The 55301-nt window shown below is 61.7% G+C and carries 57 protein-coding genes and 1 other RNA gene (2 of these 58 running past the window's edge); 37 read left to right on the forward strand and 21 right to left on the reverse strand.

From position 1 onward, the window contains the following. The 5 genes from tolB to ybgC form a co-directional block, all read right to left on the reverse strand. Positions 1-269, reverse strand: the start of a protein-coding gene (gene tolB / locus AB8B31_RS17450; protein ID WP_026188517.1) for a Tol-Pal system beta propeller repeat protein TolB. The gene continues 1042 nt to the left of window position 1, outside the view; only the first 269 of its 1311 coding nucleotides appear in the window; it begins with the start codon at positions 267-269; its stop codon lies beyond the left edge, outside the window. Positions 270-290: 21 nt separating this feature from the next. Then, positions 291-1427, reverse strand: a complete 1137-nt coding sequence (locus tag AB8B31_RS17455) for a cell envelope integrity protein TolA (RefSeq protein WP_018243437.1) — start codon at positions 1425-1427, stop codon at positions 291-293. Positions 1428-1435: 8 nt separating this feature from the next. Next, complete coding sequence (tolR, locus tag AB8B31_RS17460; protein ID WP_017968102.1) at positions 1436-1888, reverse strand: protein TolR; 453 nt, start codon at positions 1886-1888, stop codon at positions 1436-1438. Positions 1889-1906: 18 nt separating this feature from the next. Further along, the gene (tolQ, locus tag AB8B31_RS17465) at positions 1907-2626 is read right to left on the reverse strand and encodes a protein TolQ (protein WP_003542733.1); all 720 of its coding nucleotides are present in this window, start codon (positions 2624-2626) and stop codon (positions 1907-1909) included. Positions 2627-3001: 375 nt separating this feature from the next. Then, entirely contained in the window at positions 3002-3457 is a 456-nt protein-coding gene (gene ybgC, locus AB8B31_RS17470; protein WP_018243438.1) for a tol-pal system-associated acyl-CoA thioesterase, read from the reverse strand. A gap of 119 nt (positions 3458-3576) precedes the next feature. Here ybgC and AB8B31_RS17475 point away from each other — a divergent pair, with 119 nt between their 5' ends. The 7 genes from AB8B31_RS17475 (at position 3577) to AB8B31_RS17505 (ending at position 9869) form a co-directional block, all read left to right on the forward strand. After that, a complete protein-coding gene (locus AB8B31_RS17475) occupies positions 3577-4797 on the forward strand; it encodes an NAD-dependent epimerase/dehydratase family protein (RefSeq protein WP_018243439.1) in 1221 nt (406 codons plus the stop codon). 10 nt (positions 4798-4807) lie between these two features. Beyond that, positions 4808-5644, forward strand: a complete 837-nt coding sequence (locus AB8B31_RS17480) for a glycosyltransferase (protein WP_018243440.1) — start codon at positions 4808-4810, stop codon at positions 5642-5644. Then, positions 5641-6558, forward strand: coding sequence for an NAD-dependent epimerase/dehydratase family protein (locus AB8B31_RS17485; protein WP_018243441.1), 918 nt, complete (start codon positions 5641-5643; stop codon positions 6556-6558). The genes AB8B31_RS17480 and AB8B31_RS17485 overlap by 4 nt, the downstream gene beginning before the upstream one ends. 60 nt (positions 6559-6618) lie before the next feature. Then, positions 6619-7326, forward strand: coding sequence for a hypothetical protein (locus AB8B31_RS17490; RefSeq protein ID WP_018243442.1), 708 nt, complete (start codon positions 6619-6621; stop codon positions 7324-7326). Between the two features lie 118 nt (positions 7327-7444). Then, positions 7445-8032, forward strand: a complete 588-nt coding sequence (locus tag AB8B31_RS17495) for a 5-formyltetrahydrofolate cyclo-ligase (protein WP_018243443.1) — start codon at positions 7445-7447, stop codon at positions 8030-8032. Positions 8033-8035: 3 nt separating this feature from the next. Then, on the forward strand, positions 8036-8860 hold the full coding sequence (locus AB8B31_RS17500) for a TIGR00282 family metallophosphoesterase (protein WP_011653409.1): 825 nt from the start codon (positions 8036-8038) through the stop codon (positions 8858-8860). Positions 8861-9023: 163 nt separating this feature from the next. After that, the gene (locus AB8B31_RS17505) at positions 9024-9869 is read left to right on the forward strand and encodes an MBL fold metallo-hydrolase (protein ID WP_018243444.1); all 846 of its coding nucleotides are present in this window, start codon (positions 9024-9026) and stop codon (positions 9867-9869) included. 136 nt (positions 9870-10005) lie between these two features. On the opposite strand, the gene AB8B31_RS17510 is transcribed toward AB8B31_RS17505, so the two are convergent. Next, positions 10006-10509: a pyridoxamine 5'-phosphate oxidase family protein gene (locus AB8B31_RS17510; protein WP_018445919.1), complete on the reverse strand. Its 504-nt coding sequence runs from the start codon at positions 10507-10509 to the stop codon at positions 10006-10008. Between the two features lie 141 nt (positions 10510-10650). On the opposite strand from AB8B31_RS17510, the gene AB8B31_RS17515 reads away from it, so the two are divergent. Continuing rightward, the gene (locus tag AB8B31_RS17515; protein ID WP_018243446.1) at positions 10651-11397 is read left to right on the forward strand and encodes a YebC/PmpR family DNA-binding transcriptional regulator; all 747 of its coding nucleotides are present in this window, start codon (positions 10651-10653) and stop codon (positions 11395-11397) included. Between the two features lie 165 nt (positions 11398-11562). Here the strand turns inward: AB8B31_RS17515 and AB8B31_RS17520 are convergent, their stop codons facing one another. Both AB8B31_RS17520 and AB8B31_RS17525 read right to left on the reverse strand, forming a co-directional pair. Next, positions 11563-12564: an LLM class flavin-dependent oxidoreductase gene (locus AB8B31_RS17520; protein ID WP_018445920.1), complete on the reverse strand. Its 1002-nt coding sequence runs from the start codon at positions 12562-12564 to the stop codon at positions 11563-11565. Positions 12565-12688: 124 nt separating this feature from the next. Then, positions 12689-15004, reverse strand: a complete 2316-nt coding sequence (locus AB8B31_RS17525) for a methyl-accepting chemotaxis protein (protein ID WP_020493406.1) — start codon at positions 15002-15004, stop codon at positions 12689-12691. Positions 15005-15248: 244 nt separating this feature from the next. Here AB8B31_RS17525 and ruvC point away from each other — a divergent pair, with 244 nt between their 5' ends. The 8 genes from ruvC (at position 15249) to AB8B31_RS17565 (ending at position 20239) form a co-directional block, all read left to right on the forward strand. Beyond that, entirely contained in the window at positions 15249-15758 is a 510-nt protein-coding gene (gene ruvC / locus AB8B31_RS17530; RefSeq protein ID WP_018243449.1) for a crossover junction endodeoxyribonuclease RuvC, read from the forward strand. Positions 15759-15799: 41 nt separating this feature from the next. Continuing rightward, the gene (gene ruvA / locus AB8B31_RS17535) at positions 15800-16414 is read left to right on the forward strand and encodes a Holliday junction branch migration protein RuvA (RefSeq protein WP_018243450.1); all 615 of its coding nucleotides are present in this window, start codon (positions 15800-15802) and stop codon (positions 16412-16414) included. 54 nt (positions 16415-16468) lie between these two features. Continuing rightward, positions 16469-16729, forward strand: coding sequence for an AbrB/MazE/SpoVT family DNA-binding domain-containing protein (locus tag AB8B31_RS17540; protein ID WP_018243451.1), 261 nt, complete (start codon positions 16469-16471; stop codon positions 16727-16729). Then, complete coding sequence (locus tag AB8B31_RS17545; RefSeq protein ID WP_017968120.1) at positions 16726-17124, forward strand: PIN domain-containing protein; 399 nt, start codon at positions 16726-16728, stop codon at positions 17122-17124. Before AB8B31_RS17540 ends, AB8B31_RS17545 begins: the two co-directional genes overlap by 4 nt. Continuing rightward, positions 17121-18161 carry a Holliday junction branch migration DNA helicase RuvB gene (ruvB, locus tag AB8B31_RS17550; RefSeq protein ID WP_018243452.1) on the forward strand — a complete coding sequence of 347 codons (1041 nt, stop codon included), beginning with the start codon at positions 17121-17123 and terminating at the stop codon, positions 18159-18161. The genes AB8B31_RS17545 and ruvB overlap by 4 nt, the downstream gene beginning before the upstream one ends. Continuing rightward, positions 18162-19064: a metallophosphoesterase gene (locus AB8B31_RS17555; protein WP_018243453.1), complete on the forward strand. Its 903-nt coding sequence runs from the start codon at positions 18162-18164 to the stop codon at positions 19062-19064. A 7-nt stretch (positions 19065-19071) separates the two neighbouring features. Further along, positions 19072-19584 carry an NUDIX hydrolase gene (locus tag AB8B31_RS17560; RefSeq protein ID WP_018243454.1) on the forward strand — a complete coding sequence of 171 codons (513 nt, stop codon included), beginning with the start codon at positions 19072-19074 and terminating at the stop codon, positions 19582-19584. A gap of 91 nt (positions 19585-19675) precedes the next feature. Beyond that, positions 19676-20239 (forward strand): DinB family protein, encoded by a 564-nt coding sequence (locus AB8B31_RS17565; RefSeq protein WP_018243455.1) that lies wholly within the window; start codon positions 19676-19678, stop codon positions 20237-20239. 48 nt (positions 20240-20287) lie between these two features. On the opposite strand, the gene AB8B31_RS17570 is transcribed toward AB8B31_RS17565, so the two are convergent. Continuing rightward, positions 20288-21670: a virulence factor family protein gene (locus AB8B31_RS17570; RefSeq protein WP_439007476.1), complete on the reverse strand. Its 1383-nt coding sequence runs from the start codon at positions 21668-21670 to the stop codon at positions 20288-20290. Next, a complete protein-coding gene (gene mprF / locus AB8B31_RS17575) occupies positions 21667-24270 on the reverse strand; it encodes a bifunctional lysylphosphatidylglycerol flippase/synthetase MprF (protein ID WP_018243457.1) in 2604 nt (867 codons plus the stop codon). Before mprF ends, AB8B31_RS17570 begins: the two co-directional genes overlap by 4 nt. A gap of 236 nt (positions 24271-24506) precedes the next feature. Here mprF and AB8B31_RS17580 point away from each other — a divergent pair, with 236 nt between their 5' ends. Beyond that, entirely contained in the window at positions 24507-24884 is a 378-nt protein-coding gene (locus AB8B31_RS17580; RefSeq protein ID WP_018243458.1) for a DoxX family protein, read from the forward strand. Between the two features lie 6 nt (positions 24885-24890). Here AB8B31_RS17580 and AB8B31_RS17585 read toward each other — a convergent pair whose 3' ends face one another. The 3 genes from AB8B31_RS17585 to AB8B31_RS17595 form a co-directional block, all read right to left on the reverse strand. Next, entirely contained in the window at positions 24891-27002 is a 2112-nt protein-coding gene (locus tag AB8B31_RS17585) for a mechanosensitive ion channel family protein (protein WP_018243459.1), read from the reverse strand. Between the two features lie 208 nt (positions 27003-27210). Further along, positions 27211-28242, reverse strand: coding sequence for a phosphogluconate dehydrogenase (NAD(+)-dependent, decarboxylating) (gnd, locus tag AB8B31_RS17590; protein WP_018243460.1), 1032 nt, complete (start codon positions 28240-28242; stop codon positions 27211-27213). A gap of 135 nt (positions 28243-28377) precedes the next feature. After that, complete coding sequence (locus AB8B31_RS17595) at positions 28378-28860, reverse strand: SRPBCC domain-containing protein (protein WP_018243461.1); 483 nt, start codon at positions 28858-28860, stop codon at positions 28378-28380. Between the two features lie 70 nt (positions 28861-28930). Between AB8B31_RS17595 and AB8B31_RS17600 the strand changes: the two genes are divergently transcribed. From AB8B31_RS17600 to AB8B31_RS17615, 4 genes are all read left to right on the forward strand, one after another. Then, a complete protein-coding gene (locus AB8B31_RS17600) occupies positions 28931-29263 on the forward strand; it encodes an ArsR/SmtB family transcription factor (protein WP_018243462.1) in 333 nt (110 codons plus the stop codon). Positions 29264-29339: 76 nt separating this feature from the next. Further along, complete coding sequence (locus AB8B31_RS17605) at positions 29340-29876, forward strand: helix-turn-helix transcriptional regulator (protein ID WP_018243463.1); 537 nt, start codon at positions 29340-29342, stop codon at positions 29874-29876. Between the two features lie 97 nt (positions 29877-29973). Then, a complete protein-coding gene (locus AB8B31_RS17610; RefSeq protein ID WP_018445934.1) occupies positions 29974-30957 on the forward strand; it encodes an NAD-dependent epimerase/dehydratase family protein in 984 nt (327 codons plus the stop codon). A gap of 249 nt (positions 30958-31206) precedes the next feature. Further along, a complete protein-coding gene (locus AB8B31_RS17615; protein WP_018243465.1) occupies positions 31207-32694 on the forward strand; it encodes an esterase-like activity of phytase family protein in 1488 nt (495 codons plus the stop codon). Between the two features lie 81 nt (positions 32695-32775). Here AB8B31_RS17615 and ssrS read toward each other — a convergent pair. The 3 genes from ssrS to AB8B31_RS17630 all read right to left on the reverse strand — a co-directional run bounded on the left by ssrS (position 32776) and on the right by AB8B31_RS17630 (position 33672). Next, a non-coding RNA gene (gene ssrS / locus AB8B31_RS17620) (6S RNA) lies at positions 32776-32934 on the reverse strand. Positions 32935-33003: 69 nt separating this feature from the next. Continuing rightward, positions 33004-33381 carry a cell division protein ZapA gene (locus AB8B31_RS17625; protein WP_018243466.1) on the reverse strand — a complete coding sequence of 126 codons (378 nt, stop codon included), beginning with the start codon at positions 33379-33381 and terminating at the stop codon, positions 33004-33006. Between the two features lie 15 nt (positions 33382-33396). Further along, positions 33397-33672 carry a DUF4164 domain-containing protein gene (locus AB8B31_RS17630; RefSeq protein WP_012758879.1) on the reverse strand — a complete coding sequence of 92 codons (276 nt, stop codon included), beginning with the start codon at positions 33670-33672 and terminating at the stop codon, positions 33397-33399. Between the two features lie 333 nt (positions 33673-34005). Here AB8B31_RS17630 and tkt point away from each other — a divergent pair, with 333 nt between their 5' ends. The 8 genes from tkt to AB8B31_RS17670 all read left to right on the forward strand — a co-directional run bounded on the left by tkt (position 34006) and on the right by AB8B31_RS17670 (position 44153). Further along, on the forward strand, positions 34006-35979 hold the full coding sequence (tkt, locus tag AB8B31_RS17635; protein WP_018243467.1) for a transketolase: 1974 nt from the start codon (positions 34006-34008) through the stop codon (positions 35977-35979). 82 nt (positions 35980-36061) lie between these two features. Continuing rightward, the gene (gene gap, locus AB8B31_RS17640; RefSeq protein ID WP_026188518.1) at positions 36062-37072 is read left to right on the forward strand and encodes a type I glyceraldehyde-3-phosphate dehydrogenase; all 1011 of its coding nucleotides are present in this window, start codon (positions 36062-36064) and stop codon (positions 37070-37072) included. Between the two features lie 351 nt (positions 37073-37423). Then, positions 37424-37738 carry a hypothetical protein gene (locus AB8B31_RS17645; RefSeq protein ID WP_018243469.1) on the forward strand — a complete coding sequence of 105 codons (315 nt, stop codon included), beginning with the start codon at positions 37424-37426 and terminating at the stop codon, positions 37736-37738. Between the two features lie 265 nt (positions 37739-38003). Next, positions 38004-38183: a hypothetical protein gene (locus AB8B31_RS17650; protein ID WP_018243470.1), complete on the forward strand. Its 180-nt coding sequence runs from the start codon at positions 38004-38006 to the stop codon at positions 38181-38183. A 491-nt stretch (positions 38184-38674) separates the two neighbouring features. Next, on the forward strand, positions 38675-40549 hold the full coding sequence (locus tag AB8B31_RS17655) for a potassium/proton antiporter (protein ID WP_026188519.1): 1875 nt from the start codon (positions 38675-38677) through the stop codon (positions 40547-40549). A gap of 70 nt (positions 40550-40619) precedes the next feature. Then, on the forward strand, positions 40620-41822 hold the full coding sequence (locus AB8B31_RS17660; protein WP_026188520.1) for a phosphoglycerate kinase: 1203 nt from the start codon (positions 40620-40622) through the stop codon (positions 41820-41822). 224 nt (positions 41823-42046) lie between these two features. Beyond that, the gene (locus AB8B31_RS17665; RefSeq protein ID WP_018243473.1) at positions 42047-43072 is read left to right on the forward strand and encodes a class I fructose-bisphosphate aldolase; all 1026 of its coding nucleotides are present in this window, start codon (positions 42047-42049) and stop codon (positions 43070-43072) included. Positions 43073-43229: 157 nt separating this feature from the next. Beyond that, positions 43230-44153: a PhzF family phenazine biosynthesis protein gene (locus AB8B31_RS17670; RefSeq protein WP_018243474.1), complete on the forward strand. Its 924-nt coding sequence runs from the start codon at positions 43230-43232 to the stop codon at positions 44151-44153. Positions 44154-44198: 45 nt separating this feature from the next. On the opposite strand, the gene AB8B31_RS17675 is transcribed toward AB8B31_RS17670, so the two are convergent. After that, positions 44199-44363, reverse strand: coding sequence for a hypothetical protein (locus tag AB8B31_RS17675; RefSeq protein WP_018243475.1), 165 nt, complete (start codon positions 44361-44363; stop codon positions 44199-44201). Between the two features lie 173 nt (positions 44364-44536). Here AB8B31_RS17675 and AB8B31_RS17680 point away from each other — a divergent pair, with 173 nt between their 5' ends. The 3 genes from AB8B31_RS17680 (at position 44537) to rcdA (ending at position 47020) form a co-directional block, all read left to right on the forward strand. Further along, positions 44537-45835, forward strand: a complete 1299-nt coding sequence (locus AB8B31_RS17680) for an MFS transporter (RefSeq protein WP_018445941.1) — start codon at positions 44537-44539, stop codon at positions 45833-45835. Between the two features lie 86 nt (positions 45836-45921). Then, on the forward strand, positions 45922-46113 hold the full coding sequence (locus AB8B31_RS17685) for a DUF1192 domain-containing protein (protein ID WP_018243477.1): 192 nt from the start codon (positions 45922-45924) through the stop codon (positions 46111-46113). A gap of 391 nt (positions 46114-46504) precedes the next feature. Beyond that, the gene (gene rcdA / locus AB8B31_RS17690) at positions 46505-47020 is read left to right on the forward strand and encodes a protease adaptor protein RcdA (protein ID WP_018243478.1); all 516 of its coding nucleotides are present in this window, start codon (positions 46505-46507) and stop codon (positions 47018-47020) included. 188 nt (positions 47021-47208) lie between these two features. Here the strand turns inward: rcdA and rpmE are convergent, their stop codons facing one another. Then, positions 47209-47430, reverse strand: coding sequence for a 50S ribosomal protein L31 (gene rpmE / locus AB8B31_RS17695; RefSeq protein WP_003542805.1), 222 nt, complete (start codon positions 47428-47430; stop codon positions 47209-47211). Between the two features lie 193 nt (positions 47431-47623). Between rpmE and AB8B31_RS17700 the strand changes: the two genes are divergently transcribed. The 5 genes from AB8B31_RS17700 (at position 47624) to AB8B31_RS17720 (ending at position 52917) form a co-directional block, all read left to right on the forward strand. Then, positions 47624-49426 (forward strand): ABC transporter transmembrane domain-containing protein, encoded by a 1803-nt coding sequence (locus AB8B31_RS17700; RefSeq protein ID WP_131703028.1) that lies wholly within the window; start codon positions 47624-47626, stop codon positions 49424-49426. A 143-nt stretch (positions 49427-49569) separates the two neighbouring features. Beyond that, positions 49570-50562, forward strand: coding sequence for a Bug family tripartite tricarboxylate transporter substrate binding protein (locus AB8B31_RS17705; RefSeq protein WP_018243480.1), 993 nt, complete (start codon positions 49570-49572; stop codon positions 50560-50562). Between the two features lie 287 nt (positions 50563-50849). Then, a complete protein-coding gene (locus AB8B31_RS17710) occupies positions 50850-51038 on the forward strand; it encodes a YegP family protein (protein ID WP_017968150.1) in 189 nt (62 codons plus the stop codon). A gap of 267 nt (positions 51039-51305) precedes the next feature. Beyond that, on the forward strand, positions 51306-51644 hold the full coding sequence (locus tag AB8B31_RS17715; RefSeq protein WP_026188521.1) for a YciI family protein: 339 nt from the start codon (positions 51306-51308) through the stop codon (positions 51642-51644). 7 nt (positions 51645-51651) lie between these two features. Continuing rightward, complete coding sequence (locus tag AB8B31_RS17720; protein WP_018243483.1) at positions 51652-52917, forward strand: RNA polymerase sigma factor; 1266 nt, start codon at positions 51652-51654, stop codon at positions 52915-52917. Positions 52918-53001: 84 nt separating this feature from the next. On the opposite strand, the gene AB8B31_RS17725 is transcribed toward AB8B31_RS17720, so the two are convergent. The 3 genes from AB8B31_RS17725 to AB8B31_RS17735 form a co-directional block, all read right to left on the reverse strand. Then, on the reverse strand, positions 53002-54033 hold the full coding sequence (locus AB8B31_RS17725; RefSeq protein ID WP_018243484.1) for a peptidoglycan -binding protein: 1032 nt from the start codon (positions 54031-54033) through the stop codon (positions 53002-53004). A gap of 3 nt (positions 54034-54036) precedes the next feature. Continuing rightward, positions 54037-55140, reverse strand: coding sequence for a MotA/TolQ/ExbB proton channel family protein (locus AB8B31_RS17730; RefSeq protein ID WP_018243485.1), 1104 nt, complete (start codon positions 55138-55140; stop codon positions 54037-54039). A 111-nt stretch (positions 55141-55251) separates the two neighbouring features. After that, positions 55252-55301, reverse strand: partial view of an inositol monophosphatase family protein gene (locus AB8B31_RS17735; RefSeq protein WP_018243486.1) — the end only. 751 nt of this gene lie beyond the right edge of the window; only the last 50 of its 801 coding nucleotides appear in the window; the start codon falls outside the window, past its right edge — the gene reads right to left on this strand; its stop codon occupies positions 55252-55254.

The following is a 55301-nucleotide window of genomic DNA, read 5'->3' on the forward strand; positions in this document are numbered from 1 at the left end:
GCAGCGTCAGGATTCGCAATCTTCTCGATGAAGGCGGTCTTGCTGATCGGAGCAAACAGGCCGGAACGCTGCAGGTCGGCGGCGATGACCTGCGAGACCTGCGCCCCCATGTCACCCTGCAGGAAGTCCGTCACCGCAATCGGCAACGGCTGAACGTTGCCCTTATTGATATTGATCTCGACGAGAGCGTTCGCCGGCGTCGCGAACGCGGCAGCGGTCATCAGGCCTGCAGCGACCATGATGGCGCGGAAGAAGGAACACTTGTTCATGGAGGAAAAGCCTTTCAGCATTTAGATTCCTAGATCGCTGGGATCGAAGTTGACGACGACTTCGCTCCAGGTATCGTATTTGTCTTTTGGAAGCGACGAGAAAGGAGCCGATTTCATGATGGCGCGATAAGCGCCGCCGGCGAGTGCCCGACGCGTGGATTCGTTATCGCCACCGACCGCCTCGACTTCCGGTTCGCCGACGATGTTGCCGTCCTGATCGAGATTCATATGCACCTTGATGCGAACATCGCCCACGCCTTCCATGCCGGGAATGACAGACCAATTGCCGGCGATGGCACTCTTCAGCGCATCCATCTCGCTCATCGAAAGCTTGGAGCCGCCATTGCTCTTCTTCGCACCGAGCGATGCCTCCTGCGTCGAGCGCTTGGCACCGCCTGCTGAAGGATCGGTCTTGTTCAGCAACGCCGCAACCTCATCGGCATTGAAATCGCTCTTCATCGCCGAAGCCGATTTCGCCGTCTCCTGCTTCTGATCAGCCTTCTTCTTTTCGGTCGGCTTTTCGGCAGCCTTCGGCTGATCCGCAGTCTTTTCCGGCGGCTTCTCGGCGGGCTTCTGTGGTTCCGGCGGCTTCACCTGCGGCTTGGCGACAGGCGTCGGTACATTGTCCGGCAGCGCCTCGGCATCGGGCTTCGGCGGCTCCTCCGGCTTGGCCTGTTCTTCCGGCGGTTTTTCCTCGGGCTTCGGCGGCGTCACTTCGACAGGCTTCGGCGGCGGAATTGAAGCAACCTCCTTCGGCTGCTCGACTTCCGTTTCCTCCTTGACGATCTCCTTGACGTCATTCGGCTTAGGATCGATCTTCGGCATCGGCTTGTCGCTCGAATTGGCGGCAGCCGCTTCAGTATTGCTGGGCTTGGCGTTCGGGACCGGCGGCGTCTTCAGGTCGACATTGTTGTCGCCGGCATTCTCGGCCGGCTGTGCAATCGGCGGCCGTGTCGTCGGCACGGGCGCGGAAGTCTCCTTCTTCGGAGCCTTCTTGTCGCCTTGCTGCATCTGGGTAATGGACTCCACCGGCACGAGATCGACCGGCATCGCCTCGAAATCCTCTACCTTGAAGGATTCCGGAGCGCCAAGCGACACCATCGCCCAGGTGAGCACCAGGCCGTGCAAAACAGCAGATGTGATGACACTGGCCTTCATTTTGCGCGCTATTGGTCCTTCTTCTGCTGCGTCACCAGGCCGATATTCTTGAAGCCTGCACCCTGAATACGGGCCATGACGTCGGCGATGACGCCGTAGGGCGCTGTTGCGTCGCCGCGCACGAAGATACGTTCGTTATAACCGGTGGTGGCGATCGCCTCGAGCTTGGCGGCGATCTCCGCCGCCGGGATCGGTGTTTCCTGCAGGAACACCTCGCCGTCGTTCTTGACGGAGATGGTGATCGGCTGCGTCTCGGAATTCAGCGCCTTGGCCTGCGTTTCCGGCAGGTCGATCGGCACGCCGACGGTCATCATCGGTGCCGCGACCATGAAGATGATCAAAAGCACCAGCATGACGTCAACGAGCGGCGTCACGTTGATTTCGGAAATCACGGCCCTGTTCCGACCGCCGCGACGGCGGCGTCCGCCGCCTCCGCCATTGCCTCCAACAGCCATACCCATGTGAGAATACTCCGTTGGTTATTGAGCGGCAGCGCGCGGCTGCAGTTTCTCGTCGATCTGGCGCGAAAGTATGGCGGAGAATTCATCCGCGAAACCTTCCATTCGGCCCGAGAGCTTGCCGGCATCGGCAGAGAACTTGTTGTAGGCGATAACTGCCGGGATAGCGGCGACGAGGCCGATCGCAGTGGCAAGCAGCGCTTCGGCGATACCGGGCGCGACGACCGCAAGGTTGGTCGACTTCGAACCGGCGATCGCCTGGAACGAGGTCATGATGCCGACGACCGTGCCAAACAGACCGATGAACGGACCGGCCGAGCCGATGGTCGCGAGCGATCCGAGGCGAGCGCCGAGAAATTCGGTCTCACGGGCGAGCGTCACGTCCATCGCGCGGTCGATACGCATCTGCAGGCCGATCGGCGAGCGGGCGCCGCGTTCGAAGGATTTCTTCCACTCGCGCATGGCAGCCACGAAGATCGCCGCCAGACCGGTATTGTTGCGTTCCGACAGCGAGCGGTAGAGTTCTTCCAGCGACTGGCCCGACCAGAACACCTGCTCGAACTTGTCGAACTGGCGCCGCGCGCGGCCATAGGCCAGGTATTTATCGATGACGATAGCCCACGTCCACACCGAGGCCGCGATAAGCCCGAGCATGACGAGCTTGACGACGATGCCGGCCTGCATGAAAAGCGACCAGAGGCTGACGTCCGTCGTTGCTGCTGCCAATCCTACTTGTTCCATTGATCCAAAATCCCCGAATCCAAACGCCCGGTGCTGGACCGGGCGGCACAAACTGATCTCGCAAGAAGTGTCCGGCGGCCGCCGCCCAAAGCCCTGGTCAAACTTCCAAGCTCATCTTCCGCCTTCTTGCCGTCAAATTTGGTCAAAGGAAGGCGTGCACCGCACAAACTCCGACTTTCCCAGTAAGACACCATTATGGTTAATAGATCGTTAGTGCCGGACTGTGACAGTAAGCCTGTATTTGGAAGATTTCGTTCCATGGATTACTTGACCGGAGCAAGGTCCGGCTGCCGAAAGAGCGCTCATCCTGCGGCGCGGGAATTCCTTCACATAAAGTTCAAGTTTTGACAAGGTCCGATTTTTCGGCAATTCGGCCTATAGCGGCATGCTGCCTTCCAGGAATTTCGCTGCCAGTGTTTCCGGCAACCGCCTTGGCCGCCCCCGGGCGTTGATGACGGCGATGATCACCTTGGCGGCGATCAGCAGCGTCTCGCCCGAGCGGATCTGCTGATTGAGCACCATCTTGGCGCCGCCGGCTTTCTCCGTGTGTGTCAGGATCGTCAGCACATCGTCCATGCGCGCCGGGCTCTTGAAGTCGATCTCCATGCGGTGGACAACGAAAACGAGGCCCTCCTCATCGGCGCTGACGAGTTCGCGCTGCTCGACGCCGAGGCAGCGCAGATAATCGGTACGGCCGCGCTCCAGGAAATGCAGGTAGCGGGCGTGATAGACCAGGCCGGAAAAGTCGGTATCTTCATAGTAGACCCGCTGAACGAGGCGGTGTCCGGCCTCCGTCAGCTCTCCCGAAATGGAAAAAGGGCGTTCCGTCATAATTTTCTCCAAACTCAGGTGCCCTGTTTGGCGCAACGCTTCCCGACAGGCAAGCATTGAATGATTGTCACAATTCCTAACTATTCCCGATAATGAGCGACCAATCAGGAGACGATGTGATGAAGATTGCGGTTATGGGCGGAGACGGTTTCATTGGTTGGCCAACCTCGCTGCATCTCTCCGATGCCGGTCACGACATCCATATCCTCGACAATCTCTCCCGCCGCTGGATCGACACGGAACTTGGCGTTCAGTCGCTGACCCCGATGGATTCGATCCAGGAGCGCACCCGCATCTGGCATGCCGAAACCGGACGCCGCATCCACTTCAATCTGATCGATCTCGCCAAGGATTACGAACTCCTGAAAAACTGGCTTTCCGAACACCGCCCGGATGCCGTCATCCATTTCGCCGAACAGCGGGCCGCGCCCTATTCGATGAAGAGCGACCGCCACAAGAACTACACCGTCAACAACAATGTCAGCGCCACGCACAACCTGCTGAACGCGCTGACGGAACTCAATCTCGATGCCCATCTCATCCATCTCGGCACAATGGGCGTCTACGGCTATTCGACGGTCGGGGCGGCGATCCCCGAAGGTTACCTGCCGGTCGGCATCGAAACTTCAGGTGGCGAGACGGTCAACCAGGAAATCCTCTACCCCTCCAATCCCGGCTCGATCTATCACATGACCAAGTGCCTGGATCAGCTTCTCTTCCAGTTCTATGCAAAGAATGATGGCCTGAGGGTCACCGATCTGCACCAGGGCATCGTCTGGGGCACGCATACCGAGCAGACGCGCCGCCATGCGCAGCTGATCAACCGTTTCGACTACGACGGCGATTACGGCACGGTGCTGAATCGCTTCCTCATCCAGGCGGCAATCGGCTATCCGCTGACGGTGCACGGCACCGGTGGTCAGACCCGTGCCTTCATCCATATCCAGGATTCGGTGCGCTGCATCGAACTGGCGCTGAAAAATCCGCCGGCGCGCGGCGCCCGCGTCGAGATCTTCAACCAGATGACGGAAACCCACCGGGTGCGCGACCTCGCCGAGATGATCGCCAGGATGAGCGGCGCCAACATTGCCTGGTTGCCCAACCCGCGCAAGGAAGCCGCAGAAAACGAGCTGATCGTCCGGAACGAAAAATTCCGCGATCTCGGCCTCGACCCGATCACGCTGGAAGCAGGCCTGCTCGGCGAAATCGTCGACGTCGCCAAGAAATTCGCCTATCGCGTCGACCGCGCCCGCGTTCCGGCCGTCTCCGCCTGGACCAAGGACATCGCCGCGACGATCAATCACGATCCGGAAGGCAAGCGGCTGAAATCCGTCTCGTGAGCGCCGCAATATGACGAGCGCCAGCGGCATCCCCGCCCGTTTCGCTTATGTCACACTCGTCACCAATGCCGACTACGCCATGGGCGCAACCGCGCTTGCCCGCTCCTTGCGCCGAACCGGCACCGGGGCTGACATCGTCATTCTCCACACCGGCGGCGTCGATGCGGCCGCCCTTTTGCCCCTGAAAGCACTCGACTGCCGCCTGATCGCGGTCGAGCACCTGCCGCTGTCTGCCGCCTTCAACGAACGCCATGCGCGTGGCCAGCTCCATTCGACAGCTCCTTTCACCAAGGGTCGCAAACCGGATTTCCATTCGCCGCTCGACAACTTCTGCAAGCTCAGGCTCTGGCAGCTCGTCGAATACCAGCGCTGCGTCTTCATCGACGCCGACGCCCTCGTGTTGAAAAACGTCGACAGGCTATTCCTCTATCCGGAATTGTCAGCCGCCCCCAATGTCTACGAAAGCCTCGCCGACTTCCGCCGCATGAATTCCGGTGTCTTCGTCGCGACGCCCTCGCATGACACATTCCGGCACATGCTCGAAAGGCTCGACAGGCGGGACGCCTTCTGGCGGCGCACCGATCAGACCTTTCTCGAGACGTTCTTCCCGGATTGGCACGGCCTGCCGGTTTATTTCAACATGCTGCAATATGTATGGTTCACCATGCCGGAGCTTTGGGACTGGAAGAGCATTTCGATCCTGCATTACCAGTATGAAAAACCGTGGGAAAAGGATCATCCCAAGGCAGCGCGACTACAACCTTTGATCGATCTGTGGCACCGTTTCCACGATGGCGGCGATGTGCCTGAGATCACGGCGCTGGACAATCCGGAAGGGGCAGCATGAAGGTACTGGTATCGGGTGGAACGGGTCTCGTCGGCCGGTATGTCGTCGAGGAACTGCTGGCCGCCGGATATCAGGTGATCGTCGGCGGGCGCCGCGCGCCGCTGCCCCGCCTCTTCTCCCGCCCGGTCGAGTTCGCAGCGCTTTCGCTCGATCCCGACAAGGATCAGATCGACGTCTTCGACGACGCCTACTTCTTCGTGCACGCCGCCTTCAGCCATGTTCCGGGCAAGTATCGTGGCGGCGAGGGCGACGATCCGAAGACCTTCCACAGGTTGAACCTCGACGGCACCGTCCGGCTTTTCGAAGCCGCCAAACGCGCCGGCACGCGCCGCTGCGTCTTGCTGTCCAGCCGCGCCGCCTATGGCGATCATCCCGAGGGAACCGAACTGACGGAGACGATGCTGGCCAAGCCAGAAACACTTTACGGCCAGGTCAAGCTCGATGCCGAACGCGCGCTTGACCACCTCTCCACGCCGGGTTTTGCCGGCGTAAGCCTGAGGGCAACCGGCGTCTATGGCGATCTCTCGCCGAACAAATGGGACGGCCTCATCGCCGATTACCTCGCCGGCCGGCCGGTTCTTGCCCGTCGGGGAACGGAAGTTCACGGCCGCGACCTCGGTCGGGCGGTAAGGCTCATGCTGGAGACGGAAAGCACCCGCATCTCCGGCGAGGTCTTCAACGTCTCGGACATTTCAGTCGACACGCGCGATATCCTTTCGCCCATCCGCCGCGAGACGGGCTGTCGGCACACGCTGCCGGCCCCTGCCGATGACGCTGCGCTCAATCCCATGAGCACTGCGAAAATCCGCACGCTCGGCTGGGCACCCGGCGGAGCGCCCCTATTCGAGGAGACGATGCAGCAGCTGGCCGCTGCGCTGCCGAAATCCCCAAGACACAGGTCCACGCAAGTCTGACGTTGCAGAATGCGTCTAAATTGCAATCGGGGGCCCGAATTAAAAATCGGGGGATTGTCCATGCAGGTCGCAACCACGTCTGCCTCCATCATCTTGCGCGGCACGTCATCGACGGCAGCCATTTCAGCTGCTGGAAGCGAGACCGATCAAGGCGTGCTGAAGCTGCAGCGCGCCACCCAGGCGCTGCAGCAGATGCGCCAGACCTTGGCGAACTCGGGAGACGAGGCCAAGGCGAAGGCGCAACGCAAGCTCGAAGAAGCAACACAGCAATTGGAGATGCTGCGCAGCTCCAACATGGCTCCTGAGGTGGTCGCCCGTCTGGCCGCCGAACTGGCGCGCAAGGTCGGCACCGCCGCCTCCGAATTCGCATCGGCTGTCGCGACCGGCAGCCCGGCAACAGCGGTTTCGATGGATGCGGCCACGGGTGCTGCGGCCGTCGCAACCAGCGGGGCTGATGCTGCGCTGACGGATACCGCAGGAGAAACTGCGGCCGGCGAGACCGGCTCGCAGGAACCGGACGCCGCCACCAACGCCCGCAACGCCTATGCGAGCGTCGCTGAGGATGCCCCGAAATTTTCGGGCATTTCGGCCGATGATCGCGAAACGATGGAAGAGTTCAAGGCGGTGGTGCGCGAACTCAAGCAAGTGCTCGAAAAGGCGATGCGCGAGTTGCGGCAGCAAGACCGGCAGGCCGGAGCCAATGCCGTTCCTGATATGGCAGGCTTCTCCATCGGCGCCACGATAATACCGACAAGCATCGTCGTCTGACGATCCGCAGCCGCCAGCCGACGAGGCGTGAAACGCGCGTGATACCGTCGCATCCGGCATTTGCATCGGACATCCAGCCGTCTATGCTCGGGTAAATCTCTCAGACCCGGCAGATCGAATGACCGCGAAAGAATTGAAAGCGCAGCTGCGCAACGAACGGCTGTCCGCACGCGACGCCATCCCCGCCGAGAAACGCGCCTCCAAAAGCCTCGCAATGGCCGAACATGCCGGCGAGGCCGTCGGTTTTGCGCTGGGTACGATCGTCTCCGGCTTCCTACCGATCCGTTCGGAAGCCGATCTCAGGCCGCTGATGGCGCGCTTTGCCGTGCGTGGGGCGCGGCTCTGCGTGCCGGCGATCCTCGACCGGCAGACCATCGTCTTTCGCGAGCTGGCGGAAGGTGCGCCCCTCGTCGACACCGGTTTCGGCACGGTCGGCCCCGGCGCAGATGCCGCCATTCTTGATCCCGAGATTATGCTGGTGCCGCTTTCGGCCTTCGATATCAGCGGCCACCGCATCGGCTACGGCGCCGGCCACTACGACCGCGCCATCAGCCGGCTGAGGCAAAAAGGCCTGCATCCGAAGCTGATCGGCATTGCATTCGACTGCCAGGAAGTGGCACATGTGCCCGCTGAGCCGCACGACATAAGCCTGGATGCCATCCTGACAGAAAGCGGCCTTCGCTTTTTTGCCTCTTGGATTGGATAGGGAATGCGGCTGCTTTTTCTGGGTGACATGGTCGGCAAGACGGGACGCACGGCGGTCTGGGACCGTCTTCCCGGCCTGGTTTCCGACCTCAAGCTCGATTTCGTCATCGTCAACGGCGAGAATGCCGCCGGCGGCTTCGGCATCACTGAGGACATCTTTCTGGAAACGATCAATGCCGGCGCCGATGTGGTGACGACAGGCAACCACGTCTGGGACCAGAAGGAAGCCGTCGCTTTTGCCGGTCGGCACGATCAGTTCCTGCGTCCCGCCAACTATCCCCAAGGCACGCCCGGCCGTGGCTCCGGCCTTTTCTATGCCAGAAACGGCGCGCGCGTGCTCGTCGCCAACGTCATGGGCCGGGTCTTCATGCATCCCGAACTCGACGACCCCTTCAAATCGGCGGAGGTCATCCTCGACGCCTGCCCGCTGAAGGAGCAGGCCGATGCGATCATCTTCGATTTCCATGCCGAGGCGACCAGCGAGAAGCAGTGTTTCGGCCATTTCGTCGACGGCCGCGCTAGCTTCGTCGTCGGCACCCACACGCATGTACCGACGGCCGACGCACAGATCCTGAACGGCGGCACCGCCTATATGTCGGATGCCGGCATGTGCGGCGACTACGACTCCTCTCTCGGCATGGACAAGGAGGAGCCGCTCAACCGCTTCATCTCCAAGATGCCGAAGGGCCGCATGGAAGCCGCGAACGGACCGGCGACGATCTGCGGCGTCGGCGTGGAGATCTCGGATACGACAGGACTTGCAGAAAAGATCGCGCCGCTCCGGCTCGGACCGCGGCTGGCCGAAACGGTGCCGGAGTTCTGGCGGTAACAGGCGACAGGCGGCCGTCCAACACGCAATTGTGAGGACCCGCCGTCTGGACCCCTGCGGCCTCATGCCGCATCCTCCCCGCCACTCGGGTATAACCCCAAAATCGGTATCGATTTTCCGGGTTATGCGCCGGTTGAAGGTGATAGAGCGCCGGAGGGGTGGCATGAAGCCGCGGTATCTTATCCTCGCTATCGCATGCCTTGCGGCCTTCGCCGCGCCCAATCTTGCCGGGGCACAAGAGCAGCGGCCACCGGTCAGCCAGTGCCAGGCGATCGCGCAAACCATCCCCAAGGTGACCTTCGCAAGTTTCTCCGGCGCCCTGCCGCTGATGCCTGCCGTCTCCGAGGGCGAGGACGTCAAACTGACCTTCCTCGGCCATTCCACCTTCGAGATCGAGACCCCGGGCGGCATCGTCATCGCGACAGACTATAATGGCTGGTACAGACCGGCGACGATGCCCGATGTCGTGACCATGAACAAAGCGCACACGACCCACTATACCCTGACCCCCGATCCCGGCATCAAGCACGTGCTGCATGGGTGGAGCGACATTCCGGGCGAAAAGGCCAACATCAATCTCGTCGTCGGCGATGCCTATATCCGCAACGTTACGACGGATATCCGCTTCAGCTACGGCCTCGGCGGCGCGCATGAGAACGGCAACTCCATATTTATCTTTGAGATCGCCGGCCTGTGCATCGGCCATCTCGGCCACCTGCACTACGAGCTGACAGATGCCCATTATACCGAGATCGGCCGCCTCGACGTCGTCATGGTCCCCGTCGACGGTGGCCTGACGATGGGCGCCGACAGCATGAGCCGCGTCATCAAGCGGCTACGCTCGTCGTTGATCCTGCCGATGCACCGACGCGGCCCGCCAGTCGAAGCCTTCGTCTCGATGTTCGGCAAGGATTTCGACGTCGGCAATGCGCCCGATGCCAGTATCACCGTCTCCATGCGCACTCTGCCGAAAAAGCCGCTGATCTATGTGCTGAAGGGCGTGCAGTAAAAGGCCCGGCGGTTTTCTTTCTACAGCTCCGCGCGTCTTTTCAGACGCGTAAAGGACGCTGTAGCACTTTGAATTGCTGCATAATTTTATCCTTAAATCGATTCCGATTTAAGGAATTATGCAGGGGCACTGCGCGTCAAGCGAACTGCAGGTGACGCTTGATTCCGACATCCGGCATCTTGTCATCGTCGAGATTGGCCTTGGCGATCTCCCAGCCGAATTTCAGCTTGTTGCCTGTGGAAACCCAGATCTCCGCATCGTCGACATGGAGGGACAGCATGGTGAGCTTGGGGTCCTTCTTGCCGCCGTCATACCAGGCTGCGACGATCGAGCTCCAATATTCCTCGATCTTGGAAGGGTCAGGATGCACCTCAATCACACCGGCGAGGCAGGCGTGATAGTCGTGATCCTTACCGACGACACAGAAATGCGCGCGGCTGCCGGGCTTGATGGCGCGCACGATGTCGGCATCGGTCTTGGTGTAGAACCAGATGGTGTTGGTGGTGGGATCGGCATGCGGCGCCATCGGCTGCATGTGCATATCCAGTCCGGAAATTCCGAGCATGCCGGCATGGACATCGTTGACCTGATCCCAGAGCTGACGTGCTGGATGTTCCTGCGCCTCGCTGAGACTTGCCATGACCGTTCCTTTCCGTTGGATGGAGTTCGATTGAAACGCCATCCCCTCGCCTTTGTTCCGAACTGCTTTTTCCTTGAACGGGTGCCGTTTCGCTCTTATAAGGCGGCCCATTCCGAACAATGAGACGTGGACAGGGGTGCCATGGCTGGCCATTCACAGTTTAAAAACATCATGCACCGCAAAGGCCGTCAGGATGCCGTGCGGTCGAAAATGTTCTCCAAGCTTGCGCGCGAAATCACCGTTGCCGCCAAGGCCGGCCTGCCCGACCCGACGATGAACGCCCGCCTTCGCCTGGCGATCCAGAACGCCAAGGCCCAGTCCATGCCGAAGGACAATATCGACCGCGCCATCAAGAAGGCAGCCGGCGCCGACGGCGAAAATTATGACGAAGTCCGCTATGAGGGCTACGGCCCCGGTGGCACGGCGATCATCGTCGAGGCTCTGACCGACAACCGCAACCGCACCGCCTCCAACGTCCGCTCGAGCTTCACCAAGGCCGGCGGCGCTCTCGGCGAAACCGGTTCCGTTTCCTTCTCCTTCGACCATGTCGGCGAAATCACCTACAAGCTTTCCGTCGGCGATGCCGACAAGGTGATGGAAGCAGCAATCGAAGCTGGCGCCGACGACGTCGAGACCGACGAAGACGGCCACTACATCACCTGCGGCTTCGAAGCCCTCGGCGAAGTGGCGAAAGCGCTGGAATCGAGCCTCGGCGAAGCCGAAACCGTCAAGGCCGTCTGGCGCGCCCAGAACAACGTGCCGGTGGACGAGGAAAAAGCCCAGTCACTGATGAAGCTCATCGACAGCCTGGAAGACGATGACGACGTGCAGAACGTCTATTCCAACTTCGAAGTCTCGGAAGAAGTGCTGGCAAAGCTCTCGGCCTGATCTCCTCAGGCAGATGTCAAACATAAAAACCCGGCTGCAACGCCGGGTTTTTTCTTACCGGAAAGGTGGCGCCGTCAGAGTGCGCCTTGCGTAGATCCTAGAGCATGATGCCGAAAAGTGTGGGCGGTTTTCGGACAGGCCGACCCAGCCTAAAATCATCCTGTTCTAAGCGGCGGCTCGCATAAAGCTCCCCAGCCCTGCGAATAGTTCCACCGATGTCAGCCGCGCCTCAATGTCGTGGATCGGCATCGAGATGATCACCTCGTCGGCCTGCGTTTCCCGCAGAAACTCAGTCAGTTTCGCCTCCGCCGTCTTCGGCGAGCCTACAACGGCATAACGGAGCGTGTGTTCGACATTCATCTTCTCCATCGGCGACCAGAAATCCCCCATATCGGCCACCGGACGTGGGAACGGGCCGCGGACATTGCGGCGCAGATTGACGAATTGCTGCTGGGCGGAGGTGAAATGGTAGCGCGCCTCCTCGTCCGTCGCCGCCACCGCCCCCATGACGCCGACCATCACATGCGGCTTGTCGAGCGTCGCCGAGGGCTGGAAGCGGTCACGGTAGATCGCGATCGCATCGAGCAGCATGTCGGGGGCGAAATGCGAGGCGAAGGCATAGGGAAGCCCGAGCATGGCGGCGAGCTGGGCGCTGTAGAGACTGGAGCCGAGCAGCCAGATCGGGATATGTGAACCATTGCCGGGAACTGCGAGGATCGCCTGGTTCTCGACCGGCGTATCGAGGAGTTGCTGCAGCTCCACCACGTCGTTCGGGAAGCTGTTTGCACCGGCCTCGAGGTTGCGCCGCAGCGCCTGTGCCGTGCGCATGTCGGTTCCCGGCGCGCGCCCGAGGCCGAGATCGATACGGCCGGGGAAGAGTGCCTCCAGCGTACCGAACTGCTCGGCGATGACGAGCGGCGAGTGATTGGGCAGCATGATGCCGCCGGAGCCGATGCGGATGCGCTTTGTCGCGGCCCCGACATGGCCGATGACGACTGATGTGGCAGCGCTGGCGATCCCCGGCATGCCGTGATGTTCAGCAAGCCAGAAGCGCTTGTAACCGAACTCCTCGGCCTTCACAGCCATTCGCGCCGAGGCCTTGAGGGACTGGTGCACGGTGCTGCCTTCGGCAACGGGGGAAAGGTCGAGTATGGAGAAGGGAACCATGGGAAACCTGCCGGGCAGTTGGACGATGCCGTCTATGTAGGTTGCGCCGGCGCCATTCCAAACCATGGACGCAACAAAAAAGGCCGCGCGAGCGCGACCCTTATGCAATGTGGAAAGGTGTGGCTTACCGCTGACGGCGCAGCACATGCACCTCGGCGCTCTGCTTGTGATGGCTATGCGGTAGCGTGAAATTGTCGAGCTGGCGGTCCATTTCCAGGGCTTCCGTCGCCAGCCGGTGGATCGCCGCCGTCGTCTCCTCGACCATCGAGGCGTTCTGTTGCGTCATCGTGTCGAGTTCTGCGACGGCGCTATTGATCTCACGCAGCGTATTGGCCTCCTCGCGGGTCGCACCCATGATCTCGTTGATCTGCCCATTGATCGCCTCGACATGGGCGCCGATGCCCGTCAGCGCAACGCCCGCTTTTTCCACAAGCGTAACGCCGCTTTCGACCTCATGCGTCGATTTCTGCAGCAGGCTGGAGATCTCCTTGGCCGCACTCGATGAGCGCTGGGCCAGCTCGCGCACTTCCATGGCGACGACGGCGAAACCCTTGCCGGATTCACCGGCGCGCGCTGCCTCAACACCGGCATTGAGGGCCAGGAGGTTGGTCTGGAAGGCGATGTCGTCAATGACTGAGATGATCGTGTTGATCTGGCGCGAGGAGGCCTGGATTGCCTCCATCGCCGCGATCGTCTCGCGCATGATCTGGCCGGAACCCGTCGTCTCCTTCTTGGCGTCGCGGGCGATGCGCTCGGCCTGTTCGGCTCGCTCGATCTGCCGGCGGACCGACTGGGTGATGGCGCTGATCGCATTTGCCGTCTCGGTGATCGAGCCGGCCTGGCGCTCGGTGCGCCCGGCAAGCTCGTCGGCGCCGGTGCGCATCTCCTCGGAGCCGGCGCGCACCGCCATGGAGTTGCCGCCGATTGCCGTCATGGTTTCGCTGAGCGTCGCCAGCGCCTCGTTGAAATTGACCCGCAGGCTTTCGAGCTCGTTCGGGAAGCGCGTATCGATCTGGTAGGCGAGATCGCCGTTCGCCAGATGATGCAGGCCCTCGTCAATCGCCTCGACCACCTGCTGCAGCGTCTTGGCCTCGGCCTCACGCTCGGCCAGATTCTGCTGGCGGTCGTGCTCGGCCTGCAGGCGGGTCTCTTCGCTGGCAGCTTCGAGCTCGCGGCTTTCGATCAGCGAGTGGCGGAAGCGGTCGAGCGCGTTGGCCATCGTGCCGATCTCGTCCTTGCGGTTCAGGCTGCCGATCTCGCTGTCGAGCTTGCCGTCGGCGACATCGCGGGTGACGCCGGCAAGCCGCGCAAGCGGCGAAAACAGGAAATTGGTGACGAGCCCGGTCGCGATCGCCATGACGACGAGCACGCCGACGCCAATCATCGTCAGCAGGGTGGCGATCTCGATCGAGCCGGCATTGAGCTCGCTCAGAAGCACGCTCTCGGCCACGAGGAAACGGTCGCCGCGATAGTCGATACCGCGGACATAGGCGCGGGCCGCGCCGTCCGCCCGGCTGAAATCGGCAACCGTCATCGCCGAACTGGCAAGCGCGCTCTTGATGAAGGTGAAGGGCGTCGTATCGAGCGTCGCAAGCTTGCCGCTTCCGTCGAGGCCGACGGCGGAGCCATCGCCGGAGACGATCGCCGCCCGCGCCGTGCTGCCCTGGACGATGCCCTTGGCGAGGATGCCGGTGACGATCTCGTCGCGCACCTTGAAGAGAATGACGCCCTTGGCCGCTCCAAGCTTGACGATCGGCACGGCATAAAAGATCGCCGACTTGCCGCTGCCGGCATCGACACGAAGGCCGGAAAAGCCTGTCGGCGCTGCATCATCGGTCGCCTTGGCGGTATTCTCGATCGCCTTGGCGAATGCGATGCCGGCGCCCGTCCCCTTCCAGGCATCCGACTTCAGGTTCTCGGCGAAGTCGTCTTCCTTCTTATAGGAATAGAGAACGGTGCCCTCGAGATCGACAATCAGCAGATCGCTGAAGGCGGTATCCTCGAGGTCGCGGGCGACTTCGCCCTGCGTCTTCTCGTGGCTCGAATAATAAAAGCCGCTCGGCCCTTCCGGCTTGATGAGCTTCTCGCGCTGGTCGGCGGGGTTGGGGTTGCCTGCTATGAAAACCTTCTTCAGTTCGGCGCGGGCATCGCCCGCGGTCTTCTCGATGGTCTTCCAGCCGCTCTTCAGATTGGTGATCGACATCTGCAGCGCCTCGATGCGCGCGATGGAATTTGCTTGGTTTTCAAGCTGCGTCAGCTGGTCCTGCAGCATGTCGCCGCGAAAAATCAGCACACTTTCCTTGGCCTTCAGCGCCTGCTCGTCGGAAATGCGGCTGCTGGCGAAATAGGCAAGCACATCGATGACCGCGATGGACAGCACGGTCATCAGAATGAACGTGACGATGACCTTGAAGGACAGGGACTGAAATCTCTGAGCCATGTACAACGAACCCCTTCTGAACGCGCCTGCCAGCGCGGGCACGCAGCGCATGCCTGATCTACTGACCTGTAAACAGAACATCGGAGGCTTAACTCTTTGCCAAAAGAAGCCCCTCTCGTATTCGATGACTAGAATTCAGGCATCTGTTTTAATTCGCGGTAAATGGCAGGGCCGAAATTCAGGAACGTTTTTGTTTTGTTCACATATCGATGGCACTTATTTCGCAATCGCTATAGGTTGAACCATGCAAAATACGATTCGCATCGTCGGCATCGATCCCGGGCTTCGTCGCACCGGCTGGGGAGTGATCGACACATCAGGCAATTCCCTGCGGTTTGTGGCATCTGGAACCGTGACCTCTGATGGAGACATGGACCTTGCCTCCCGTCTCTGCCAGCTGCACGACGGCCTGGCGGAGATGGTCCACAGCTATAAGCCGGATGAAGCCGCCGTCGAACAGACCTTCGTCAACAAGGATGCGGTGGCAACCCTGAAGCTTGGCCAGGCCCGTGGCATCGCCATGCTGGTGCCGGCACGTGCCGGGCTGCCGGTCTCCGAATATGCCCCGAACGCCGTCAAGAAGGCCGTCATCGGTGTCGGCCATGGCGAAAAGCACCAGATCCATATGATGTTGAAGATCCTGATGCCGAAAGTCGAATTCAAGGGCGACGACGCCGCCGACGCCTTGGCGATCGCCATCTGCCATGCGCACAATCGCGGCAGCAACCGGATGCGCCAGGCACTGGCCGGTTAATCTATACTTGACTTGTTCCCATCTGCTGAGAGACCCGACCCATGATCGGCAAGCTGAAAGGCACCATAGACGAGATCGGCGAAGACTATGTGCTCGTCGATGTGCACGGCGTCTGCTACGTCGCCCATTGCTCGGCCCGCACCCTGTCCAAGCTCGGCTCGGCCGGCGAGGCCTGCGTGCTGTTTATCGAAACCTATGTGCGTGAGGACCAGCTGAGGCTCTTCGGCTTCATGACCGCGCTGGAGCGGGAATGGTTCAACCTGCTCCAGAGCGTCCAGGGCGTCGGCGCCAAGGTGGCGCTCGCCGTGCTCTCGACGTTGACGCCAGGCGAACTCGCCAATGCGATCGCCCTGCAGGACCGCGCCGCCGTCTCGCGTGCGCCGGGCGTCGGTCCGAAAGTGGCGATGCGTCTTGTCACCGAGCTCAAGAACCGGGCGCCGGCCTTTGCCGGCGAAGCGATCAATATCGCTCTCAAGCAGGAACTCGGTGAAGGCGTCGCGGCAGCACCCGTCGCCGATGCGGTGTCCGCACTGACCAACCTCGGCTATTCCCGCGACCAGGCCGCGAATGCGGTTGCCGCGGCAATGAAGGCGGCGGGCGATGGCGCCGACAGCGCCAAGCTGATCAGGCTGGGATTGAAAGAGCTGGCGCGGTGATCTCCTTGAATATATCGCAATTCCTTACTAAACTTGAATGGTAAGGAGATCCGCATGAATATCTACTACGGTACGATGACATCGAAGGGCCAGACAACAATTCCGGCTGAAGTTCGTGAATTGCTGAATCTGAAGTCCGGCGACAGGATCCGCTACATCCATCGCGATGGCGAAATCATCATGAAAGCCAAGAACAAACGCGCCATCGACCTTGCAGGCAAGTTTCACGATCCGAACCGACCGACGATCACTTTGACGGAAATGGACGAGGCGATTGGGGAAGCCATCGCCGATCACGCGACTAGTGCAAGATGATTGGCCTCGACACCAATATTATGCTGCGCTTCCTCCTGAAGGACGATGTCGTCCAGACGGAGAAGGTCACAACGCTCTTCGCGAGCCTGTCCGATACGGCACCCGGCTATATCAGTTGCATCACGCTGATGGAATGCGCCTGGTTCTTGAGACAACGGATCAAGCTGAAGAGAGAACAGATCATGGAGGCGATTTCGGACTTGTTGGACTCGGCCGACCTGATCCTTGAAGATGAAAGAGTAGTCGAGGAGACGCTCGCAATCATGGTGCGGACAAATGCAGAATTTGCAGATGTCTTCATCGCCCTTCGTAATCGTGATGCGGGCTGCGTGACAACCAGGACATTCGATGCCCAAGCCGCAAAAACCATACCTGGAATGGAACTTTTGACATGAGCGACTCCGCCCGCCTGATATCGCCGGAAAAGCGGGGCGAAGACCTTGATATCACGTTGCGCCCGCAATCGCTGGACGAGTTCACCGGCCAGGCGGTAGCGCGCGCCAATCTCAAGGTCTTCATCGAGGCGGCGAAAAACCGAGGCGAAGCGCTGGACCATGTGCTCTTCGTCGGTCCGCCAGGCCTCGGCAAGACGACGCTGGCGCAGATCATGGCCAAAGAGCTCGGCGTCAACTTCCGCTCGACGTCGGGCCCGGTGATCGCCAAGGCCGGCGATCTCGCTGCCCTGCTCACCAATCTCGAGGAGCGCGACGTGCTCTTCATCGACGAGATCCATCGCCTCAACCCCGCCGTCGAGGAAATCCTCTATCCGGCCATGGAGGATTTCCAGCTCGACCTCATCATCGGGGAAGGCCCTGCGGCTCGCTCGGTGAAGATCGACCTGTCGAAATTCACGCTGGTGGCGGCCACCACCCGCCTTGGCCTGTTGACGACGCCGCTGCGCGACCGCTTTGGCATTCCGGTGCGCCTGAGCTTCTACACAGTCGAGGAGCTGGAACTGATCGTGCGCCGTGGCGCGCGGCTGATGAACCTGCCGATCACCGAGGAGGGCGCCCGCGAGATCGCAAGACGCGCCCGTGGCACCCCGCGCATCGCCGGCCGGCTGTTGCGGCGTGTGCGCGACTTTGCCGAGGTGGCAAGGGCAGAAGCCGTCACCCGCGAGATCGCCGACGAAGCGCTGACCCGCCTGCTGGTCGACAATGTCGGCTTTGACCAGCTCGACAAACGTTACCTCAACATGATCGCCGTCAATTTCGGCGGCGGCCCGGTCGGCATCGAAACCATTGCCGCTGGCCTTTCCGAACCGCGCGACGCGATCGAGGACATTATCGAGCCCTACATGATCCAGCAGGGTTTCATTCAGCGCACGCCACGCGGCCGTGTTCTGACCGCAATCGCGTGGAAACATCTGGGAATGCAACCACCTAAGGATATGGAGGCTGCGCAGTTCCGGCTGTTCCAGGAGGACAATTGAGTGATCACCCGCCGCGGATTTTTCAAGGTTCTCGGCGGCAGTGTCGCAGGCGTCATGTCGCTCGGTGGTTATGCCTTCGCTTATGAACCGCTCGCGCGTCTCGCCATCACCCACTACCAGCTGACGCCGCCGGGCTGGACGCCAGGGCTCAAGCTGCGCGTCGTCGCGCTCGCCGATCTCCATGCCTGTGAACCCTGGATGTCGGCAAGCCGCATTGCCGCGATCTGCCACAGGGCGAATGAACTCGAAGGCGACATCACCGTCCTGCTCGGCGATTACGCCGCCGGCATGAACATGGTGACGCAGTACGTGCATTCGAGCCAATGGTCGAAGGCGCTCGCCACCTTGCAGGCCCCTCTCGGCGTCCATGCGATCATGGGTAACCACGATTGGTGGGAGGACAGGACCGCTCAGAAGAACGGCGGGATGGAAACATTCGGACACCGAGCCCTCGCCGACGTGGGCATTCCGGTCTATGGCAACCGCGCCGTTCGGCTCGAAAAGGATGGCCGCGGCTTTTGGCTGGCAGGCCTCGAGGATCAACTGGCGCTGCTGCCGGGCCGGAAGTGGGGCCGCACGCAGATGCTCGGCCTCGACGATCTCGATGGAACGATGGCTCAGGTGACGGACGATGCGCCCGTCATCCTGCTTGCCCATGAACCCGATATCTTTCCGCGCGTGCCCGAGCGCGTCTCGCTGACGCTATCGGGCCACACCCATGGCGGACAGATCCGTCTCCTCGGCCGTTCACCGATCGTGCCCTCGCGATACGGCAATCGCTACGCCTATGGCCATATGATCGAGGAGGGGCGTAATATCATCGTTTCCGGTGGCCTCGGCTGCTCGATTGCACCGGTCCGCTTCGGCGTGCCGCCGGAAATTGTCGTGATCGATCTTGGATAAGAATGGCATGACCAAGCGCACTCTCATCCGCCTGAATGCGGGCGCTGAGCGTTTCAACTATCGCATCGCCGGCCTCGGCTTTCGCGATGGCCACGTGCTCGTTCATCGCGCCGTGCATGAACCCTTCTGGACCTTTCCAGGCGGCAGGGCGGAAATCGGCGAGACGTCGGAGGAAACGCTCAAACGAGAGATGGTGGAGGAACTGGGCGTCGAAGTCACTGTCTTCCGCCTGCTGTGGATCGTCGAGAATTTTTTCCACTACGAACAGCGCGACTGGCATGAACTCGGCCTCTATTATCTGATGGACATCCCGGCGGAATTCCCCTTCCGGCCGGGCGAAATCATCCATCGGATCGAGGACGGCGACAACTATCTCGAATTCAAATGGGTGCCAGCAACGCGTAGTGCCCTGACCACACTCGACATCCCGCCCTATTTCATCGCCGATGAAATCGAGAGCCTGCCCATTGCGCCACGTCATCTCGTCTGGCGGGACGGCGATCTCGATGACAAGAACTGATGCAAGCAATTCAAGGTGTTACAGCGTCTTTTGCGCGCCTCAAAAGGCGCGCGGCGCTGTAGCCAAAAGCGCTTAAAGAGGAGATGCGCCGATGCCGACCTTCGATCCTGTCAGGCCATTCCGAAAACTTGCCTACAACAACGCCCTTGCCAACCGCCGGCTGCTTCAAGCCTGCGCGACATTGAAGCCCGGCGAATTCGAAGCGCCGCGCACCAGCTTCTTCCCCTCGATCAAGGAAACCTTGAACCACATCATCACGGTCGATTGGTTCTATGTCGACGGCCTGGAAGGCGGAACGCTCGGGCTCAAGGCCTTCGAGGCCGACGAACCATTCGATGACGTTTCCTCGCTGGCAGAAGCACAGGCGAGGGTCGATCAGCGCCTGGTGGCACTTTGCGAGGCCCTGACGCCGCAGAGGCTCACCTCGACCATCAGCCTCCATCGCGGCGCCCGCATCCAAGAAGAGCGGATGGAAGACGTGATCGGTCACCTCTTCCAGCATCAGACCCATCATCGCGGCCAGGTGCATGCGATGCTCTCCGGCACCAGCGTCGCTCCGCCGCAACTCGACGAATTCATCGTTGCCGACGATGCGCGGTTTCGTGGCACGGAACTCACCGCGCTCGGCTGGAACGAAGAAACGCTGATGCGCTGATTTCAAAGTGTTAAAGCGACCTTAGCGTCCTATCGGACGCGCTGCGCTTTAGTCCTGCAGTCGTCTCTTCAGGCCGTCGATGATCGTCTTCGTGAGAAGGTCGTAATTCTCGTCGAAGTGATGATCGCCGGGCAGTTCGATGACCTCGGCGCCGCTATCTTTCAGCGCCGGACAGGCGACATCATCATCGTCGTCCTTGCCGTAGATGCATTGCACGAGCTTCGGATCGATATTCTTCAGATCGCCGACGGGATCGCCTCCCGCGCCTTCCGTCTTCTGGCCGAGCCAGCCGAGAACGGAGATGACGTAGTCGACTTCGTGCGAAAGCGACAGCAGCGACAATTGCGCCACCGCCGACTTTTCGGCTGGCTTGAGGAGCTGGTAGGTGGCGGGCACGACATCGGCACCGAAGGAATAACCGACGAGCAGCACATGCTTCACCTTCCACTGCTTGCGGTAGAAATCGATGATCTTCGAAAGATCGGCGGCGGTCTCCTCCGGCTTGCGCTCCGACCAGAAATAGTGGAGCGAATCGACGCCAACGACCGGAATACCTTCCTTCTGCAGCGTGCCGCCGACCTCCTTGTCGATGTCGCGCCAGCCGCCGTCGCCAGAATAGATCACCGCCATCGTATCGAAGGCGGGGGTCGCCTCGAGCACAGCCAGCGGCAGGCCAAGCGGGTTGCCGAAGGCGCCGGAGGCAGTGACGAGATCGTCGAGCGTATCGGCAAACGCCGTCTGCGCATCGTCGGTGGAGTCGCGGATCTCGATCGCGTCATGGGCCTTCTTCAGCGCCTCGGCATGCGCCCGGCCATCCTTGTTGGCATCAGGCGTGAAGACGGTAATGATCGGGTCCGGCAGGACGCCGTCGCTGAGGCCATATACGGTGCGTTCGCCGACCACTTGCTTGGACGCCGGCGTGCAAAGCGCCTGGGCAAGCGGAATGCCGGCGACCGGATTAACGGCAAGTGTCTGGCCGATCGTCGCATCCGGCGTTTGCGCGGCGATCGCCAGCGCCAAGGCCCCGCCCTCGCCGATGCCGGCGACGATTGGCAGGTGATAGGCGTTGTTGCCGGTCGCGCGCTGCACCTGCTGGCTGAGCGATTCGATGTCCGACACCATGTAGACACAGCCGTCGTTGAGGCTGACGTCGTACCGGCTGAGCGCCTGGATATAGGATGGAAAGTCGACGCCGATGACGACGGCGCCTTCGGCGACCAACCTGTCGGCTTCGGCCTTCTCATAGTCGCCCCAGCCGGCGGCATCCGAGATCAGCATCACCGTGCCCTTCACCCCCCCTTCCGGCAGGAAGATGTGCGGCGACGGGATGAGCCCGGTTTCGAAGCTTTGCGTGGTTTCCTCGGCGGCATCAGCCGGTGCGGCCGCGAGCATGCAGGCGCATGCCGTGGCAAGAAGGATTGTCCTGATCATTTTCTCACTACCCCTTTCAATCCGCCCCCAATCAGAAATGTCGCGTCCATCAACGCGATCATCGGATTGCCCCCTCCGGAGACCGCAAGATAGCGCGGTTGCCAGTGCGGATGAAACTTGGATTTGAATGCCCGAAGGCCTTTGAAGTTATAGAAGCGCTCGCCGTGTTCGAAGACGGTGCTGCCGATGCGGTCCCAGACGGGCGCCGCCTCGCGTTTCGACATGCCGGAGAGCGGCGCCATGCCGAGATTGAAGTGGGTAAAACCCTGCCCTCGCAGATATTCCATGATCTGCACGAAGAGAAAATCCATCGAGCCTTTCGGCGCGTCCGGCGAGAAGCGCATGAGATCGATCGTGCCCTCCTGTCTGGATTCGGTCACGAGGATATTGGCGAAGGCGACGATCCTGCCGTCCTTTTTCAGGATGCCGACCGGCTGCGAGGAGACATAATCGGAATCGAAGGCGCCGAGCGAGAAGCCCTTTTCCTTGGCATTGTGAAGCTCGAGCCAGGCCGTCGAAACGGCGGCTAGTTCATCGATGACGGAAGACACGTCCTGCGGTTCGACGACGGCGAATTCCAGCCCGTCGCGCTGGGCGCGGCTTGCCGTCTGGCGAAGGTTCGCCCATTTGCCGCCCTTCATCTCGAAGGTCCTCAGATCGGCCACCGCCAGTTCCCCGAGCTTGAAGGCGCGAAGGCCGGCATCGGCGCAATGGGACAGCAACGCCGGCGATATCTGGTAGAACACGGCCCGGCAGCCAGCGGCACGCGCCGCTTCGACGAAACGCCAGACGAGTTCCTGCACGGCGCGATGGTCGCCGACCGGATCGAACAGCGCGATCCAGGAGCGGCCCTGCCGGCCATACATGATGAAGGCGTCGCCGTTTTCCGAAAACATGATGCTCTTGTCGCCCATGCGCACCAGATTGGCGTCGGCGTTGCCCTGCTTCATGACGATCTCGACGGCACGCACCAGCGCCTCGTCCGTCGCCTGCTCCGGCCGGAAGCTCGCCGGCCGGAGCAGGCTGAAGACGGCGATCGCCGACGAGATGATGGTGATGCCGAGTACGGCGCGCAGCCCGCGCGGCGCTTCGGCCGTAAATTCGAACTGCCACCAGAGCTGGTTGCTGTATTCGACGTCGCGATAGACGAAGAGCAGGATGACGACGGCGCCGACGACGATCACGGCGATCGCCATCAACCAGGACGCAGTCAGCGCCTGGTTGAGCAGCGAGGCCTGGCGGGTAAAGAGCCGGCGGCTGACGAAGAGCCCGAAGATGAGGAAGGCGAGAAAAGCGGCTTCGACGAGCGCGATCGCCTTCAGCAGCGACAAAGTCAACGCAGCAAGCGCCGAGAACACGGCCACCCACCAGGCGCCGTCGAGCCGCTGGCCGAGGCCGCGCGCGGCGACGACGAGCGCCAGCCCCAGCAGGCTGGAGAGGAAATGTGCCCCTTCGACCATCGGCAGCGGCAGATAGTTGGAGAGGAATTCGAGGTTCTGGTCCGGCGTCGGCGTGACGCTCGAAAACACCAGCATGACGCCGAGCAGCAGCGCGAGAGCCGACAGCAGCTGCGGCATCAGTCGCCCGCCGATACGTCGCATACTGGAGGCGGCCGGATGGTCGACGAAACGACGCAGCTCCGCCGCCGAGACCGCGAGCACGGCGATCAACAGCGGCAGCACATGGTAGACCAGCCTGTAGAGCACCAGCGATCCGAGCACGGCATCGATGTTCACCGCGCTGCCGAGCGAGGCGATGATCACGGTCTCGAACACGCCGAGCCCGGCCGGAACATGGCTGAGCACGCCGAGACCGACGGCGATCGCATAGACGGCGAGGAAGACCGGCCAGCCGATTGCCGTCTGCGGCAGCAGCACGTAAAGCACCGACGCCGAGGCGGCGATATCGAAGGCGGTCACGAGGAACTGGCGCGACCAGGTACGCGAATCCGGCAAGCGGATTGCGACGGGGCCAAGATCGAGCACACGCCCGTCACGGCCGATAATCATCACCGCGCCCAGAATGGCGACGATCGAACCGGCGATCAGCCGCAGAAGGAAGGGGCTCACGCCGACGAGCGGGCCGATTTCGTCGGCGATGACGATGAGGGCGATCGCCGCGACGCCCGCAAGACCCAGTCCGAAGGACAGCGTGACGAAGGCGATGATTCGGCCGATATCCTCCGGCGAGAGCCCGAGGCGCGTATAGGCGCGGTAGCGGATCGCGCCGCCCGAAAGCGCGCCGAAACCGGCAGTATTGCCGACGGCATAGGCGCTGAACGCCGTCAGCGCCACATGCGGAAAGGGCAGCTTCTTGCCGATGTACTCGATGGCGTTGAGATCGTAGAAGATCAGCGAGAGGAAACTGAGCGCCGTGAAGAACAGCGCAAGCAGGATCGCGCTCGGCCTGGTCGCCGCCAGCGCACCGACGACGTCGTCATAACGCACCTCGTTGGTAAGCTGCATAATCGCGTAACCGACGAGGCAGAAGACCACCAGTGACGCGGCTGCCATCAGCGGGGTTCTGTAACGCCTGAAAAGCCCGCGAAAAGAAAACCCGTCCGTTTCTTCCATCTCTTCCAAATTGCCGTGCCCCGACATCTCGTACCCTGCTGCAACTTCCAGCTTGGCGGGAATCATTTCGAAAGACGTAACATGAGAGGCATATAAGCTCTATGAAGCCATGCCGCTGCTACCCCAGCCCCGCCGCCTGCGCCTCCATCATCCTCAATTGGGGCGAATTTGCGCTGGCAGGCGGCGCGGCGCATTGCATTTTAGTAAGCTTCGGAAGAGCCTTGCGCTCGACGGAGAATTGAGACGCGGGAGAATGGTTCGATATGCAGGATGGTCCGGCCTTCGTGATGCTTGCCGTCGGACGTCTGCTGCTGGGTGGCCTCTATGTCGCTGGCGGCATTCATCATTTTTTCGTTATCGTGCCGCTGACCGAGGCGATCGAAACCCGCGGCGTCCCTTTTGCAAAATGGGTGCTGGTCTTGGGCAGCATATTCCAGATCGTCGCCGGCATCCTGCTGATGCTCGGCCTTTTTGTCGCGGCAGCGGCATTCGGTCTCATCATCTTCACGCTGGCCGCCACCGTCATGCTGCTGAATTTCTGGGAGATGCAGGGAACGGCACGCGACAGCGCGATCAATACCTGGAAAACCAACACGGCGATCATCGGCGGCCTGCTGATCGCAGCCGCCGGCGCGATGTGAGGCGGTTCACGCCGCCGGCTCGCCGCCCGCCCGCGCATGGGCGGCGTAGCGCGCGACGGCAGCATCCACCTCCGCGTCGCGATCGCCTGCCACCTGCACCGTCGGCACGGCGAATTCGATACCGTTTTCCTGGAAGGCATTGCGGATCATCGCCAGCGCATTGCGGCGGATGACGAATTGCTCGCCAGGCTTCGTCATCATCGACAGCCGGATTTCGATCGCGAATTCGCCGAACTGCTCGACACCCTTCATCTTCAGCGTCTCGATGATATGAGGACCGAATTCCGGATTTTCGAGCAGCGTCTGCCCGATCTGCTTGATCACCTTCTTCGCCTTGACGAGATCGGTGTCGTATTTGACGTTGAGGCTGATCTTGTCGATCGTCCAGTCGCGATTGAGGTTCTTCACTGCGCCGAGTTCACCGAAGGGTACAGTCGTCAGCGGCCCGCGATGATGCCTGAGCTTCACCGAGCGTAGGCTGAAGGCCTCGACCACGCCCTTGTGGCTACCGCTTTCGATATATTCGCCGATGCGGAAGGCATCGTCCCAGAGATAGAACATGCCGCTGATGACGTCTTTGACGATCGTCTGCGCGCCAAAACCGACTGCGACGCCGACGACACCGGCGCCGGCGATCAGCGGCCCGATCTCGATACCGAGGCCGGAGAGCACCATCAGAACGGCAATGACGGCGATCACGACGGCGAGAATATTGCGGAAGATCGGCAGCAGCGTCTGTATCCGCGCGCGTTTGGCCTTTTCCTCATCCGTTGCTCCGCCATCCACGGATGAATCGAGCAGCTTGCCGTCGATATAGGCCTTGATGACATGCCAGAGCAGATCGGCGGCAAGCAGGATGACGATGCCGCCGATCACGCCGCGCGCGATCTTGTCGATCATCGTTTCGCCCGCGGCCATGGTATCGGCGCCGACGCCGAGCATATGCCCAAGCCAGATGGCGGCAACGGCAATGATCAGCGCCCGCACGCCACGGTCGAGCAGCACGGCTGCAATGCGGCGCGTGGCAAGGAAGCTCGCTTCGGTCTGCTGCAGCGATTTTACCGCAATCGTCGAGACGGCAAGCACGCGCGGCAGCAGCAGTACGTAAATGCCGAGCCAGAGCAGCCAGTTGAAGCCTGCGACCCAGAGGCTCCAGAGCAACAGGAAATAGACGGTGAGCGCCCAGGAGGTCCCGTGACCACGCTTCTCGTCCTTGTGCGGCCGCGACCAGACCGCCTCGATGGCGATCAGCAGCAGGCCGATGCCCAGGATGTAGCCGACGAGGAGCCGCACACTCGGGGAATAACCGAGCGGCTCCATCGACTGGATCACCGCCCAGCCGAAAATGAAATAGATGACGAAAGTCGCACAGCGCCGATACCAGAAGAATGCAACCGCGCGCGCCGGCATGATCGGATCAGTGATACCCTGCCGTTCTTCCTCCACCCGCGCAAGCCCGATGAGATCGACCAGCACGCCGCCGAGACAAATCGTGAAGCGCTGGACCACAAGCGCGACAACGCAAACGATCGCGATGCTCTGGCTGACCGGCGGCCAGCTGACGCTGAGAAGAGCAAGCGCCGTCGCCACTGCGAAGATCAGCGCCGGTATGACGCGCGGGGCGAGATGCATGCCCGCCATCTGCGCCGCCTGGCGGCGGCGGCGGAAGGCATAGCGGGCAATGCGCTCGACGATGGTGCCGAGCAGGAAAATCGCCAGAAACTGCGCCACCATGCGCGACCATCCGGTGGCGGCGATTTCACCGAAGAACAGCGAGGAAGCATGGCCGACCTGCGAGGGCAGCGTCATCGCCGCGTCGGAGACCATCGAGACGTGCCGGCGAGCGTGCTGGAGCAGACCTGACAGCACCGACATCTGGTCGCTGGCCGCCGAATCGCTCGCGGGCGCCGTCGCCATTTGCGTCGACATCCATTGTTTGACCTGAGGAGTCTGCATGAGCTCCATCATCTGACGCACTTCGGCCGGCGGGGCGGCCGCGGCCGGCACTTGCGCCGGCGGCGTCTGGGAAAAGACAGGCGAAACCGCCGAAAAAAGCGCAAGCAATGCCAGTATGCCTGATATGACGGCCTTCAAGCCCCCTGCCATGCCACGCTCCATGACCGCCTCCAATGAAATGTCGGTCGCTTGTGCAAAGCAGCGCCGACACTTTGCAATGGATACTCGCGACCGTTGCCGCCAGCAAGCAGTAGGGAAACCATACCGATGGCTAGTAAAGGCAAACGTCGCCGCCTCCTCGAAACGAAGCACTGCGCTCGCTACTTCAGGATGACGGCTTTGTCGGAACGGTGAGTGAAGTCGCTTGCCTTCAGGATTTCGCGGCCGGTTTTTCCACGTGGCCGCCGAAGCCCGCACGCATCGCCGACAGCACCTTGTTGGCGAATTCGTCATTGTCGCGCGAGGAGAAGCGACCGTAGAGCGCAGCGCTCAGCACCGGCGTCGGCACGCTTTCGTCGATTGCCGCCATGATCGTCCAGCGGCCTTCGCCGCTGTCCGAAACGCGGCCGGCATATTTCGATAGTGCGGGGTCAGCATGCAGCGCATCGGCCGTGAGATCGAGCAGCCAGGAGGTGATGACGCTGCCGCGGCGCCAGACTTCGGCGACATCCTGAAGGTTGAAGTCGTATTGGAAATGTTCCGGATGGGCGAGCGGCGCGGTTTCCGCATCGGTCTCATGCGAGGCTGCGCCGATATTGGCGTGTTTCAGGATGTTGATGCCTTCGGCATAGGCGGCCATCAGGCCATATTCGATGCCGTTATGCACCATCTTGACGAAATGACCGGCACCATGCGGACCGCAATGCAGGTAACCCTGCTCCGCGGTGCTGGCCGCAGCCGCTTCAACGCTCCGGTTCGGCGAGGCTTCCGTCTTGCCAACGCCGGGTGCCAGCGTCGCGAAGATCGGGGAAAGGTGTTCGACGATACCCTTCTCGCCGCCGATCATCAGGCAATAACCGCGCTCGAGGCCGAAGACGCCGCCGCTTGTGCCGACATCGACATAGTGGATGCCCTTGGTGATGAGGTCGGCGCCGCGGCGGATGTCGTCATGGTAATAAGAGTTTCCGCCGTCAATGACGATATCGCCATTCTCAAGCAGCGGCACCAGGCTCGCCAGCACCTTGTCGACGATCGCCGCCGGCAGCATCAGCCAGATGGCGCGTGGATGGGTGAGCTTCGAGACGAACTCCTGGAGCGAAGCACTGCCGGTCGCACCGAGGCCTGCGAGCTCGGCAACGCTTTCCGGCCTGGCGTCGTAGACGACGCATTCGTGACCGCCTCGCATCAAGCGCTGGACCATATAATTGCCCATGCGGCCCAAACCAACCATGCCAAGCTGCATAATGAATCTCCTGGAAACCGAAATGAAGTATCGAATCCGGAAATTAGCACCCGCAGTGTGACAGGCAAGCGAAGTCTCGGTGATATTGGCGAATGCGACGATTGCGCCACTGACCTCCTTGAGACCGACGTCCTGTCAAATGTCCGGCGCGCTGGCCGGCTCACCCTTCATTTCGCTGAGGAACATGCCCTCGCGCAGATTGATGGCATATTCGACAAAAGCCTTCATGCAGCAAAGCATCTGTGTCCAGCCTTCGCAGTTGAGATAGCTGCCGCGCCGGCCAGCATTGTCTTCGCGCCAGCCGGTCTCGGCAATGGTCACCAAGGTGCCACCGTCTTCCAACGGCTTGAAGTTCATCTCGACCAGCGTCTTGTACCTTGCTTCGTCCTCGCCGGTGCCGCCATCCCAGCGCAGCACGATGCGACTTTCCGGCACCAGTTCGACCACCTCGACCGGCGCATCCTTCCACCAGGTCACCGTCGTGCCCTTCACGAGCGGCGCGCTCGCCCCGCCAATCGTGGTGAAATAGCTGCTGAGCTTCTTCGGATTGACGACGGCATCGAACACCTCTGCGACGGGGCGGCCGATGCGGCCGGAAACGCGGATTCCGAGAGACATGACACTTCTCCTCTTCTCCATTGTGGCTGTTTCCGTTGTGCTTGGCTTCATTATGTTATAAAAACATAACATGTCAAGCGAATCAACCGACGATCCTGTCTTCAAGGCGCTGGCGCATCATCGCCGCCGCGAAATCCTCGATCTGCTCAAGGATGCCCCCCGAACCACAGGGACCCTCTGCGAGATGTTTCCGCAGACGGACCGCTGCACGGTGATGCAGCATCTGAAGGTGCTGGAGGAGGCCGACCTGGTCATCGCCAGGAAGGAGGGCCGCGAGCGCTGGAACCACCTGAACAGCCTGCCGATCAAGCATATCTATGACCGCTGGATCAGCGCCTATGCCGGCCATGCGCTCTCTATCCTCGACCGGCTGAAAGGCGACCTGGAAGGTCAGCCTGAATAATGACCCGGCGTCAAACCGCCTTGCCGCCCGGTCCGCCGAAGCCTTATGCTGGCAAAAACGGCACGGGATCAGACGGATGACGATATCGGGAGCCGGCATACGCCGCATGCGGCTGCTGCGCAGCATGAAGCAAGGACATCTCGCCGAGCTCCTCGGCGTCAACCAGGCGACGATCTCACGCTGGGAGCGCGATCAGCTCGCCCTATCACCCGAACAGGCCGTCAAGCTGGAACGGATTTTCGCCTCGCCGCGACATGCAGCAGTCGATGCGGCGCTGAAGCGGTTGGTCGAGGATTCCGTCCGGCCAGTGCATCTGATCTGCGACCGCACCCACCGGCTGCTCTCCGCCTCCCGCCCGCGGCAGGCGGAGTGGCGGGCGCCGCTCGGCGCCTTTCTCGGCCGCTCTCTGTTCCCCTACGCTTCCGCCGAAATCGCCGCCGCCGAGCAGTCGCTGGAGGAGCACGGTTGGCATGCGGGCAGGCTCTCGTCGCTGACCCTCGATACCGGCGCCAACGGCAATGCTCTGCTGCCGATCGCCGCCGGCCGCGTGACCTGGGAAAGGATCATGCTTTCCGATGGCAGCGCCGGCCGTCTCGTCACGACCATCGGCTGAGCCTGCAGCTTTCCTGCATTCCCATGCATAATTTATGCGTTGTCTGGAAACCTTAGTCTTTATAGCGTCCGCCGCCGAACGGTCAGGAGACGATGTGATGACGATACTGGTGACGGGAAGTGCCGGCCATCTCGGCGAGGCGCTGATGCGAACCCTGAGGGCGGAAAGCCGCTGGGTGCGCGGCATCGATATCAAGCCCTCGGCTTTCACCGACATGGTCGGCTCGATCAGTGATCGCGCCTTCGTCCGGCAGGCGATGTCAGGCATCAGCCACGTCATCCATGCCGCGACGCTGCACAAGCCGCATGTAGCGACCCACGGCAATTACGATTTCCTCGACACCAATATCGCCGGCGCTCTGCACCTGCTCGAAGAGGCGACCGCCGCAGGCGTCGCGAGCTTCGTCTTCACCAGCACCACCAGCACCTTCGGCGCGGCATTGACGCCGGTTGCCGGCGAACCGGCGGCATGGGTGACCGAGGACGTGCTTCCCGTCGCAAAAAACATCTACGGCGTAACGAAACTCGCCGCCGAAGGCCTGTGCGAACTCTTTGCCCGCAAATCCGGCCTGCCGGTGGTCATTCTCAGGACGGCGCGTTTCTTTCCCGAAAACGACGACGATCCCGCCATTCGAAACAGATATTCGGCGGAGAATGCCCAGGCCAACGAGCTTCTTCACCGCCGCGTCGACATCAGCGATGTGGTCGGCGCCCATCTGCTGGCGCTGGAAAAGGCACCGGCAATCGGCTTTGGCCGCTACATCGTCTCCGCCACGACGCCGTTTTCGGCGAGCGATCTTGCCGCGATCAGGCATAACGCGCCTCATGTCGTCGAACGGCTGTTCCCGGGTGCAGGCGCCCTCTACGCGTCACGCGGCTGGAAAATGTTTCCGGCGCTCGACCGTGTCTATGTCAACGAACGCGCAAGACGGGACCTCGGCTGGCAGCCGCGATATGATTTCCGTTTCGTGCTCGATTGCCTGCGCGACCACAGGGAATGGCGAAGCCCCTTGGCACTGGATATCGGCTCCAAAGGCTACCACGACGAAATCTTTGCCGAAGGGCCCTATCCGGTCGGATAGAGCAGCGAGCTGGAATGCGGATAGCCGAAAGCTGAGATCCTCTTCAGCACGACGCTTTCACTGAGAAGTAAGTGTCATCCAGATATCATGATCCCGTCATAGACCGTCTGCCGGGGATATGGGGCGACGAAATCCAGGGCATGTTGTGCCATCGGGAAATCGAATCCAGGCCGGGGTGTCATTTGAAGCGGTGTCCAGCCTGCGGGCGGAAACCGTTTCGAGAGCGCTTTTGACCGAGAGGGTATTTCCATGAAGAATGTCAGACCATACGCATCGCGGCTGTTCGCCGCGGTTCTCGCCGCATCCGCCGCCATTCCGGCCGTCGCAAGTGCCGAGAATTCCGCCACCGTCGGTGGCCTCACCTTCGTCAACAAGGGCCTGGTCGGCATCGGGCGTATCCCGGCCAACCAGCGTGACAAATTCGGCGAGACTTTCGGTTCCGGCTCGGGCATGGCAGTCGATCCTGCCGCCTGGAGTCGCGACGGCGCCAGCTACAAAGGCACGCTCTACCTGCTGCCCGACCGCGGTTACAACGCCGTTGGCACCGTCGACTATCGGCCCCGCCTGAACACCATCTCGATCGGCCTGACACCGACCGCTCCGGGTGCGGCACCCGAGGCCGGCAAGGAACAGTCTGGCGTCGACGCAAAGCTCGTCGATTCCACGCTCTTCATCGACGACAAGGGTGGCGACATGACGGGTCTCGACCCGGAATCCGGCGTCCGCCCCGCTGCCGGCGATTTTCCGCCGCTGCCGCAGGCGACGAACGGCAAGATCGCGCTCGACAATGAAGCCATCATCCGCATGGCCGACGGTACCATGTTCGTCAGCGATGAATATGGCCCTTATATCTATCACTTCTCGGCCGACGGCCACCTGCTGTCTGCCACCCAGCCGCCGAAAGCTCTTTTGCCGATGCGCAAGGGCGCGCTGAGCTTCGCCTCCAACAATCCCGGCCCCGGCGCATCTACGCCGGACCCGAAGGATCCAGAGACCGGCCGCCAGAACAACCAGGGTCTCGAAGGCATGGCGATGACGCCGGACGGTAAGTTCATCATATCAGTGCTGCAGTCGGCTGCCCGCCAGGACGGCGGCGATTCCGGCTCGACCCGCCAAAATACCCGCGCCATGATCTATGACGCCGCCGATCCCGATCATCTGAAACTGGTGCACGAATATGTCGTACCGCTGCCGGTCTTCAAGGACGCCAAGGACAAGACGACGATCGCCGCGGAGAGCGAAATCGTCGCTCTTTCCGACAAGACCTTTCTGATGCTCGCCCGCGACAGCGGCAACGGCCAGGGCCTGAAGGGTGACACCTCGCTCTACCGCAAGGTCGGTATTGTCGACGTTTCCGCTGCGACCGACATCGCCGGCAGCGATTTCGACGCCGGCAAGCCGATCGCGCCGAAGGGCGTCGTCGATCCCTCGCTGACGCCGGCGACGCTGACACCCTTCATCGACCTCAACGACAAGGCCGAGCTTGCCCGCTTCGGCCTGCACAACGGCGCGCCGAACGACAAGAACAATCTGTCGGAAAAATGGGAAGCCATGGGGCTTGCGAGCGTTCTCGACCCGAACCTGCCGGACGACTACTTCCTGTTCGTCGCCAATGACAACGACTTCTTGACGCAGGATGGTTTCCAGGTGGGTGCAGCCTACAAGGCGGACGGCGGTGCCGACGTCGACACCATGTTCCAGGTCTTTCAGGTCACCCTTCCAGGTCTGAAGAAGTAGTCGCGCACTGACAAGGGCGGACGCGGAAGCCGCGCGTTCGCCCGCCATATCCGGGATCCCGGCCGACGATAAAAGGGAAGGGTGCGATCCACGACCACCGATGGATGTTTACGATCCTGGGTGCCTACAAACGTAGGTGGGCGCCGTGTGTCCAGGCCCACGGGCCTGGCCAGGGACAGCTCCCTTTGGATCGAGTATGGCCCCAGGGATTGTGGTTCCTGTCGAGAGGCGCAGACCGCATGGCGATATATAAGGTTGTTTGCGCTGACGCGCCAGTGGCGACGGAAGGCCGCCCCTATTTAATTGAGATCAATTGAGTTCCGGGGCGGACCGGCCATTCAGCTTGTCGGTGATGCCGCGGATGCGGCTCGAGACCTCGCTCAGCGCTGCCGCAAGATTTTCTTCGGTCCGGGCGGTCGCAGCAAGCACCGTATCGCGATTGCCGCGTAGCGACTCGAGCTCGGATTCCAATCCGGCCACGCGGCGCGTCAGCTCGGCAATCTCGTCCACGATCATGATGCCGGCCATGACGGTGATCCTGAGATCACCGATTTCGCCGAACTGGTCCTTGAGATGGCCGACATAGCGGTCGAAACGGGTGGCGAGATCGGTCAGGTGATCCTCCTGCCCTTCCTCGCAGGCCATGCGATAGGCCTTGCCGTCGATCGTTACCGTCACCTGCGCCATGCCAAACTCTTTCTATCAGCGATCCAGAACTGCGCGGATCGTTTCCATCGCCGTCACCAGCCGCCGCGATACTTCGCGATTGACCTCTTCCAGCCGGTTGGCGCGGAATTCGGCCTGATCGAGCTCCTGCGCCAGCCGGGAGCGGTCGGCGTGCACGCGCCGCACCTCGCCCTCGATCTCGCCCTGCTCGCGCTGCCGCTCGACGCGCATGTCGACGGCGTTTTCGAGGCTCGAAATCGCCTGTCTCAATTCGTTGAGCGCTGCTTCCATGGTTTTGCCTGTGGGCATCATGTCTTTCCGATTCCCGCGCAGGATCCGCGAATCGGCACGCCGCGCCGATCCTGCGATTTCAAAAGGATATGCAGCTCGCCGACGGCCCGTCAATAAATCCTGTCACTTGTCCGCCAGCCTATCCTGTGGATGAGCGTTTTCCACATGCTCGTCGCATCAAATTCGTCATTTGTACAATCGCGCGATCAAATGTCAAAAATCGCCGCTGCCCGCCCGGATTTGGCCCGCCATTTATTGACTTGCCCGTCCCAACTGCTATGTCTCTGCCGCTTTCACTCGATGGTCTTGGAGGCTCGAGGCCATCCCCCGACACCCGGAACTTGCGGAAAAGCCATGACCTCTCCCGAACAACACGACCGGATGGCGAATGCGATCCGTTTTCTCGCCATGGACGCCGTTGAAAAGGCGAACTCCGGCCACCCGGGCATGCCGATGGGCATGGCTGACGTGGCAACGGTCCTGTTCACCAAATATCTGAAGTTCGATCCGAAGAAGCCGCACTGGCCGAACCGCGATCGCTTCGTGCTGTCGGCCGGCCATGGCTCGATGCTGCTCTACTCGGTGCTGTATCTGACCGGCTATCCTGACATGACGATCGAAGATCTGAAGCAGTTCCGCCAGCTCGGCTCGAAGACCGCCGGCCATCCGGAATATGGTCACGCGACCGGCATCGAAACGACCACCGGTCCGCTCGGCCAGGGTATTGCCAATTCCGTCGGCATGGCGATTGCCGAACGCAAGCTGCGCGAGGAATTCGGCTCCGATCTCCAGGATCACTATACCTATGCGATCTGCGGCGACGGCTGCCTGATGGAGGGCATCAGCCATGAAGCCATCGCGCTCGCCGGCCACCTGAAGCTCAACAAGCTCGTTCTGTTCTGGGACAACAACTCGATCACCATCGACGGCGCCGTGTCGCTGTCGGATTCCACCGATCAGATCGCCCGCTTCAAGGCCGTTCACTGGAACACGATCGAGATCGACGGTCACGATCAGGCTGCCATCGCCGACGCGATCGAAGCTGCCCACAAGTCCGACCGCCCGACCTTCATCGCCTGCAAGACGATCATCGGCTTTGGCGCCCCGAACAAGCAGGGCACCCACAAGGTCCACGGCAACCCGCTCGGCGCCGAGGAAATCGCTGCCACCCGCAAGGCGCTGAACTGGGAAGCCGAAGCCTTCGTCATCCCGTCTGATGTCCTTGACAGCTGGCGTGCAGCCGGCGCCCGCTCCGTCAAGCTCGTCAAGTCCTGGGAAGACGGCCTCGCCAAAGCTCCGGCCAGGGCCGAGTTCACCCGCCGCATGGCAGGCGAGCTGCCGGAAGGCTTCGACGCCGCGATCAGCGCATACAAGAAGAAGCTCGCCGAGACCAAGCCGACGGTTGCGACCCGCAAGGCTTCGGAGGACGCGCTCGAGGTCATCAACGGCTTCCTGCCGGAAACGCTCGGCGGCTCCGCCGACCTGACGCCGTCGAACAACACCAAGACCAGCCAGATGCATTCGATCACCCCGACGGATTTCGCCGGTCGTTACATGCATTGGGGCATCCGCGAGCATGGCATGGCGTCTGCCATGAACGGCATTGCGCTGCATGGCGGCCTCATCCCCTACAGCGGCGGCTTCCTGATCTTCTCGGATTATTGCCGCCCGCCGATCCGCCTTGCGTCGCTGATGGGCATCCGCGTCATTCACGTCCTGACGCATGACTCGATCGGCGTCGGCGAAGACGGCCCGACGCACCAGCCCGTCGAACAGCTCGCCGGTCTGCGCGCCATCCCGAATCTGATGGTCTTCCGCCCGGCCGACGCCACGGAAACGGCGGAATGCTGGCAGATCGCCATCAAGACGCACAACCGTCCTTCGGGCCTTGCTCTGACGCGCCAGAACCTGCTCGCAGCTCGCACCGAATACAGCGAAAAGAACCTTTGCGAACAGGGCGCCTATGTGCTCGCCGGCAATGCCGACGCCAAGGTGACGATCTTCGCCTCCGGCTCCGAAGTCGAAATCGCCGTTGCGGCTCGTACGGCACTCGAAGCCAAGGGCGTCACCGTCCGCGTCGTATCGGTCCCCTGCACGGAACTGTTCTTCGAGCAGCCGGAAGCCTATCGCAAGCAAATCCTCGGCAACTCGCCGGTCAAGATCGCCGTCGAAGCCGCCGTTCGCGAAGGCTGGGATGCGTTCATCGGACCGGAGGGCACCTTCATCGGCATGAAGAGCTTCGGCGCTTCCGGCCCGGTCAAGGAAGTCTACAAGCATTTCGGCATCACTGCCGACGCCGTCGTTGCGGCCGCGGAAGCAAAGCTTTAATGAGGGCGCCTTGAGGCGCTCTCCATCTCCTCAATTCCAGGCCCTCACCTATCGGGCCCTACTCTATCGGGAGTGAATGAACATGACAGTCAAGGTTGCCATCAACGGTTTCGGCCGCATCGGCCGCAACGTCCTTCGCGCCATCGTCGAATCCGGCCGCACCGACATCGAAGTCGTCGCCATCAACGATCTCGGCCCGGTTGAAACCAACGCCCACCTGCTGCGCTACGACTCGATCCACGGCCGCTTCCCGGCAACGGTGAAGGTCGAGGGCGACTCGATCATCGTCGGCAACGGCAAGCCGATCAAGGTCACGGCGATCAAGGATCCGGCAACGCTTCCGCACCGCGAACTCGGCGTCGACATCGCGATGGAATGCACCGGCATCTTCACCGCCCGCGACAAGGCTGCCGCCCACCTGACGGCTGGTGCCAAGCGCGTCATCGTCTCGGCGCCCGCCGATGGCGCTGACCTGACGGTCGTCTTCGGCGTCAACCATGACCAGCTCACCAAGGAGCACTTGGTCATCTCCAACGCGTCCTGCACCACCAACTGCCTGGTGCCGGTCGTGAAGGTTCTCGACGACGCCGTCGGCATCGACCACGGCTTCATGACGACCATCCACTCCTACACCGGCGACCAGCCGACGCTCGACACGATGCACAAGGACCTGTATCGCGCCCGCGCGGCCGCCCTTTCCATGATCCCGACCTCGACGGGCGCAGCCAAGGCAGTCGGCCTCGTTCTGCCGCATCTGAAGGGCAAGCTCGACGGCACCTCGATCCGCGTTCCGACCCCGAACGTTTCCGTCGTCGACTTCAAGTTCGTCGCCAAGAAGGCGACCAGCGTTGGCGAAATCAATGAAGCCATCCAGGCTGCTGCAAACGGCAAGCTGAAGGGCATCCTCGGCTACACCGACGAGCCGCTCGTCTCCCGTGACTTCAACCACGACAGCCACTCCTCGATCTTCGCAACCGATCAGACCAAGGTCATGGAAGGCAGCTTCGTGCGCGTCCTGTCCTGGTACGACAACGAGTGGGGCTTCTCCAGCCGCATGTCCGACACGGCAGTCGCTTTCGCCAAGCTCATCTGAGCGCTCTTCAGGCATCGACATGCAAGCGGCCCGGGAAACCGGGCCGCTTTTTGTTGCCATGCCTTCCGAACAAAACCGGCCTTCCCCGCACCAGAGCAACTCCAGGAAAAGTGCGAAGCGGTTTTCCGTCCGGAGTTGCGTAAAAACAAAAAGTTGGAGCGGTTCTGCGCTTCGATGAGAAGCTGAACCGCTCCGGCATCTTTTCGTCCATCGCCCGGATGAGATCTGCTAGAATACATCACCCTGGACATTCGAAATGCCCAGTTTCCTCGCGCATTGGCCACTGGCCAGGCGCGGCCACGCCAATACCGTGCGGCAGCACTGTCGCCCGCATGAAAATGAGAGAGATGGATGGATTACTTTACCGTTGAAATCGCCGGCCGCGCCGTTGCCAGTTTTCGCTCGGAAAATCACGAGGAAGCGACGCATTTCTTCGAGGCGGAAGACTTTCGCGACGATCTGACCATCCTGGAATCCGAAGGCAAGCCCCTGTGGGACCGCAAAGCAGCCCTGAGCTTGCGCAAGGCGACCACCGAGGAAGCAAGCGAAGTCGAGCACGCCTATGAATTCGACGACGATCCCGAACGGACCATCGAGGACGAGTTCGTCGTGTTCCTGGTCCCGGTCGCGGATCTGACCGACGAGGGCGAGGACACAGAAGACTGACCACAATCCGCATCTTTTTTCGGTTTCGACGTCATATCGAAGCGACGGGTTCGATATGACGCCGCCGTTCGCAGGACAGGATGGCGGTGCAGTTGAGGCTGCCTCGGGTTCGAATTCGATAGGCCTCCCTGCGCGAAACCATCGTCGACGAATTCCCTGGCCGCAAGGATGGATCACGGGTTGGCAATCCGCTGGCCAAGCGTGCTAGATTGAGGAAGTGCACAGCACTGCACAATGGCTAAAATGAGCCAAGTGGAGGTGACAAATGGTAGAGGCACAAAAACGCTTGTCCCACACCACCCTGAAACGGCGGCAGCGGTTTCACCCCAAGCGGGACGTCAGACCCGCCGTGCTGGCAAAGGCTAATCGTCTGGTCATCTGGGTTGCCGCGTTCATTGGCCTCTCGTTTCTTGCCATCGTCGTGCTTCAGGCAGTGTTGGGATAGCAGAGCAAGGGCCGGTCGCTGCCGGCACAAAACGACAGCCGGCTGCTCTCGCTGGGCGGCCGGCATGTCCTACCCGATATCGAAAAATCTCCGCGTTCATTTTCCCAACTCTCCGCATCCGCGCCTGCAATCCATTCGTCCCGTCATTGGACAAGGCAAACGGGCCGCGTGAAAGGAGGAGGGTGTCTTATCCTGTTGCCATTCGCAGATACCGGCAGGAAAAATCCGTGCCTGTCTCTTTTGCCCTGCTCTCGCCTGATTTTCCTATACATTCTTTATAGAGAGTCTCTCCCGTAGCATTCCGTGTCGGTTGGCCGTCCGGCAGCCGTTCAGCAGCATGAAGCAGCATCGCGACGAGGTTAAGCCGCAAGGCCTACCCTTCTCTGACGTTTTGCCGTTTACTGATGGATCGCGCGTGAGGGAGGGTTTGAAATAGGGCGGATCGGCCGGGGCGGCTGTGTTCGCGAAGCAGTCGATGGAAAGGGGTGGGCATGGAAGCGTTCTATATCGTGGTGCTGGTCTCGACGGCGCTCGTGCTTCTTGCCGCTTTTTCGAGCCTGCTAGCCTTCCGTTTCGGCGCCCCCCTGCTGCTGCTCTTCCTGATGATCGGCCTTGCGGCGGGCGTCGATGGCCTCGGCATCGAGTTCAGCAACAATTACCTTGCCTATATTCTCGGTTCCATTGCGCTGGCCGTGATCCTCTTCGATTCCGGCTTCGGCACGCCGATGCAGGCCTTTCGGCTGGCGGCCGTGCCCTCTCTGGCGCTCGCCTCCGTCGGTGTGCTGATCACTGCCTCGCTCTTTGCCTTGGCCGCCATGTGGCTGTTGAATTTCACCTGGCTGGAAGGTCTGCTGCTCGGCTCGATCGTCGCATCGACGGATGCCGCCGCCGTCTTCTTCCTGCTGCGCATCGGCGGCATCAACATCCGCGACAAGGTGCGCTCGACGCTGGAAGTGGAATCCGGCACCAATGATCCGATGGCGATCTTCCTCACCATCGCCCTTGTCGAGGTGCTGGCCAGCGGCGAGCGTTACGCCGGCATCAATATCGGCATGCTCGCCATGTTCGTGCAGCAGATGGGCCTCGGCGTCATTCTCGGCCTGCTCGGCGGCATGATGATCGTGCTGATCGTCAGCAAGCTCGATACCGATCGCGGCCTGACGCCGATCTTCGTGCTGGCGCTCGCTCTTCTCGTCTTCTCCTTCACCGGCGCGGTCGGCGGCAGCGGCTTCCTCGCCGTCTATGTCGCCGGCATCTACGCCGGGAACCGCAAGATGCAGGCGATCGGAACTATCAAACGCTTCCAGGACGGCATGACCTGGCTGGCGCAGATCATCATGTTCCTGGTGCTCGGCCTGCTCGCCACGCCGTCGCAATTTCCTGTCATCATCGTGCCCGCCATCCTGCTCGCTCTCTTCCTGATCTTCGTCGCCCGACCGTTGGCAGTCTGGCTGTCACTGCTTCCCTTCGATTACACCCAGCAGGAAATCGGCTTCGTTGCTTGGGTCGGCCTGCGCGGCGCCGTCTCCATCCTGCTTGCCATCATGCCGATCCTCGGCGGGCTTGAGAACGGCCAGATCTATTTCAACACCGCCTTCATCATCGTGCTAGTCTCGCTGCTTCTCCAGGGCTGGACGATCAAGCCCGTCGCCAAGAAGCTCGGGCTGATTATTCCGCCGCGCATCGGCGCCGTCGACAAGGTCGAGGTCGACCTGCCTGGGGCGGCCAACCACGAGTTGCTCTCCTACCGCGTCATCAAGGATAGCCCGGTGCTGCGCGGCGAGCGTATTCCGCGCTGGGCGACACCCTCGCTCGTCATCCGCGACGGCAAGTCGATGCGCTACCAATATGCCGGGCGGCTGCGCGAGCACGATCTTGTCTACCTCTTCATCGTGCCGAGCTATTCCCGGTTGCTCGACCGTCTCTTCGCCAGCCGGGCGCCGGTGGATGACGACGATGCCGAATTCTTCGGAGCCTTCGCGCTCTCCCCCGCCCGCCCCGCCGCCGATCTCGACGCCGCCTATGGCCCCGGCCTGCTCAACGAATCCGAAAAGGGCCTGACGATCGCCGAATTGATGCGGCAGCGCCTCGGCGGCAAGGCCGATTATGCCGACCGCGTCCGCCTCGGCTCAATCATCCTCATCGTCCGCGATCTCGACGAGCACGACCACATCACCTCCGTCGGCATGTCGCTCGAAGCAGTCGAACCGGCAATTACGCTGCCGATCTTCATCAATCTCAAGGACATCACCCAGCGCATCCGCGACCGACTGAACGGACGCCGGAACCGGGAAACCAAGGCCTCCGAAAGCACGCCGAAAGCGCCAGCCGGACGCGACGAAGGCACACGCGAAAACGGCCGTTGAACGCCTTGCGTCTCGAATGATCCTTGCTATGTTCGGCGCAACTTTCGCCAACCACGACAGGATCCTCCCCATGCCTTCTTTCAAGACCCTCGACGATCTTTCCGACCTCCGCGGCAAGCGCGTTCTCGTCCGCGTCGACCTCAACGTCCCGGTGAAAGACGGCAAGGTCACCGATACGACGCGCATCGAGCGTGTGGCGCCAACGATCATGGAATTGTCCGAAAAGGGTGCCAAGGTGATCCTGCTGGCTCATTTTGGCCGGCCGAAGGATGGCCCTTCGCCGGAGCTGTCGCTGTCGCTGATCGCCCCTTCCGTCGAGGAAGTCCTTGATCATGCCGTGCTGACGGCCTCCGATTGCATTGGCGAGGCCGCCGCCTCCGCCGTTGCTGCGATGAATGACGGCGATATCCTACTTTTGGAAAACACCCGCTTCCACAAAGGCGAAGAAAAGAACGACCCCGACCTCACCAAGGCGCTTGCCGCCAACGGCGATATTTATGTCAACGACGCCTTCTCGGCCGCCCACCGCGCCCATGCCTCGACCGAGGGTCTTGCTCACCACCTGCCGGCCTATGCCGGCCGCACCATGCAGGCAGAGTTGGAGGCGCTGGAAAAGGGTCTCGGCGATCCGGCTCGCCCTGTCGTCGCGATCGTCGGCGGCGCCAAGGTCTCCACCAAGATCGACCTCTTGATGAACCTCGTGAAGAAGGTCGATGCGCTCGTCATCGGCGGCGGCATGGCCAATACCTTCATCGCCGCTCGCGGCACCAATGTCGGCAAGTCGCTCTGCGAACATGATCTCGCCGAAACCGCCAAGCAGATCATGATCGAGGCCGCCACCGCCGGCTGCGCCATCATCCTGCCGGAGGATGGCGTGATCGCCCGCGAGTTCAAGGCAGGCGCCGCCAACGAGACGGTCGATATCAACGCCATTCCCGCCGACGCCATGGTGCTCGATGTCGGCCCGAAATCCGTCGAGGCCATCAACGCCTGGATCGAGCGCGCCGCAACCCTGGTCTGGAACGGCCCGCTCGGCGCCTTCGAGATCGAACCCTTCGATGCCGCAACCGTCGCTGCCGCGAAATACGCTGCTGGGCGCACGGTAGCCGGCAAGCTCACCTCCGTTGCCGGCGGCGGCGATACGGTCTCGGCGCTCAACCATGCCGGCGTTGCCGACGATTTCACCTATGTTTCGACCGCCGGCGGCGCCTTCCTCGAATGGATGGAAGGCAAAGAGCTTCCCGGCGTCGCGGTCCTCAACGCTGCAAAATAATCCGCAAGACTGATTTCGCAGATTTTACATGTGGATAGACCGCGGAAGAAAAGAAGCTTCCGCGGTCTTTTGCTCAGAGGACGAAAAAAATCCCAACTTTCAAACGATTGAATTGAATTCAATCGTTTCAATGACTTAGCCTTCCATTTTCCTCCCTATAAACTTCTGTTATCCGCGTTCTATATTCCTGAAGTGCCGATGTTTATTGTTGTGGAGAGAACGAAATGAGCGAACGAGTGGAAGACATTGCAGTGCAGATGGTTACGGGCGGCCGGGGACTGCTCGCCGCCGATGAATCGACCTCCACCATCAAGAAGCGTTTCGACGCGATCAATCTCGAATCGACCGAAACCAGCCGGCGCGACTATCGCGAAATGCTCTTCCGCTCCGACGAAGCGATGAAGAAATATATCTCCGGCGTCATCCTCTTCGAAGAGACCCTGTTCCAGAAGGCCGCGGACGGCACGCCTTTCGTCGATATCATCCGCGCTGCCGGCGCCATTCCCGGCATCAAGGTCGATACCGGCGCCAAGCCGATGGCCAAATATCCCGCTGAAACCATCACCGAAGGCCTCGATGGCCTCGGCGAGCGACTTGCCAGATATTATGAAGCCGGCGCCCGCTTCGCCAAGTGGCGCGGCGTCATCGCCATCTCGTCGACCTTGCCGACCCGCGGTTCCGTCCGCGCCAACGCTCAGGCGCTTGCTCGTTATGCCGCACTTTGCCAGGAGGCCGGGATCGTTCCGATCGTCGAGCCGGAATGCCTGATGGACGGCAAACCGGGCGACCACAATATCGACCGCTGCGCCGAAGTAACCGAGTTCACGCTGCGCATCGTCTTCGAGGAACTCGCCGATGCCCGCGTCAACCTCGAAGGCATGATCCTGAAGCCGAACATGGTGATCGACGGCAAGAACGCCCGCAAGGCCTCGGTCGCGGAAGTTGCCGAACGCACTGTCAAGGTGTTGAAGGCGACCGTTCCATCAGCCGTTCCCGGCATCGCCTTCCTCTCCGGCGGCCAGACGACCGAAGAAGCGACAGCCCACCTTTCGGCGATCAATGCCACCGGCGGCCTGCCCTGGTTCGTCACCTTCTCCTACGGCCGCGCCCTGCAGGACAGCGCGCTCAAGGCCTGGAGCGGCAAGCAGGAAAACGTCGCCGCCGGCCAGCGCGAATTCACCCACCGCGCCGAGATGAACAGCCTCGCCGCCAAGGGTAACTGGAAGAAGGACCTGGAAAAGGCCGCGTGATTATTAACGCTTAGGACTGGGCAGGGGCGGCAAAAGCAGTGTAGCCGCCCCTGCCCCGTCCCTCTCCCCTTCCTCCCATTGTCACGGCGACAAGAAACCGCTTCGTTCCCTCGAAAACCGTGATTACTCATAGCGGCCTGTCACAACAGGAGCCGCCATGAACACCCTCTCCTACGTCACCGTCGATGTTTTCACCTCCACTCGCTTCGAGGGCAATCCGCTTGCCGTCATTTCCGATGCGCGCGGTCTGAGCGATGCGGCGATGCAAAAGATCGCCACCGAGTTCAACTATTCCGAAGTCACATTCGTCCTGCCGCCGGAAGACGCTCAAAATTCCGCCCGCGTGCGCATCTTCACGCCGACGATGGAAATACCCTTCGCCGGCCACCCGAACGTCGGCACCGCCTATGTGCTCGGCCAGCAGGCGGAGATCTTCGGCAAGCCGGTCGGCGATACGCTGCGCTTCGAGGAAAAGGCTGGCCTCGTCGAAGTCAGCCTGAAACGCAGCGGCGGAAAGGTTGCTGCTGCCGCCATCCGCGCACCGCAGCCGCTGGCGATCGGCGATATCATTGCCGAGGACACCGTCGCCGGCTGCGTCTCGCTCGACCCTGGCGTCATCGTCAGCACCACCCATGCCCCGGTCTTCGCCTCGGTCGGCCTGAACTTCGCCATTGCAGAGCTGAATGGGCTCGAAGCGCTGGCCGCCGCCCGCCCGAACCTTGCCGGGTTTCAGGCAGCTGCCGGCCGCCAGGCGACGAGCGGCCACGACTTCTCGCTCTTCCTCTATGTGAGGACAGCCGAAAATCCATGGAATATCCGCGCCCGCATGTTCGCGCCGCTCGATAACGTGCCCGAAGATCCGGCAACGGGCAGCGCGTCTGCGGCGCTTGGCGCCTATCTCGTCTCACTTGCGCCGGAGGCCGATATGAACGCCCGCATCACCATTGAACAGGGCGTCGAAATGGGCCGCCGCAGCGTCATCACCCTTGATGTCGCGAAGTCCGGCGGCATCGTCAGCGATGTCGTCATCTCCGGAGGCTGCGTTTCCGTCATGTGCGGAGAAATAAGCTTGCAGGACTGACGATCCCGGTGGGGTCGTCGCCCCCGGTTATGCGTAATCCAGGGGCTACATCATGAAGTCGCGTGAAAGCAGAGCCACTGCCCAGACGCCGAAAGCGATCAGCGCGATCTTCCAGAAATCCATCCGCCGTCGGAGGCCGGGAAGCCCGAGCGGCTTGATCAGCTGTATCGCCATGGCAAGGATGAGCAGCAAGGCTATCAGCTTTGTCATGCTTTATTTTTTCCGTTTTTCGGAATGTCACAGGACGGACATTTTTCCGCGCGAACAAGAGGATCTCGACACGCCGTAAAGACATTCCGGGGCACAATCAATCATCTTGAGGCTGGGCTGACGCAGGTCCTGCCTTATGTCCATTGCAAATCGCTAAGACCGAGTCTGGGGAAATGAAGAGAAATCTGCTGTCCGTCGCCGCGCTGCTCTTTGGTACGCTCTTCCTTTTCATGGGCAATGGCCTGCAGGGCATCCTGCTTCCTGTGCGCGGCAATCTCGAAGGCTACGCCACGACGACGCTCGGCCTGCTCGGCACGTCATGGGCTGGAGGCTTTGTCATCGGCTGCCTGGTGGCACCGAAATTGGTGCGCCGTGTCGGCCATGTGCGCGCCTTCTCCGGCTTCATCTCGATCATCGCCATCATCGCGCTGGTCAGCGGCATCATCATCCATCCGGTCTGGTGGGTGGTTCTGCGGGCCGTCACAGGCTTCTCCACCGCCGGCACGTCGATGATCATCGAAAGCTGGCTGAACGAGCGCGCCAGCAACGAGAGCCGCGGCGCGATCTTCTCCCTCTATATCGGCATCACACTGCTCGGCGTTGTCGGCGGCCAGATGATGATCCCGCTCGAGGATGTGCGCACGCCGGTGCTGTTCATGATCTGCGGCATCTTCTATTGCATCGCCATGCTGCCGACGACGCTTTCGACCGCCGCTTCGCCGCAGCCGCTGAAGGCGGTGCGCCTCGACCTGCCTGCGCTCTATCGCAACTCGCCGGTCTCCTGCCTCGGCATCCTGCTCGTCGGCATCGCCAATGGTGCCTACGGCACGCTCGGCGCCGTCTTCGGCGCCGGCGCCGGCCTCTCCGACACCAGCATCGCCATCATGATGAGCGCCACCATCTTCGCCGGCGCCGTGATGCAACTGCCGGCCGGCCGGCTTTCCGATCGCATTGACCGGCGCTATGTGCTCGCCGCCATGTCCGGCATCGCCGCCGTTGCGGGCCTGCTGATCTTTCTGCTCCACCCGACGTCCGCCGGCTTGCTGATCGGGCTCGTTGTCCTTTACGGCGCGGTGGCAAATACGCTCTATCCGATCGCCGTTGCCCACGCCAACGACTTCGCGGCGTCGGAGGATTTCGTCAAGGTCTCCGGTGGCCTGCTACTGCTCTACGGCATCGGCACGGTGATCGGCCCGACGATCGGCGGCCCGGTCATGTCGGCGATCACCCCACATGCGCTTTTCCTCGTCACCGCCATCGCCCATGTGCTGATCACCGTCTACGCCATCATCAGAAGCCGGATCCGCGCCGCCGTCCCGGCCAGCGACCGCGACGCCTACACGACGATCCCGACCGGCACCTCGCCGATGCTGACACCGCAAAGCATGTCGCTTGCCGATCGCGGCACCGGCAAATCTCCTGAAACCGGAAAGTCTCCCGAAAGCGGCGATCCTGCGGTAAAGTTCGGCTAGAGCCATTCCAGCAAAAAGTGCGCGGCGGTTTTGCGTCCGGAATTGCGTGGAAAAACTATAGAGCATTGGCAAACGGAGGACGAACCATGAGCTTCATCGATGATGACCGGCCGCAGAAGAAAGTCGCCCACGAGATCGGCGCCGATCTCTCCATGCTTTCGGTCGACGAGTTGAAGGCGCGGGTGGAATTGCTGAAGACGGAGATCGCCCGTCTCGAGGCCGAGGCCGGTCGCAAGGCCTCCGGGCGGCAGGCGGCGGAAAGCTTCTTCCGCTCGTAATCCGCTAAAAACCCCAAAAAACAAGGCTATAGGCGGATAAAATTACCCGCCTCAAGTCTTAATTCGGCACAATGTTAATAAAATATTAAGCTTTATAAGATATTACTATATTCATCCGGATTTTCTCTGGATCTCAGACAGTTTTCCAAGCGGTGAATTGGTCTGATTTTTCTCCCTGTTTTACCTTGAGAGCCGCGTTTGCGGCTCTTCTTTTTCCTATGGCCGGCGCACTTCCACGAAACTGTGGAGATTAACCCTTTCTTAAGAAACGGCTTGCGCATTTGGGCTAATGATACCATCTTAAAGTCATAAAGACCCGGCCTGGAAACTTTTCCGTCGGTGCCGGCGTTACCTGAATATATGTAGCTGCGTGCAAACAGGGACTATTGCGATGTCGGAAGTTGGGTTGAACACGATCAGTTTTGCAGGCCGCGCCGCTGCATCCTCGCAGTTCAAGGCACTTTACGCGGAAGGCATGTCGCTGGTCGAAGAGACTGCCGCCTACCTCGACGGCCAGGGCCGCGCCGCCTCCAAGGTTCTGCCGCGGATGGCCTCGGTTCTCTACGCCGCGGAATCGATGCGCCTGACCACCCGCCTCATGCAGATGGCCTCCTGGCTGCTGTTGCAGCGCGCCGTCAACAATGGCGAAATGTCCCGTGACCAGGTGCTCGCTGAGAAGAACAAGGTTCGCCTCGACGGCTTCAACGTCGACCGCGCCGCACCCGGCTGGGGTGACCTGCCAGAATCCTTCCGCGACCTCGTCGAACGCTCGCTGCGTCTGCAGAACCGTATCGCCCTGCTCGACCGCGAGATCTACCGCCCGTCCGAAGCGGTGATCATTCATGATAATCAGAACAGCGTCCAGGCCCAGCTTTCCCTGCTGCAGACCGCCTTCGGCAACAACTGACCGATCCGCAAGAACTCGATACAAACCGGCTGCGTCTTACGTGGCCGGTTTTTTGTTTGCCGCTGAACACCACCATTCCGACAGCGTCCTTGGCACGTCTGAAAAGACGCGACACGCTGTAAGCCATTGCAAACGCAAAAAAGCCCGGCGAAACCGGGCTCTCTTCGAATTCCATCGAGCAAAAGCGATTAGAGGCCGAGGCCGCCGAAACGCTTGTTGAACTTGGAGACGCGGCCACCGCGGTCCATGAGCTGCTGGTTGCCGCCGGTCCAGGCCGGATGCGACTTGGAATCGATCTCGAGGTTCATGACAGCGCCCTCCGAACCCCAGGTCGAGCGGGTTTCGTATTCGGTGCCATCGGTCATGACTACCTTGATCATGTGATATTCGGGATGGATGCCTGCCTTCATAACAATCTTCCTGCGATACCGGAGTTCAATTTGCCGCATGCAGTTGCGGCCAACGAACCGATTGAATAAATGAAGCCGCAGTCGTGATGGCTACGGCTTCCCATTAGGATGCGGTGCCTATACATGAAGGACGCCTAGATAACAAGAGCCTACAGGCCGCATTGCGCGGGTCCTGCGGGCGATCGGAGACGATTTGGCAGAGCAGGCACGGGCTGAGGAAAACAAAAGGCGGTCGCTACAGCCGCTCGGCAGGCTGACGCCCTACGTCATGCGTTATCGCGGCATGGTGGCCGGTGCGCTGATGTCGCTGGCGCTTGCCGCCATCACTTCGCTGGCGCTGCCGCTCGCCGTGCGTCGCATGATCGATCACGGCTTCACCCAGTCGGACGGCCGCTTCATCAACAGCTACTTCGCCATGCTGATGGTCATGGCCGTCGTGCTCGCGGTCGCAAGCGCGCTGCGTTATTATTTCGTCATCACCATCGGCGAGCGCATCGTCGCCGATCTTCGCCGCGATGTCTTTTCCCATGTGACGAGGCTGTCGCCCTCCTTCTTCGACGTCAACCAGTCCGGCGAGATCGTCTCGCGCCTGACCGCCGATACGACACAGATCAAGTCGGCCGTCGGCGCCACCGCCTCGGTGGCGCTCAGGAACCTCATTCTCTGTATTGGCGCCATGGGCATGATGATCGTCACCTCGCCGAAGCTTTCGAGCCTCGTCATCGGAGCGATCCCGCTGATTGTCTTCCCGCTCGTCGCCTTCGGCCGCTCGGTGCGCAAACGTTCGCGCGCCGCCCAGGATACGCTCGCCGATGCCTCCGCCTTCGCCAACGAGACGATCGCCGCGACCCGCACCGTTCAGGCCTTCAACGGCGAGGATGCCGCAGTGACGCGTTACGGCACTGCCGTCGAATCCGCCTACGAGGCTGCCCGCGCCGCGATCCGCTCGCGCGCGCTGCTGACGGGGATCGCCATCACGCTGATTTTCGGCAGCGTCGTCGCCGTGCTCTGGGTCGGCGCCCATAGCGTGCTTGCTGGCACGCTCTCGGCCGGCACGCTCGGCCAGTTCCTGCTCTATGCCGTCATCTCCGCCGGGTCGCTAGGCGCGCTGTCGGAGGTCTGGGGCGAACTTTCGCAGGCAGCCGGTGCTGCCGACCGGCTGACCGAACTTCTCGACGAAGTCTCGCCGATCACAGCCCCCGCCAGCCCGCAGGCTCTTCCTTCGCCTAGCCGTGGTCGCGTCGAATTTTCCGGTGTGCATTTCGCCTATCCCTCGCGCCCCGGAAAATCGGCACTGCATGGCTTAAGCTTCGCCATCACGCCAGGCGAGACGGTCGCCATCGTCGGCCCGTCCGGTGCCGGCAAGAGCACCGTCTTTTCGCTATTGCTGCGCTTCTACGATCCGCAGCAGGGCAGCGTGACGATCGATGGCGTCGACGCGCAGCTGACGACGCCCGACGAGCTGCGCCAGCGCATCGCCATCGTGCCGCAGGATGTCACCATCTTTGCCGCCTCGATCCATGACAACATCGCCTTCGGCCGCCCCGGCGCCTCGCGTGACGAGGTCCGCGCCGCAGCCCTTGCCGCGCAGGCCGACGAATTCATCGCCCGGCTGGACCAGGGTTACGAGACCGAGGTCGGCGAACGCGGCATCATGCTCTCCGGCGGCCAGCGCCAGCGCATCGCCATTGCCCGCGCCATCCTGAAGAACGCCTCCGTGCTGCTGCTCGACGAGGCGACCTCAGCGCTTGACGCCGAAAGCGAGACGCTGGTGCAGAAGGCGCTCGACGGCCTGGTGGACGGCCGCACGACGCTCGTTATCGCCCATCGCCTGGCAACCGTGCTGAAGGCCGACCGCATTCTCGTCATGGATCAGGGCCGCGTCGTCGAGGAGGGCACGCATCAGAGCCTGATCCGCCATGGCGGCATCTATGCCCGGCTGGCGCGACTGCAATTCGACGCCGCCAACGAGGATGTGCTCGCTGCGGCGAAATAGCCGGCGCGCACTTCTCCCGCCAACAACGACTAAAGTCTGAACCCGCTGCGCCTCCCCGCAGTTGTCTTTCGCGCGTTCTGCCCTAACCTCTTCATTCCCCCGGGTGGGGATATGGCTGCTGAAATCCTTGGGAGGAGATAGGAATGGCACTTTCCGATATGACGCGACGTACGGGCCTTGCGCTCGGTTTCGGTGTGCTTGCGGCCCTTGCCGTCGGTGCGTCTGCCACTGCTGCGGATTTTCCCGATCGCGCGATCACCATGGTCGTGCCCTTCGCGGCCGGCGGCTCGACCGATGTCGTCGCCCGCATCGTCGCGCAGAAGATGTCAGAGGATCTCGGCCAGCAGGTGATCGTCCAGAACGTCGCCGGCGCCGGCGGCAATCTCGGCGCCGGTAACGTCGCCCGCGCCGAACCGGACGGTTACACCATCCTGATGGGCACCGTGGCGACCCACGCCCTCAATCCGCTGATCCTCAAATCGACCCCCTACGATCCCGAGAAGGATTTCGCGCCGATCTCGCTGCTCGTCGTCGTGCCGAATGTGCTGGTCGTCAATCCGGAATTGCCGGCGAAGACCGTGCAGGAGCTGATCGCCCTGCTGAAAGCCGAGCCCGACAAATACAGCTACGCCTCATCGGGCAACGGCACGCCGCTGCATCTTTCCGGAGAGCTCTTCAAGTCCATGGCCGGCGTCAGCATGCAGCACATTCCCTATAAGGGCGCCGGCCCGGCATTGAACGACGTCATCGGTAACCAGGTGCCAATCATGTTCGACAATCTGCCCTCGTCGTCGAGCCACATCAAGGCTGGCACCCTGCGGGCGCTGGCGGTGACCACGGCCGAGCGCGCGCCCTCCTTCCCCGATGTGCCCACGATCGCCGAGTCAGGCATTCCAGGTTACGAGACCTATACCTGGAACGCGCTTTTCGCCCCTGCCAAGACGCCGAACGAAGCGGTGATGCGCCTCAACGCCTCGGCTAAAAAGGCGCTTGCCGACCCTGCCGTCGCTGAACGCATGAAGGAATTCAGCGCCACCATCGTCGGCTCGACGCCGGAGGAACTCGCCACCCATGTGAAGGCCGAACTCGCCAAATGGGGACCGGTCGTCAAGGGCGCCAACATCCAGATGGAGTGATGCCGGAGCACGATGCCGAAAAGTGCGAGCGGTTTTCGGACGACATCATGCTCTCACTATTTAACTTAGAACAGGATTCAGATTTTAGGCCGACCCGGCCTAAAATCATCCTGTTCTCGGGGCATAGCCGCTGGCGCCCTCATTCGCTTGCGTCCAATGGAAACGGTGACAATTGGACGCTAAGCAACCCAATCCTGATTAAGGCAGTGGAAAAGCTCGCCATTTTGATCTAGCCTCCGCTAAGCTGATGGTTGCAATTCAGCGTTTTGGGATTTCGGGAGACATCTATGTATAAATTCGAAGTCTATAAGGATAAGGCCGGCGAGTTCCGCTTCCGCTTCAAGGCATCGAACGGGGAAGCTATGTTCTCGTCTGAGGGCTACAAGGCGAAGGCGTCCGCCATGAGTGCCATCGAATCCATCAAGAAGAACACGCCAAGCGCCGAGGTCGTCGACCAGACGAAGGCCGAGTCTTGAGCAGACCGGCAGCGGCGGCGTGATTGCCGCCCTGCCCTTTCGCACCCTTGAGCAGCGCCGGCGCCCTTGAGCCCGGCCCGCTTGCGATTTTCGGTGCCCTTTTTCTTTTTCGCATATTTTTTTGAAAGCCATGTCGAAACGACCGGTGGTCGCGCCTCATTGTTTCGGAACGGCCGCGCCGCTCCGCCGGGCTTTACGATTTTCGGGATCTCGATCCCCGCTATCGGCATGCCCGGATCAACGCAACAACGAGATCAGGAGTTTTCCATGCAATATGCTCTCATCATTCGCGAGGCCGCCGAGGATTTCGCCCGCCGCGGCGATCCCGCTTATCGCGACGGCTGGGTCGCCTACAGCAAGGCGCTCGCTCAGGCAGGGATCATGACCGGCGGCGCCGGGCTGACAGGCCCGGAAACCGGCACGATCGTGCGCCGCAAAGGCGAGGAACACGATGTTCAGGACGGGCCTTATCCGGAAGGCAAGGAACAGCTCGGCGGCTTCTATCTGATCGACGTCCCCGACATCGATACAGCACTCGAATGGGCGACCCGCGTCCCGATCTCCGACAAGGGTTCGGTCGAGGTGCGTCCGCGCTTGCAGATGTGAGGCGGTAATGCCGCCCGATGCCGGACGCGCTGCCGAAAAGGTGGCGCGTCAGTCCTACGGCAAGCTGATCGCCTTCCTCACCGCCCGCTCGCGCGACGTGGCGGCAGCAGAGGACGCATTGTCGGAAGCGCTGGCTTCGGCGCTTCGCGTCTGGCCGGAGCGCGGCATTCCCGGCAATCCGGAAGCCTGGCTGCTGGTTGCCGCCCGCCGCAATCTCATGCAGGCGGCCCGCCATCGCACTGTCGAGGCCAATGCGCAAACGACGATATCGATCGCCTTTGAGGAGGCGGAGGAACGTATGAACGGGGCCGGCAACGCCATCTTTCCCGATGAGCGGCTGAAGCTGCTCTTCGCCTGCACCCATCCCGCCATCGACCGCTCCGTGCATACGGCGCTGATGCTGCAGACCGTTCTCGGCATCGAGGCAAAGACTATCGCGCGGACCTTCGTCGTCTCACCTGAGGCGATGAGCCAGCGGCTGGTGCGGGCCAAGGTAAAGATCCGCGATGCCGGCATTCCCTTCGCCGTCCCGCCTCGCCCCACCTTGCCGGAGCGGCTTGCGGCGGTGCTCTCGGCGATCTACGCGGCTTACGGTCTCGGCTGGGACGGTCTCGACGGAGAGGACGAACACCCTTCACTTGCCGGCGAGGCGATCTGGCTCGGCCGCGCGCTTCTGGCGGTGCTGCCGGACGAACCGGAAGCGGTCGGGCTGCTCTCCTTGATGCTTCATTGCGAAGCTCGCCGCAGCGCCCGGCGCGACGGTAGCGGCCGATATGTGCCGCTGGACGAGCAGGATATGGCCGCGTGGAACGCGATCATGATTGCCGAGGCGGATGCACTGTTGCGCAAGGCCGGCGGCTTCGACCATTTCGGCCCCTTCCAGTGTCAGGCGGCGATCCAGTCCGTGCATGCGGCGCGCCGGCTGTCAGGTACGACCGACTGGCAGGCGCTGACGACACTCTACGCGGCGCTGGTGATGATGAAGCCGACGCTGGGTGCACGTGTCAGCCAAGCTGCGGTGATCGGCAGGGCCTTGAGCGCCGCTGCCGGCCTGGAAGTGCTCGACCGGCTCGATCCGCGCGACGTCGCAAGCTACCAGCCCTACTGGGCCGTGCGTGCCTTTCTCCTGACCCAGGCCGGCGATGATACCGCGGCAGCCGATGCCTATATGACAGCGATCGGCCTCAGCGACAGCCCCGCCGTGCGCGATTTCCTCGCCGGCCGCCTGAAGGGCGCGCAGCAGGGAATGTCGGGCCACTGCATAATTCCCTAAATCGGAATCGATTTAGGGAATTATGCAGCAATTCAAAGTGTTACAGCGTCCTTTGCGCGTCTGAAAAGACGCGCGGCGCTGTAATCATTTCTCGGTCAGCTTCAGCTCGATGCGGCGATTGGTAGAGTGCGCATCCGGCGTATCGCCTGGCGCGATCGGCTGGAACTCGCCGAAGCCGGCGGCGACCAGCCGATCGGCTGGTACACCCTGTGCGATCAGAAACTTGACGACCGAAATCGCGCGCGCCGAGGAGAGCTCCCAATTGTCGCGATAGCGACCCGTTCCGGCAAGCGGCACATTGTCGGTATGGCCATCGACGCGCAGCACCCAATTGATCTCCGGCGGAATTTCCTTGGCGAGATCGAGGAGGGCCGCGGCAAGCTTCGCCATTTCGGTCTGCCCCTCCGGGTTGAGATCGGCGCCGCCCGATGGAAACAGCACTTCCGACTGGAAGACGAACCGGTCGCCGACGATGCGGATATTCTCGCGGTCCGAGAGGATCTCGCGCAGACGGCCGAAGAAGTCGGAACGGTAGCGGTTCAGCTCCTGCACGCGCGCGGCGAGCGCCACGTTGAGGCGACTGCCGAGGTCGGCGATCTTGGTCTGCGAGACCCGGTCTTTCTCCTCCGACGCCTGAAGAGCAGCTTCGACGGCGGCGATCTGGCTGCGAAGCGCTGATATCTGCTGGTTCAGCAGTTCGACCTGGCTGAGCGCCCGTTCGCTCACCTGCTTCTGCTCGTCAAGCTCCTGCGTCATCGAGCCGATCCGCTTCTGCGCCGCATCCTGACCGCCCGAACCGGCATTCAGCAGCGCCTGCAGCCGCGAACGGTCGCCTTCGGCGCTGGCAAGCGAGGCCTGCAGGTTGGCGACAGAATCCTGGAGATCCTGGTTGCTACCCTTTTCGAGCGCGAGAAGCTGCGTCAGCTCGTTGATCTGGCTGTTCAGGCGATTAAGCACCTCATCGCGTCCGGTGATCTCGCGGCTGAGGATGAACTGCCCGACGACGAAGACCGTCAGCAGGAACATGATTGAGATGAGCAGCGTCGACAGCGCATCGACGAAGCCCGGCCAATAATCCACCGCGCGTTCGCGGCGCCGGTTGCGGGCAAGAGCCATAGCTTACTTGCCCTCGCTCTTTTCTGTCTGGCTGGCGCGGTCGCGCATGCGCTCGCCCCTCTCGCCTGCGCGCTCCTGCACGCCGATGCGCTCGGCAAGCCGGTCGAGCGTGCGGCGCATGGCCTTCGCCTCGTCCTGCTGTGCCTCGATCCAGTCGCGCAGCATCTGCTGCTCGTTGCGCATGTTCTTGACGAGGCCCTGAATACCTTCGGCAAGGCTCGCCATGGCGGCGACGGAGCGCTGGCTGCCGGCGCCGCCCTCTTCGGAGACCTTGCGCAGATAATCGGAGAGCGCGCGCATGTCGTCCGAGGAGCCGCCGGATACGGCCTCGAGAGCCGGGGCAAGATCGGAGCCGACATCCGTGACCGAGGAAAGCCAGTTTTCCAGCTCCATGTAGAAGCGGTTTTGCGCGCGGCCGGCCTGCAGGTCGAGGAAGCCAAGAATGAGCGAACCGGAAAGGCCGAGCAGCGAGGAGGAGAAGGCCTGGCCCATGCCGGAAAGCGGCGTGGAAAGCCCTTCCTTCAGCGCCGAGAGCACGTCTCCGGTGCCGTTCGAGCCGGCATCGAGGGACTGAATGACAATGCTGATCGAACTGATCGTGCCGATGAGGCCCCAGAAGGTGCCGAGCAGGCCGAGGAAGACCAAGAGGCCGATCAGGTAGCGTGAAACATCGCGCGATTCGTCGAGGCGGGTAGCGATCGAATCGAGGATCGAGCGCAGCGCCGTCGTCGACAGCGCCACTGAGGACTTGCGGCTGCCGAGCAGCGCCCGCATTGGCGCAAGCAGCCGCGGATTGCGGTTCACCTTGTCGGCGCTGCCGGCGGCGCGGAACGAATTAAACCAGCGCACCTCAGGGCGAAGCGCCAGTACATGGTTGAAAACAAGGATGATTCCGACCGCGAGAACGCCGACGATCAGGCCGTTGAGGCCCGGATTGTGCATGAAGGCGGTCTGCGTCTGCCGGAAGAGGATGGCGGCGATAAAGCCGACGATGACGAGGAAAAGCAGCATCGTCCAGAGGAAGGGCATGGGACTCGAAAGCCTGTTGGCATAAGTGCCAGCCGTCTTTTCGGTGGAGCCGATCTCCGCCACATTCACATTTTCCATAGGGTCGCTGCCTCCGGAGTCATTGCTGGCGGAGACTAGAGCAACATTGTGCCGAATTGAAGTATGCCGGGGCGAAAACCGTGACTTTACAACAGCCAGATTTTCGTTCGGTCACTTGGCCGGAACCGGCCGCTTGACGACTTCGATCAGCGCCTTGTGGA

It is taken from the genome of Rhizobium sp. 62_C5_N11_2, from assembly GCF_051811185.1.
Lineage (GTDB): Bacteria > Pseudomonadota > Alphaproteobacteria > Rhizobiales > Rhizobiaceae > Rhizobium > Rhizobium leguminosarum.

What these genes read in the sequence shown, in the direction of transcription:
- AB8B31_RS17455 (WP_018243437.1), bottom strand. Translation starts at nt 1,427, where the DNA reads ATGAAGGCCAGTGTCATCACATCTGCTGTTTTGCACGGCCTGGTGCTC.
- tolR (WP_017968102.1), bottom strand. Translation starts at nt 1,888, where the DNA reads ATGGGTATGGCTGTTGGAGGCAATGGCGGAGGCGGCGGACGCCGCCGT.
- tolQ (WP_003542733.1), bottom strand. Translation starts at nt 2,626, where the DNA reads ATGGAACAAGTAGGATTGGCAGCAGCAACGACGGACGTCAGCCTCTGG.
- ybgC (WP_018243438.1), bottom strand. Translation starts at nt 3,457, where the DNA reads ATGACGGAACGCCCTTTTTCCATTTCGGGAGAGCTGACGGAGGCCGGA.
- AB8B31_RS17475 (WP_018243439.1), top strand. Translation starts at nt 3,577, where the DNA reads ATGAAGATTGCGGTTATGGGCGGAGACGGTTTCATTGGTTGGCCAACC.
- AB8B31_RS17480 (WP_018243440.1), top strand. Translation starts at nt 4,808, where the DNA reads ATGACGAGCGCCAGCGGCATCCCCGCCCGTTTCGCTTATGTCACACTC.
- AB8B31_RS17485 (WP_018243441.1), top strand. Translation starts at nt 5,641, where the DNA reads ATGAAGGTACTGGTATCGGGTGGAACGGGTCTCGTCGGCCGGTATGTC.
- AB8B31_RS17490 (WP_018243442.1), top strand. Translation starts at nt 6,619, where the DNA reads ATGCAGGTCGCAACCACGTCTGCCTCCATCATCTTGCGCGGCACGTCA.
- AB8B31_RS17495 (WP_018243443.1), top strand. Translation starts at nt 7,445, where the DNA reads ATGACCGCGAAAGAATTGAAAGCGCAGCTGCGCAACGAACGGCTGTCC.
- AB8B31_RS17500 (WP_011653409.1), top strand. Translation starts at nt 8,036, where the DNA reads ATGCGGCTGCTTTTTCTGGGTGACATGGTCGGCAAGACGGGACGCACG.
- AB8B31_RS17505 (WP_018243444.1), top strand. Translation starts at nt 9,024, where the DNA reads ATGAAGCCGCGGTATCTTATCCTCGCTATCGCATGCCTTGCGGCCTTC.
- AB8B31_RS17510 (WP_018445919.1), bottom strand. Translation starts at nt 10,509, where the DNA reads ATGGCAAGTCTCAGCGAGGCGCAGGAACATCCAGCACGTCAGCTCTGG.
- AB8B31_RS17515 (WP_018243446.1), top strand. Translation starts at nt 10,651, where the DNA reads ATGGCTGGCCATTCACAGTTTAAAAACATCATGCACCGCAAAGGCCGT.
- AB8B31_RS17520 (WP_018445920.1), bottom strand. Translation starts at nt 12,564, where the DNA reads ATGGTTCCCTTCTCCATACTCGACCTTTCCCCCGTTGCCGAAGGCAGC.
- AB8B31_RS17525 (WP_020493406.1), bottom strand. Translation starts at nt 15,004, where the DNA reads ATGGCTCAGAGATTTCAGTCCCTGTCCTTCAAGGTCATCGTCACGTTC.
- ruvC (WP_018243449.1), top strand. Translation starts at nt 15,249, where the DNA reads ATGCAAAATACGATTCGCATCGTCGGCATCGATCCCGGGCTTCGTCGC.
- ruvA (WP_018243450.1), top strand. Translation starts at nt 15,800, where the DNA reads ATGATCGGCAAGCTGAAAGGCACCATAGACGAGATCGGCGAAGACTAT.
- AB8B31_RS17540 (WP_018243451.1), top strand. Translation starts at nt 16,469, where the DNA reads ATGAATATCTACTACGGTACGATGACATCGAAGGGCCAGACAACAATT.
- AB8B31_RS17545 (WP_017968120.1), top strand. Translation starts at nt 16,726, where the DNA reads ATGATTGGCCTCGACACCAATATTATGCTGCGCTTCCTCCTGAAGGAC.
- ruvB (WP_018243452.1), top strand. Translation starts at nt 17,121, where the DNA reads ATGAGCGACTCCGCCCGCCTGATATCGCCGGAAAAGCGGGGCGAAGAC.
- AB8B31_RS17560 (WP_018243454.1), top strand. Translation starts at nt 19,072, where the DNA reads ATGACCAAGCGCACTCTCATCCGCCTGAATGCGGGCGCTGAGCGTTTC.
- AB8B31_RS17565 (WP_018243455.1), top strand. Translation starts at nt 19,676, where the DNA reads ATGCCGACCTTCGATCCTGTCAGGCCATTCCGAAAACTTGCCTACAAC.
- AB8B31_RS17570 (WP_439007476.1), bottom strand. Translation starts at nt 21,670, where the DNA reads ATGATCAGGACAATCCTTCTTGCCACGGCATGCGCCTGCATGCTCGCG.
- mprF (WP_018243457.1), bottom strand. Translation starts at nt 24,270, where the DNA reads ATGTCGGGGCACGGCAATTTGGAAGAGATGGAAGAAACGGACGGGTTT.
- AB8B31_RS17580 (WP_018243458.1), top strand. Translation starts at nt 24,507, where the DNA reads ATGCAGGATGGTCCGGCCTTCGTGATGCTTGCCGTCGGACGTCTGCTG.
- AB8B31_RS17585 (WP_018243459.1), bottom strand. Translation starts at nt 27,002, where the DNA reads ATGGAGCGTGGCATGGCAGGGGGCTTGAAGGCCGTCATATCAGGCATA.
- gnd (WP_018243460.1), bottom strand. Translation starts at nt 28,242, where the DNA reads ATGCAGCTTGGCATGGTTGGTTTGGGCCGCATGGGCAATTATATGGTC.
- AB8B31_RS17595 (WP_018243461.1), bottom strand. Translation starts at nt 28,860, where the DNA reads ATGTCTCTCGGAATCCGCGTTTCCGGCCGCATCGGCCGCCCCGTCGCA.
- AB8B31_RS17600 (WP_018243462.1), top strand. Translation starts at nt 28,931, where the DNA reads ATGTCAAGCGAATCAACCGACGATCCTGTCTTCAAGGCGCTGGCGCAT.
- AB8B31_RS17605 (WP_018243463.1), top strand. Translation starts at nt 29,340, where the DNA reads ATGACGATATCGGGAGCCGGCATACGCCGCATGCGGCTGCTGCGCAGC.
- AB8B31_RS17610 (WP_018445934.1), top strand. Translation starts at nt 29,974, where the DNA reads ATGACGATACTGGTGACGGGAAGTGCCGGCCATCTCGGCGAGGCGCTG.
- AB8B31_RS17615 (WP_018243465.1), top strand. Translation starts at nt 31,207, where the DNA reads ATGAAGAATGTCAGACCATACGCATCGCGGCTGTTCGCCGCGGTTCTC.
- AB8B31_RS17625 (WP_018243466.1), bottom strand. Translation starts at nt 33,381, where the DNA reads ATGGCGCAGGTGACGGTAACGATCGACGGCAAGGCCTATCGCATGGCC.
- AB8B31_RS17630 (WP_012758879.1), bottom strand. Translation starts at nt 33,672, where the DNA reads ATGATGCCCACAGGCAAAACCATGGAAGCAGCGCTCAACGAATTGAGA.
- tkt (WP_018243467.1), top strand. Translation starts at nt 34,006, where the DNA reads ATGACCTCTCCCGAACAACACGACCGGATGGCGAATGCGATCCGTTTT.
- gap (WP_026188518.1), top strand. Translation starts at nt 36,062, where the DNA reads ATGACAGTCAAGGTTGCCATCAACGGTTTCGGCCGCATCGGCCGCAAC.
- AB8B31_RS17645 (WP_018243469.1), top strand. Translation starts at nt 37,424, where the DNA reads ATGGATTACTTTACCGTTGAAATCGCCGGCCGCGCCGTTGCCAGTTTT.
- AB8B31_RS17650 (WP_018243470.1), top strand. Translation starts at nt 38,004, where the DNA reads ATGGTAGAGGCACAAAAACGCTTGTCCCACACCACCCTGAAACGGCGG.
- AB8B31_RS17655 (WP_026188519.1), top strand. Translation starts at nt 38,675, where the DNA reads ATGGAAGCGTTCTATATCGTGGTGCTGGTCTCGACGGCGCTCGTGCTT.
- AB8B31_RS17660 (WP_026188520.1), top strand. Translation starts at nt 40,620, where the DNA reads ATGCCTTCTTTCAAGACCCTCGACGATCTTTCCGACCTCCGCGGCAAG.
- AB8B31_RS17665 (WP_018243473.1), top strand. Translation starts at nt 42,047, where the DNA reads ATGAGCGAACGAGTGGAAGACATTGCAGTGCAGATGGTTACGGGCGGC.
- AB8B31_RS17670 (WP_018243474.1), top strand. Translation starts at nt 43,230, where the DNA reads ATGAACACCCTCTCCTACGTCACCGTCGATGTTTTCACCTCCACTCGC.
- AB8B31_RS17675 (WP_018243475.1), bottom strand. Translation starts at nt 44,363, where the DNA reads ATGACAAAGCTGATAGCCTTGCTGCTCATCCTTGCCATGGCGATACAG.
- AB8B31_RS17680 (WP_018445941.1), top strand. Translation starts at nt 44,537, where the DNA reads ATGAAGAGAAATCTGCTGTCCGTCGCCGCGCTGCTCTTTGGTACGCTC.
- AB8B31_RS17685 (WP_018243477.1), top strand. Translation starts at nt 45,922, where the DNA reads ATGAGCTTCATCGATGATGACCGGCCGCAGAAGAAAGTCGCCCACGAG.
- rcdA (WP_018243478.1), top strand. Translation starts at nt 46,505, where the DNA reads ATGTCGGAAGTTGGGTTGAACACGATCAGTTTTGCAGGCCGCGCCGCT.
- rpmE (WP_003542805.1), bottom strand. Translation starts at nt 47,430, where the DNA reads ATGAAGGCAGGCATCCATCCCGAATATCACATGATCAAGGTAGTCATG.
- AB8B31_RS17705 (WP_018243480.1), top strand. Translation starts at nt 49,570, where the DNA reads ATGGCACTTTCCGATATGACGCGACGTACGGGCCTTGCGCTCGGTTTC.
- AB8B31_RS17710 (WP_017968150.1), top strand. Translation starts at nt 50,850, where the DNA reads ATGTATAAATTCGAAGTCTATAAGGATAAGGCCGGCGAGTTCCGCTTC.
- AB8B31_RS17715 (WP_026188521.1), top strand. Translation starts at nt 51,306, where the DNA reads ATGCAATATGCTCTCATCATTCGCGAGGCCGCCGAGGATTTCGCCCGC.
- AB8B31_RS17720 (WP_018243483.1), top strand. Translation starts at nt 51,652, where the DNA reads ATGCCGCCCGATGCCGGACGCGCTGCCGAAAAGGTGGCGCGTCAGTCC.
- AB8B31_RS17725 (WP_018243484.1), bottom strand. Translation starts at nt 54,033, where the DNA reads ATGGCTCTTGCCCGCAACCGGCGCCGCGAACGCGCGGTGGATTATTGG.
- AB8B31_RS17730 (WP_018243485.1), bottom strand. Translation starts at nt 55,140, where the DNA reads ATGGAAAATGTGAATGTGGCGGAGATCGGCTCCACCGAAAAGACGGCT.